The organism is Klebsiella sp. CN_Kp091, assembly GCF_040065095.1.
Taxonomy (GTDB): Bacteria; Pseudomonadota; Gammaproteobacteria; order Enterobacterales; family Enterobacteriaceae; genus Klebsiella; species Klebsiella aerogenes.
In genome coordinates, this window is the sequence record NZ_JBEAIO010000049.1 from 908,204 (window position 1) to 965,874 (window position 57,671).

The window sequence follows — 57,671 nt, forward strand, 5'->3', positions numbered from 1 at the left end:
ATCCAGCCGGGTTCACGGTGCAAATGTAGGGGGAGGAATGCAGAAGAAATGCGGTTACTGCCGTAAAGCAATCGAGGGAAAACCAGTAGTAAGCACCCTGTTATATCTCCAGGGAAACCAGCTCGCACGGAAAGAAAAAGAGTACTGCTCTGAACGCTGCGCCTCTTACGACCAGATGGCGCACGAGAGCTAACGTAAACCCGCCGAAGCGGGCTGTACGTCCGGTGACACCGACCAAAGTTCCACCGGAAATTACCAATAACCAATGACCACCCTGAATGGGCGCTACCAATGGCCCGGGGGATTCTACATCCAAAATAGAGGCTATCACATGGAATATTTTTATCTGATAAAAGCGACTCAAAAATCGGGTAAAGCTGATGCCGTAATCTGGCGCACTAATAAATCAGAAGCTCGCGCCCTACTGCAGCTCGACGTCGATCTGGAAGACGCTGGGATCGAAACAGGCCGCGGCAAAGACTATCAAAAACCAATTCGTACCGATTTCCCGGTATTCAATGACCTGCCGGCGGAAGGTGTTCTCGATTACTCATGGTGCGAACGCTACCAGCTCGGCAACGATGGCCGCACCTGGGCTCTGAAGCCAGGTCAGGCGCCTGCGGATCATCACATCGATGATGCCGGAGTATCTGCTGAGCCCGTTAGTGGCGAGCTGGTTGATGCCAATACTACTGGTGACGCGGCACAAGGTGAGACCGTGGAAACTTTCGGTAGCGATGAATACCAGGGCGATTCGAGCGCGCTATTTAACGTGGCAGAACTCCCCTTTCGCGCTCAGCTGCTGGCGCAGTACATGGCCGAAGAACGTCACGTTTATCATATCAGCATGCCTCACCGGCAGGAGCTGTCAGTTCTTGAAATGGACACTGATAACGCAGCCGTCCAGGATCTGATTCTGGCCGCCGAGAATATCCCTGAAATCAAAAAATACGATATGCCGGCGCTCTGGAAATTCACCAGCGCCAATAAAAAAGTCTTCCCGGAAGGGAAACGGCATGAGCTCGGTAAACGTATCCAGTTTGCAAAACTGTGGTTCGCCACGAACGCGATCGACCGCGGCATTCTCACCAGGGAATGGGCTGCCGGTAACTGCATTTCTTCGGTTATGAAAACTGATGCAGGAACGAATGCTGGCGGCGGTAATAAAACCGATCGCAATCCTGACTACACACATACGCTAGATACGCTTGATGTTGAGATTGCGCTGGCCACAATGCCGATGGATTTCGATATCTACAATTTCCCGGCATCCATTCATCGCCGGGCTAAAGAAATCGTCCAGAAAAAAGAAAGCCCATTCAAAGAATGGTCTGCTGTGCTGCGTAAAACCGCAGGCATCCTGGATTATTCACGCGCTGCCATTTTTGCCCTCATTCGTGACGCCACCAGCGATATTCATCATTTCCCGGTAAGTCTGCAGACCTATATCAATGCGAACCTGACAGAGCATAAGCATGAAACGCCCTCTGCTGAAACGCTTGAGAAAGCAGGGCATGTCTCATCTGCCGCCGTTGTTCTTAACACCGTGAAGAAAGCTATTGATGGCGAGGAAAACAAACCGGAGCTGGAAAACCTCTCAACCGAATATCAGGTTGTTGGCGCTCAACTGGTGGAGGAAGCCCAAAAAGAACGGTCTGCCGTGGATAAGATTCTCGCAGCTGAGCGCGGTGAATATATCGAAGGGGTAAGCGATCCGGATGCACCGAACTGGGTAACGGAAGACCTGACTAAACCCAAACAGCCTGTAGTTTCAAACATGGGCAATGGTGTTTTTTCGATTGATGGTCTGATGGATAGCCAGCCAGCACCAGCTTCAGCACTTTCTATTGTGGACCAGGCGCGCCAGCGCGCTGCAGAAGAAAAATTACATCCAGCTAATTCCGGGGAAACCACTAGCGATGTGCAGATGGAAACGGCTCAGCCAGTCGAAGACGAAAATGATAATGCGGTATCAGCAAGCGAAGGCACTGATGCAACTGCTCCGCAAGCAGATGCCGTGAACATGCGCGACATTCTTGCTGAGCGCTGCCCTGACCTTACCGCGGCAGTATTGAAGGACCAGCAATCAGCAACTGCAGAAGAAGAGCATGAGCCAGAGCCTGAAGCAACAAAATGGCCTGAATTCTTCGAGCCCGGTCGATATGAAAGTGTTCCGAACGAGATTTACCACGCGGCGAACGGCATCAGTTCTACTCAGGTTAAAGATGCCCGTATATCTCTGATGTATTTCGAAAAGCGTCACGTCTCGAAAGTCATTGAAAAAACGCGATCTCCTGTTCTGGATATGGGCAATTTGGTGCATGCGCTGGCGCTGCAGCCTGAACAGCTGGAAAAAGAATTCAGCATCGAGCCGGAAATCCCTGAAGGCGCCTTCACCACGACTGCGACGATCCGCGCGTTTATCGACGAGTACAACGCCGGGCTTCCGTCGCTGTTGAGTGCTGACAACATCAAGGCGTTGCTGGAGGCACACAACGCCACACTGCCTCAACCGGTTCCTTTGGGTGATGACGTTACCCAAACAGGTGAAAACTACATGGCCTTACCCGCTGAATTTCAGCGCGTCGAAGATGGTCAGAAAGTTACCGCGGCCAAAATGAAGGCATGCATCAAAGAATATAACGCCACTCTGCCCGCCCTAGTGAGAACCAGCGGCAGCCGGGATGCCCTGTTAGAACAACTGGCGATTATCAACCCTGACATGGTAGCTCAGGAGGCCCAGAAGGCGCAGCCGCTGAAAGTATCAGGCACTAAAGCGGATCTGATTCAGGCTGTGAAATCGGTTAAACCGGATGCCGTGTTTGCCGACGAACTGCTGGATGCATGGCGCGAAAACCCGGAAGGAAAAATACTGGTTACCCGCCAGCAGATGAGCACTGCGCTGGACATTCAGAAAGCACTTTTGAATCACCCCACCGCCGGCAAGCTGCTCCAGCATCCGAGCCGCGCCGTTGAGGTGAGCTATTTCGGTATTGATGAGGAAACCGGGCTGGAAGTTCGCGTACGCCCTGACCTTGAGATAGACATGAGCGGCCTGCGCATTGGTGCGGACCTGAAGACCATCAGCATGTGGAACATCAAGCAGGAAGGGCTGCGCGCGAAGTTGCACAGGGAAATCATTGAGCGCGATTACCACCTCAGCGCAGCCATGTACTGCGAAACCGCGGCTCTGGATCAGTTCTTCTGGATTTTCGTCAACAAAGACGAGAACTACCACTGGATCGCCATTATCGAGGCATCAGAAGAACTACTGGAACTCGGCATGCTGGAATACCGCAAAGCAATGCGCGCCATCGCGAACGGTTTCGACACTGGCGAATGGCCGGCGCCAATCACTGAAGACTACGCCGAAGAACTTAACGATTTTGATGTGCGCCGTCTCGAAGCGCTGCGCGTACAGGCATAAGGGGAATAACAATGTCCAATTTAGTCGCAACTACTGAAAACCAGACCCAGAAGATCGACAACGTTTCTATTCTGACGAATGGTGAATTGTTCAACCGCCTGCGCACGCTTTCTGAAGTAATGGCCAACAGTGGAAATTTCGTCCCTGAACATTACCGCGGTAAACCAGATGCGTGCATGGCTGTAGTGATGCAAGCAGCGCGTTGGGGTATGGATCCGTTTGCAGTGGCACAGAAAACCTTCATCGTGGGTAACTCAGGTGTGCTTGGCTATGAGGCACAACTGGTGAATGCGGTAATTAACACCATGGCCCCAACCAAAGACCGGATCCATTTTGAATGGTTTGGTGCATGGGAAAATATCGTTGGCCGCTTCATTAAAAAAACCAGCGGCAAAGGTAACGACTACATCGCGCCGGGCTGGGATTTGAAAGATGAAGCTGGCGTGGGCGTCCGCGCCTGGGCAACGCTCAAAGGAGAATCAGAACCTCGTGAGCTTGTGCTGATGCTTTCTCAGGCACAAGTACGCAATTCTACACTGTGGGCGAGCGACCCACGCCAGCAGTTGGCCTATCTTGCCGTTAAACGTTGGGCGAGGCTGTATTGTCCAGATGTAATCCTCGGGGTATATACCGCCGACGAAATTGACGAACGCGAAGAAAAGGTTATCAACCCAGCGCAAACAGAAAAAGTCACGCTGAATGAGATAACAAACTCCGTTGGCGCTTCCACCAGCACGCAAGAGTCTGCATCTAACGTCGACGCAGTTGCCGATGGACTCCGCGACCGAATTGATACAGCTGACTCAGTGGATCAGGCCAAAGCCATTCGCGCAGACATCGAATCACAGAAAGCTCTGCTGGGTACTGCTCTTTATACCGAGCTGAAGAATAAGGCGGTGAAGCGCTACTACCTTGTTGATGCGAAGAACAAGGTTGAGGCTGCCATAAATTCACTTCCTAACCCAGGGGATCCGGAAGCCGAAGCGTTATTCGCGAAGGCAGAAGGCACCCTGACCTCATCGCGCCGCCACCTCGGTGATGAACTGTATGACCAGTTCCGTATCACCCTGGACGACATGAAACCGGAATACCTGGGCTAAGGGAGGCGGGAGGGTTAGCCCTCCCGATAACGATATGAGCAAATCACTTAACGCACGATGCATACGCCGCTGGAAAGTTGAATTCAAAGGGCGCTGCGATTCGAAATATAGCCCCTACTGGCACAAGCGCGATCTCCGCGGTTACATCCGTGAGGCGGCACTGACTACGGCGTATTGCATGGTTGAAAACTTGGCCTACAACAACGCAATGCACGATTTTTTCGCTCATGTGGGTGACAGGAATTGCTGGTCGCCAGAGTTCTCAGCATGGTACGACGGGCGTCGAGAGCATTATCTCAAAGAAGCGCGCGACTACCTGAATGAAGAAGCCACCAACGACGAAATCGACGACGAAATAGAGAACGAACTGGAGGCCTGGAATGACTGAGCGCGGAATGAAATTCTCCAAATTCACTGAGCTGGTAGCCCGCATCTGGTCAAACCCAACTACGCAGCGTCGCGACCCGGAGATCACCATCTTCATACTCTCGCCTGGCAGCATCGGCGCGTCGCCATCCGTTGAAGTAGAGTCAATTCAGGCTGGATTCGACTGGGACGCCGGGCAGGTTCTGATTTACCCTGCGCAACCACTGACCACGCTGACGCCTGAACAGGTAGCGGACATTACCACCAGCGTGAGCAAAGGCCAGTCCTGGCACGCATATGAGGCTTACAAGAAGCACAAGGCCCTGCTGGAAAACGCAGCGCTTGAGCATGCGAAAGTCGCCGGGCAGCGCGACGAGCTTCTGGCGGCGCTGGTTTCCCTAGCTGCTGTCGCTCGCCGCTATCTTCCGGATTATGACGAGCATCCGGAAGTGCAGAAGGCTGATAACACCATCTCCCGCGTCAAAGGCGGTGCAGCATGAGTCTTAAACATCGATTACCTGAGCTGGAAGCCAGCATCGACCCTGCGGCATTGCGCGCGGCCGCCGACGAATATTCGGATCTGCTTCTGACTTTGTGCTTGTGCATGAAGATGGCCGGCCCTACTCGGGAGAACTTGCGCGCCTGCGCCACCGAGCTTAAAAAACGCCTGACAACCTGGCACAGCCAGAAAGAGCTCAATGCAATTCTGTCCAGTTGGGATCCCGTTGGCTATGTTCTCGGCCTCCGTCGGGAGGCGAACGACAACGCGCGCGCAGCTGGCGATCCAGTTGATGTATTTGTGTGAGGTGGATATGCGACTGATAAACCGAAGCAAGCAATCACCGCTGGGCCGCCAGGCTTGTGATGCCGCACTGGCAAAACATGTTGAGCTTTATGGCGCCTACGGGCGACAGAAAACGAAGAGAACTTATACGGTGGTGGTTCAAGGCTCAAAGATCACTGTAGAAGTTGTAAACAGAAAATGCAGTTATGTGGCGACGGCCATGAGCTGCGCCCGTAGGCTGCAGCATCTTCCTGGACAATGTAACTAAGGGGCTTTTATGAATAACGCATCTCATTTCCAAGATGAAATATTGATAACCAGTGACATTCTGTCCAGATACAAAATTTCGCGCAGCACACTGTATTTCTGGAGCACACCATCCCGGATGCCATCGTACTTTTCTCAGCCGTTTCCGAAGCCAAAAATAAATGGCAGTCCTAAAAGATGGCGTTTGTCAGACCTTCTTGCTTGGGAAGACAACATGGGTATCAAACCAGAGGCTGGCCAATCAACTTCTCAAGATGACGTTGCCAAACAGCAAGCCAATGACGCTGATCATCCAAATAATCGTGGAGGTTATACCGCGCCATGACTCCAGACATATGATGCCCTAGTAGTTTTTCCACAACATGTGGTGGCGCACCTAATTCAGAAAGGCGCGTCGCCACTGTTCTTCTCAAATCATGAAGCGACCAAGGTTTCATCCCTGTTTTTGCAATTATCTGCGCAGAGAACAGAGCCACGTTTGGTTGAAGTGGCGGCCTGTCATCTTCTGGCCCCCTGTATCGTGACAACGTCACAACATGTTTTGAAACTGATGTTTCTTTTTCAGCTACCATCATCTGTATTACAGCCTCAGGAAGCGCCCTTCTCACCGACTTCCCAGTTTTATAGTCACTTGCCGGGATAGTCCATGTTTGTTCCTTGAAATCAAACCATTCCCATTTTGCTGTTCTGATCTCTGTACTTCGACAGCCAGTCATAATGAGAAACTTCATTATCAATTGCTGCCTATATTTCATCTCAGGCAGGGCATTCCAAACTGTAATGATTTCATCATCACTTAACCTGCGATCTTTTACAGCTGCTGTGAGCCCTACATCTGATCGTCTAAGGCTTTCAATAGGGTTCACGTTAATTACCCCACGGTTGGAACAGAAACGAAATGTGCGCTGCATCAAACCGAGCATTTGCCCTGTAACCACTCTTCGCCCCATACCGTCAAAAAGATTTAGCCAGTGAGCTTTAGTTGTCTGATCTACAATCATATTTCCGAGCACTGGGGCTATATGATTATTGAAGTCGCGGCGGTTAACTTTGATTTTTACCAGACCTTCAGGGATGCAGTAGTACTTCTCCCAGTAATCGAATGCTTCTTTCACTGTAAGCGCTTCTACTTTTTTCTGTTTCTCGAGTACTACTTGCCGTCTAGGATCAAGCCCTTCCGCTAGCCAAGCCCTGAACTGCTGCCTACGTTCTCGCGCATGAGCTAATGAGGTGGTTGGATAATCACCAATCGTTAGTTGAGCGGCTTTCCCGTTCCATCTGTAGCGGTAAAAGAATGTTATACTGCCGGATGTAGACAACCTGACATTCAGACCATGTGCGTCTGAAATGACCTCGATTTGGTCTCTTTTTTTGCCAAGAGCTTTTCTTAATTTTGTGTCGGTAAGCAATGTGTACACTCCGGAAGAAGATATACACATCAGTGTACACATTATGCGTAAATTGATAACCTTCAAATCTATGAAGAACACACAAAAATAAAGCGTTACATACTGGCAAGGCGTTGATAATAGCGGGATTCTTGAAAAGAAATTAAGCATGACTAACAAACTTAAAACGGATTCATATGCCCTACGATAGCGTCTATCTCGAAAAGCGCCCGCCCGGCGCATTGCGCACCGTATGGCGTAAATTCTACGGCGATACCACCGCGATGATTGGTTTATACGGCTGCGGCGCGCTGGTGCTGTTGTGCGTATTCGGCGGCTGGTTCGCGCCTTATGGCATCGATCAGCAGTTCCTCGGTTACCAGCTACTGCCGCCTTCGTGGTCGCGCTATGGCGAAGTGTCGTTCTTCCTCGGTACCGACGATCTTGGTCGCGATGTGCTAAGTCGTCTGCTCAGCGGCGCGGCGCCGACCGTCGGCGGCGCCTTTGTGGTAACGCTCGGCGCCGCGCTGTTCGGCCTGGTGCTTGGCGTGATTGCCGGTTCCACCCACGGTTTGCGTTCAGCGATAATGAACCACATTCTCGACACCCTGCTGTCGATTCCGTCGCTGCTGCTGGCGATTATCGTCGTCGCTTTTGCCGGGCCGCATCTGAGCCATGCGATGTTTGCCGTCTGGCTGGCGCTGCTGCCGCGCATGGTGCGTTCGGTCTACAGCATGGTGCACGATGAACTGGAAAAAGAGTACGTGATTGCCGCCCGCCTCGACGGCGCTTCCACGCTCAATATTCTCTGGTTTGCGGTTCTGCCTAATATTACCGCAGGACTGGTCACCGAAATTACCCGCGCGCTGTCGATGGCGATCCTCGACATTGCCGCGCTCGGTTTTCTCGACCTCGGCGCTCAGCTACCCTCTCCGGAATGGGGCGCCATGCTCGGCGACGCGCTGGAACTGATTTACGTCGCTCCCTGGACGGTAATGTTGCCGGGGGCGGCCATTATGATAAGCGTACTGCTCATTAATCTGCTGGGCGACGGTATTCGCCGCGCAATTATTGCCGGGGTCCAATAATGCCGTTACTGGATATACGTAATCTCACCATTGAGTTTAAAACCAACGAAGGCTGGGTAAAGGCCGTCGATAGGGTCAGCCTGACGCTGGCTGAAGGTGAAGTCCGTGGTCTGGTGGGGGAATCAGGTTCCGGCAAAAGCTTAATCGCCAAGGCGATTTGCGGCGTCACTAAAGATAACTGGCGGGTCACCGCCGACCGTATGCGTTTTGATGATATCGATCTGCTGCGCCTGTCTAACCGCGAGCGCCGCAAACTGATTGGTCACAACGTATCGATGATCTTCCAGGAGCCGCAATCCTGTCTCGATCCTTCCGAGCGTATTGGGCTGCAGTTGATGCAAAATATCCCCGGCTGGACCTTTAAAGGCCACTGGTGGCAACGCTTTGGCTGGCGCAAGCGCCGCGCCATCGAACTGCTGCACCGGGTGGGGATTAAAGATCACAAAGATATTATGCGCAGCTTCCCCTACGAACTGACCGACGGCGAATGTCAGAAGGTTATGATCGCCATCGCGCTTGCCAACCAGCCGCGCTTGCTGATTGCTGATGAACCCACTAATGCCATGGAACCGACTACTCAGGCGCAGATTATTCGCCTGCTGACCCGGCTCAACCAGAACAACAACACCACTATTTTGCTGATCAGTCACGATATGCAGATGCTCAGCAAATGGGCGGATAAAATTAACGTCATGTATTGCGGGCAGACGGTGGAAACCGCGCCGAGCGAAGAGCTGGTGACCATTCCTCATCACCCCTACACGCAGGCGCTGATTCGCGCGATCCCGGACTTCGGCAGCTCAATGCCGCATAAAAGCAGGCTGAATACCCTGCCCGGCGCCATTCCGCTGTTGGAACAACTGCCGATCGGCTGTCGGCTGGGGCCGCGCTGTCCCTATGCGCAACGCGAGTGTATCGTCACGCCGCGTTTGACCGGCGCGCGTAATCATCTGTACGCCTGTCATTTCCCGCTGAACATGGAGAAAGAGTGAAATGGTCGAAACATTGCTGGAAGTTCGCAATCTGAGTAAGACCTTTCGCTATCGTACCGGCTGGTTCCACCGTCAGACGGTAGAGGCGGTGAAGCCGCTGAGCTTTACCCTACGCGAGCGTCAGACGCTGGCAATTATTGGTGAAAACGGCTCCGGTAAATCAACGCTGGCCAAAATGCTGGCCGGGATGGTTGAGCCAACCACCGGTGAACTGTTGATTGACGACCATCCGCTGGAGTTTGGCGACTACTCATTCCGCAGCCAGCGTATTCGTATGATTTTTCAGGATCCCTCGACCTCGCTTAACCCGCGTCAGCGTATTTCGCAGATCCTCGATTTCCCGCTGCGCCTCAATACCGATCTTGAACCAGAAGCCCGGGAAAAGCAGATTATCGAGACGATGCGCATGGTGGGTCTGCTACCTGACCACGTCAGCTACTATCCGCATATGCTGGCGCCGGGGCAAAAACAACGCCTGGGTCTTGCTCGTGCCTTGATCCTGCGTCCGAAAGTGATTATCTGCGATGAGGCGCTGGCCTCGTTGGATATGTCAATGCGCTCGCAGCTAATCAACCTGATGCTGGAACTACAGGAAAAACAGGGAATATCCTACATCTACGTAACTCAGCATCTGGGGATGATGAAGCACATCAGCGATCAGGTGCTGGTGATGCATGAGGGCGAAGTGGTTGAGCGCGGAAGCACTGCTGATGTACTGGCCTCGCCTCTGCATGATCTGACCAAGCGGCTGATCGCCGGCCATTTTGGCGAAGCGCTGACTGCCGACGCCTGGCGAAAAGATGGCAAATAGCGTTAACTTTCCTTCAGGGGCGGCATAATAGCCGCCCCTGCCCTTTATGACTGCGGGAACACGCTCTGCGCCGGTAATGGTCGGCGGTCAAAGCGGCGCAGCGCAAAATACAACCATCCTGTACCTACCCAGCCGATAATCCATGACACATCATTGCCGGCGAATATCCACGTCAGCGAACCATGGAACAGCGGGTTCTCAATAAACGGCAGTTGAATAAGCACGCCAATGATATAAATGGTAATGGCATACAGATTCCAGAAACCATAGCGCTGATGCGGGTCGCTAAGCGCCGGAATATCGACCGCGCCTTTAGAGATAATGTAGTAATCGGTCAGACTGATGGCGCTCCAGGGAACGAAAAAAGCCAGCAGGAATAACAGGAAATGGGTGAAGTGTTTTAAGAAAGCTGGCTCACTGAGCAGCGCGATAATACACGAAGCCGCGACCATCAGGACGACGAAAGCGACACGGCATTTCTGCGACAATGCCGTCTGGCGACGGAAACCGGAAACAATGGTGGTCAGAGACATAAAACTGCCGTAGGCGTTAAGCGTCGTGAAGGTGATTTTGCCAAAGCAAATAGCAAAGTAGATGACCATCGCCATCACCTGGCTTTTACCCAATCCCACCAGATAACTCACTTCATGACCGGGGAAAGCGCTGCCGGCAATCGCGGCAGTAAATACCCCTAGCGTCATGGATGTCTGGGTTCCTAATACGGTACCGAAAAATACCGAGCAGAACGTTTTCGTTGCCGATACATTGCGTGGCAGGTAGCGCGAATAGTCGGACACATACGGGCAGAACGCGATTTGCCACGACGATGACAGCGACACGGCCAGCAGGAACATCGGCAGGGAGAAATGGTTATTTTGCGCCAGGGCCGTGAGATCCGCCGACATCAGTAGCGTAACGAACATATAAACAAAAGCCAGAATGCCGATAATGCTCGCCAGTTTACCCAGCTTATGAATCACCTTATAACCCAGTACCGCAATAACAATAATAATCGCGCTGAATAGCAGCATGCCGGCAACGTTGCTGATACTTAACAGTTTTGCCATCGCCTGCCCGGCCAGTACGGTACCGCTGGCGGAGAAGCCAACATACATGACGCAGACCAGTACCAGCGGCACTACCGCGCCAAAGACGCCAAACTGGGCGCGGCTGATTATCATCTGCGGCAAACCCAGCCGTGGTCCCTGCAGGGCATGCAGCGACATCACCGCCGCCCCCAACACCTGTCCAAGAAGAAGGCCTATCAGCGACCACACCACGTCGCCGCCCAGCACCACGGCTAAAGCGCCGGTGACAATAGCGGTAATTTGCAGGTTGCCGCCAAACCACAGAGTAAACTGGCTAAACGGATGCCCATGCCTCTCGCGTTCGGGAATGTAATCAATCGACCGCGTTTCCTTTAATCCTGCCTCATTACTTTTTGGTTGCCCGTCTGTAGACGAAAAAGAAGACATAGGTACCTCGCTATTATTATTTCATTGACTCCCCATCTGACCGATCCTGTATATACAAGCATTGACAACTACCCGCACCGCACGCATCCTATTTTTGTGATGAATATGTAAATTCTTTGTATTGCAAAAAGTAACAAAACCATAACAATAACGTTGATTAACGCCTGCGCAGGCAGCGCTTAACGAGGTGTACCGCTCATGATCGTTCCCGTCCAACTATCCACTCTGCCCGTCACCCCCTGGAAAAATGGCGCTGGCGAGACCCGTGAGATAGTCTGTGTACCTTCTCCTGATGCCCCTTTTTTGTGGCGAGCCAGCATTGCCACCCTACAAAATGATGGTCCGTTTTCCTGCTTTCCCGGCGTCGATCGTGTCATTACCCTACTCACCGGGCAGCCGCTGCGTCTGAAAGGCGAAGCTATCGATCACCCTTTAGCGCTGTGGCAGCCCTGGGCTTTTGCCGGCGAGTGGCCGCTGCGTAGCGAAGGGATCCGCGAGCGCGGTCTCGACTTTAATATCATGACCCAGCGCAGTCGCGCCGCCGCCGAGGTTCGGGTCGTGAACGATGTACAAACTCCCGGCGACGAAGGCGTCGCGTGGGTATTGCAGGGTCGCTGGCAACTTGGTGAACAGCAATGTGAAGCGCAATCGGGTATTTTCTGGCATCAGCAAGCGCCGGGCGAACTCGCGCCGCTCACGACAGACGCCCTACTGTTACTCACCACGATCGTGCGCCGTTAACCGCAGAAATATCGGTAACGCGTCGTGATCTCACGGTAAAACGTAGTGATTATCCGGTGATATGCTGGAGTGAGCGCATTTGTCCTTACGCGCTGCATTGCGATAGGCGGCACAAAAAATCGTGACACAAGAGGTCTTCAGTGGGATATAATTCTTGGCTAAATTTGAGTTATTTTGAAATAACAACGTTAACCGTTTGATTGTTAGAGTAAAAATAAGCAATAACGATAAGGATTAAAGCTATGGGTTTTCTTTCCGGTAAGCGCATTCTGATCACTGGCGTGGCCAGTAAACTGTCCATCGCCTACGGTATTGCGCAAGCAATGCACCGTGAAGGGGCTGAACTGGCATTCACCTATCAGAACGAAAAACTGAAAGGCCGCGTAGAAGAGTTTGCTGCTGCGTTGGGTTCTAACATTGTGCTGCCGTGCGACGTGGCTGAAGACGAAAGCATCACCGCGCTGTTCACTGAACTTGAAAAAGTATGGCCGAAATTTGATGGTTTCGTGCACTCTATCGGTTATGCGCCAGCTGACCAGTTAGATGGCGACTATGTTAATGCCGTCACCCGCGAAGGTTTCAAAATCGCCCACGACATCAGCGCCTACAGCTTCGTGGCGATGGCAAAAGCCTGCCGCTCAATGCTGAACCCGGACTCCGCGCTGCTGACCCTTTCCTATCTGGGCGCTGAGCGCGCGATCCCGAACTATAACGTTATGGGTCTGGCAAAAGCGTCTCTGGAAGCCAACGTCCGCTATATGGCGAACGCGATGGGTCCGGAAGGTATTCGTGTTAACGCCATCTCTGCGGGTCCGATCCGCACCCTGGCGGCATCCGGTATCAAAGATTTCCGTAAAATGCTGGCGCACTGCGAAGCGGTCACCCCGATCCGTCGCACCGTCACCATCGAAGACGTCGGCAACAGCGCGGCCTTCCTGTGCTCTAACCTGTCTGCGGGCATCTCCGGTGAAGTCGTTCACGTTGACGGCGGTTTCAGCATCGCTGCGATGAACGAACTGGAACTGAAATAAGTTCCCTATCCTCCTCACCCCGGTGAGGAGGATCTCTCTCCCTTCTCTGCTTACGCTTCTCTTCTGTTATTCCAATCCGCTATTTATTAGTACGTATCAATATTTTCTCCTGCTTCAGGGTTACGCCAGGATAGTTGTGCAAAGAGGTACCGCGAAACGGCGGTTCGCCACCTACCGAACAAGGAACGCCCATGGAGCAACGCCGCGTGTATGGCAAAAACCACTGGTATCACGAGACCCAGTCAACCAATAGCCCGGTCGAGGTTCTTCCTCTGGTCCCGGAGGCCGCTGACGTTGATGACCGTTTTTTGCTCGATCTGCCACTCGCAGCCGATCTTAGCCACCCTCATGAAGGCTGGCTGGCGCCCGCGCGTCAGTTGGCAAAGGTACTTTTCCCGGACAGCGTCACGGTCACCCGATTACAAACCTTTAATGCCTACGACCGTCTCAGCACGGCCCTGACCGTCGCTCAGGTCTACGGCGTACAGCGCTTGTGTAACCACTACGCCGCGCGTCTGGCGCCGTTACCGGGCCCAGACTCTTCACGAGAGAGTAATCACCGGCTGGCGCAGATAACCCAGTACGCCCGTCAGTTAGCCAGTTCCCCTTCTGTTATCAACGAGGTCTCCCGCCGCCAGCTTGATGAGGTAGGACTGACCAGCCGCGATATTGTGTTAATTAACCAAATTATTGGCTTCGTGGGTTTTCAGGCCCGCGCGGTGGCCGCATTTCAGGCCGCGCTCGGCCAGCCGGTACGCTGGCTTCCAGGTATGCCGCAGCAGGATGATGCCCCGGCAGAACGCTTTACTGATGTTACCGGAGAGTGGTCACTGGATATCGATGATGCCGACCTGCGTTACGCCAATGATGACAGGCAAGCCAGGCTCGCCGCATGGCACCGTCATCCCGGCCTGCAGCCTCTCGCCCCCCTTCTGGCAACGGATGAAGGCGCGTTGGCACTGCTGCATCAACTGCTGAATCAACTGGATAACTCTGCGCAGCCCTTAAGCGCAATGGCGGCATTGCTGGCGGCGCGAATCAACGGCAGCGTCAGCTGTTTTAACGCCTGGGCCGCGCGCTGGACAGGTGACAACGGATTGTTGCAGGCATTGCGCGGCGATGAACGAATGATTCAGCACTGGGCGCAAAGCCATTCTTTGGAACACGTTTTCCTGCAGGCGGCGCAGCTATTGACTCGTGCGCCGGACCGTTTTAGCGCCGCGCAGCTAACTCCCCTCACTGAATATGGGCTTTCCCGCGTTGAGGCTATCGATCTGCTGGCGTGGTGCGGCCTGTGCGGCTGGCTGAATCGGCTTAAAGTCGCCCTCGGCGAGGTACGTCAAGCGACGTAAAATGCTGAAACAGCGCTTGCTGAGGCAGGCATATTCGCGTAAAAATGTCAGCCGCTCTTTTAGCCACGAAAAAACCTAATTATGTTTCAGGACAACCCGCTGCTAGCGCAGCTTAAACAGCAATTGCATTCCCAGACCCCGCGCGTTGAAGGGGTCGTTAAAGGTACGGAAAAAGGTTTTGGCTTCCTCGAAGTCGACTCGCAGAAAAGCTACTTCATTCCGCCGCCGCAAATGAAAAAAGTGATGCATGGCGATCGTATTATCGCTGTGGTCCATACGGAAAAAGAACGTGAAAGCGCCGAGCCGGAAGAGCTGGTTGAGCCTTTCCTGACCCGTTTTGTCGGCAAAGTGCAGAAAAAAGACGATCGTCTGTCTATTGTTCCTGATCATCCGCTGCTGAAAGACGCCATCCCTTGCCGCGCCGCGCGTGGCGTAGAACACGATTTCAAACAGGGTGACTGGGCGGTGGCTGAAATGCGTCGCCATCCGCTGAAAGGCGACCGCGGTTTCTATGCCGAATTAACGCAATTCATCACCTTTAGCGACGATCATTTCGTGCCGTGGTGGGTGACGCTGGCGCGTCATAACCTGGAAAAAGAAGCGCCGAATGGCGTTGCCACCGAGATGCTCGATGAAGGACTGGAACGTCGCGATTTGACGGCGCTTGAGTTTGTAACCATCGACAGCGCCAGCACCGAAGATATGGACGACGCGCTGTTTGTAGAGCGCGCCGACGACGGTAAACTTCTGCTGACCGTCGCTATCGCCGATCCGACAGCGTGGATTGCCGAGGGCAGCAAACTGGACAACGCGGCGAAAATTCGCGCCTTCACCAACTATCTGCCGGGCTTTAATATCCCGATGCTGCCGCGCGAACTGTCTGACGATTTGTGCTCGCTGCGCGCCAACGAAGTGCGTCCGGTACTCGCCTGCCGCATGACCCTGGCGGCTGACGGCGCTATTGAAGATAATATCGAATTCTTCGCCGCGACCATCGAATCTAAAGCCAAACTGGCTTATGACGACGTCTCCAACTGGCTGGAAAATATCGGCTCATGGCAGCCTGCTGATGACGCTATCACGCAGCAAATCAAACTGCTGCAGGAAGTCTGCCTGCGCCGCAGCGAATGGCGTCAAACCCACGCCCTGGTGTTCAAAGACCGCCCTGATTATCGCTTCGTGTTGGGTGAGAAAGGTGAAGTGCTGGATATCGTTGCCGAACCGCGCCGCATCGCCAACCGCATTGTTGAAGAGTCAATGATTGCCGCTAATATCTGCGCGGCACGCGTGCTGCGCGATAACCTGGGCTTTGGCGTCTATAACGTGCATACCGGTTTCGACCCAGCTAACACCGAACAACTGGCCGCGCTGCTGAAAACGCACGATGTACACGTCGATCCGCTGGAAGTCCTGACACTGGACGGCTTCTGTAAACTGCGCCGCGAACTGGATGCTCAGCCTTCAGGTTTCCTCGATAGCCGCATCCGTCGCTTCCAGTCGTTCGCGGAGATCAGTACCGAGCCGGGCCCGCACTTCGGCCTTGGCCTGGAAGCTTACGCCACCTGGACTTCGCCAATTCGTAAATACGGCGATATGATCAACCACCGTCTGTTAAAGGCCATCATTAAAGGCGAGACCATTGGTCGCCCGCAGGATGATATCACCGTGCAGATGGCGGAACGTCGTCGTCTGAACCGTATGGCGGAACGTGACGTCGCAGATTGGCTGTATGCTCGCTTCCTCAACGATAAAGCCGGAACCGATACCCGCTACGCGGCAGAAATCATTGATGTCAGCCGCGGCGGCATGCGCGTGCGCCTGGTCGATAACGGCGCTGTCGCCTTTATTCCGGCACCTTTCCTGCACGCGGTGCGCGATGAACTGGTCTGCAGCCAGGAGAACGGAACCGTACAGATTAAAGGTGAAGTGGTTTATAAAGTCACCGATGTTATCGACGTGACTATCGCTGAAGTTCGTATGGAAACCCGCAGCGTCATCGCCCGTCCGGCGGCGTAACGCTTTTATGGCCCCTGCCCAGGGGCCATGCATTTCTCGTTTTGAGTGAATATCGCCAGCTGCGCAAGGATGTGCGTTTTTTTCGCTTCTCTTTTGCAACCGTTTTTTGCATCATTGATTTCATTCATTTTTGTAACCAGGATAATGCTATGTCTGATCTGAATGCCCGCCTGCTCGCCCAACGTATCGATACCGTGCTGGATATTCTGGTTGCCGGAGATTATCACTCGGCGATCCATAATCTGGAGATCCTCAAAGCCGAACTGCAGGCATTGTCTCACGACGAGCCAGAGAAGGATTCAGGGCAATCAAAAGCGCCGTGGGAAATCTGATTGATTCCTGTCCCCCAGCACGCCTTAAAGCCTGCTGGGCGCCGTATAGACCTCTAACTGTGATGTAGCTATGAACGCCCGACAACAAAGTATTTTACAAATGGTCATTGATAAAGGCCGCATGAGCGTTGCCGATCTGGCCAGGATGACCGGTGTCTCCGAAGTCACTATTCGTCAGGATCTGAATTCGCTGGAAAAACAAAGCTACCTGCGCCGTACCCACGGCTTTGCGGTACCACTGGATAGTGAAGACGTCGAAACCCGGATGATGACCAACTTTGCCATTAAGCGTGAACTCGCCGCGCGCGCCGCGTCGCTGGTGGCAGCCGGAGAAACGGTGTTCATCGAAAATGGCAGCTCAAACGCCCTTCTGGCCCGCACGTTGGCGGAACGCGGTGATATCACTATCATCACCGTTAGCAGCTATATCGCACATTTACTCAAGGAAACGCCGGGCGAGGTCATCCTGCTGGGCGGTATTTATCAGAAGCGCAGTGAAAGCATGGTGGGCCCATTAACCCGTCAATGCATCCAGCAGGTGCACTTCAGCAAGGCGTTTATCGGCGTTGACGGCTGGCAGACCGAAACCGGCTTTACCGGCCGCGACATGATGCGCGCCGATGTGGTCAACGCGGTGCTGGAAAAGCAGTGCGAGGCTATCGTACTCAGCGACAGTTCGAAGTTCAGCGTCGTGCATCCTTATCCACTGGGCCCGATTGCCCGTTTCAATCGCGTCATAACCGACAACAACCTGAGCGAAACTATCCGCCGGCAGCTCTCCGGGAGCGGTTTAACGCTCGATATAGTTGACCCCGCCTGATCGCTTCCGCCAGCGCCCGTAGAATGGCGTTGGCAGCCTTTCTGCGTCTGAGAGTATTCTGACCCGCAATTAAGATTTTTTACCTGACGTTAAATTTTAAAATAAGTAGAATTATTATTAGCGATATAACAGGAAGTGACTATCACCTGCGTGATTAGAGCAACACCTGCGCAACTTAAGTTTCATGGAATAACCCTTAAGTCATAGCCAGTTGCTATGCTTAAAGGAAGGTGTATCCATGAATAGATTATTCAGGAGAATAAAATGATGACTTCAATGAGCAAAAAAATGGCTGCGGCCGTACTGGCGGTTACTGTAGTAATGTCCCTGAGCGCTTGTTCCAACTGGTCTAAACGCGACCGTAATACCGCAATCGGCGCAGGCGCTGGCGCACTGGGCGGCGCGGTATTAACCGACGGCAGCACCCTGGGTACCCTGGGCGGCGCAGCGGTTGGCGGCATCATTGGCCACCAGGTTGGTAAATAACCACCCCGCGTATTAAATTAATAATAATTTCGTAGTTACTGACTCACGCATCTACCAATAATTAAGGCCACGGTATTTACCGTGGCCTTGTTGTTTATTTCGTAGAAATTATCTTAGCCACCCGCTAATTTTACTTTCATCCCTTTAGCTTCCAGCAGTGATTTCAGCAAGTCGCGTTTATCACCCTGAATTTCAATCACTCCATCTTTCAGTGAACCGCCGCAGCCGCATTTCTTTTTCAGCTCCGCGGCCAGCTTCGCCAGCGCATCGTCATCGAGATCGATGCCGGTAATCAAGCAGACGCCCTTCCCTTTGCGCCCGCTGGTCTGGCGTTGAATGCGCACGATACCATCGCCTTTCGCACGTTGCGGCGCCGCTTTCGGCTCTTCAATACGCCCGCTATCGGTAGAGTAAACCAGGCGGCTGTTAGAATCGCTCATTACGCCTCCAATTTCAGCGACGCGTTGATAGCCGCAAGCGTTGCAGCCGGATCGGCAGACTGGGTAACCGGCCGGCCGATCACCATGTAATCAACCCCCGCCTGCTGCGCCTGTTCCGGAGTCATAATCCGGCGTTGGTCGCCCGCATCGCTGCCTGTGGGGCGGATCCCTGGGGTAACTAACTTAAATTCTTGTCCTAACTCTTGTTTAAAGCGGACGGCCTCCTGCGCGGAACAGACTACGCCATCGAGACCACAGCGTTTGGTTAGCGCCGCCAGTTTAGCAGCATGATCGGCAGGTGAAAGCGTGATGCCAAGGTCTTGCAAATCGCTGGCTTCCATGCTGGTCAATACGGTGACCGCAATCAGTAGCGGCGCCTCTTTTCCGAACGGTAACAACGCCTCGCGGGCAGCCGTCATCATGCGCGCGCCGCCGGAGGCGTGAACGTTCACCATCCATACGCCAAGCTCCGCGGCTGCGGCGACCGCGCGTGCGGTGGTGTTCGGGATATCGTGGAATTTCAGGTCGAGGAACACTTCAAAGCCGCGCTGATGCAGGTCGCGAACAAATTGCGGCCCCAGCAGCGTGAACATCTCCTTACCTACCTTTAACCGGCAGTCGCGCGGATCGATTCGTTCAACAAAGGCTAACGCCTTGTCACGGTTATCATAATCAAGCGCAACAACGACGGGAGAGGATGTGATAACGCGAGGAGAAGAGCTAGCAGTAGACGTCATGACCGGACCTTAATTGTGGATGAGCGCCGCCAGGGCGCAAAAAAGGTAAACGGGCAGCATTCTACCTGCGAAGTGGGGAAAATGACAGGCTGGTTTTGCCCGTCTACAGACAAAAGCGGGCACGCGGCTGCAGAAATGGATACGCTAAAACCCAGACAAGTATGTTGTAACTAAAGTCAGGTTTTTTTTAGAAGTTACTGGCCATCAAGGCCGCGAATCGGCTTGATAGTCGCCCAAGAACGGCAGGACGGGCAGTGCCAGTACAGGGTGTGAGAAGTAAAACCGCACTTCTGGCAGCGGTAACGCGGTTTGCTCCGCACCTGCTCGCCAACCATATTGCGCAGAACCCCCAGGCTCGCCTTCGCGCGCCCTTCTTCCGCCTCATTAAGATGGTAGTCCATCAGTTTGTGGAACACGCGCATCGTCGGGTGGCGTTCCAACTGGCGAGTCACATAGCTCTGCGCGGCCTCGGCGCCTTCCTGCTGCTCGATAATTTGCGCCAGCATAAGTTCCGCGGTCGCCCCGGTGTTCTCTTCTACACAGCGGCGCAGGAACGCTTCCCACTCCTCATGCTTACCCAACTGCTGATAACAGGTTTGCAGCATTTCCAGGGTTTCACCAACCAGTTCTTTATCCTGGCCAATCACCCGTTCCAGGCTTTCTACCGCTTTCGCGTAGTCGCCTTTTTCCATCCACACGCGCCCCATCATAATCGAGACGCGGGCGCTGTTGCGGTCCGCTGACGCGCCTTTTTTCAGCAGCGTCATTGCTTTATCGAGATCGTTACTGGCCATCTGCTGCAGCGCCAGCTCACACCAGAAGTTGGCGATATCGCTGCGATGCTTTTCTTTGCCCAATTTTACCAGCCGTTCGGCGACTTCAATAGCGGACTGCCAATCGCTGGTTAACTGGTAAATTTGCAGCAGTTGTTGTAGCGCGCCCAGGCGGAAGTCGGTTTCATCTACCAACTGCTTGAACATATCTTCCGCGCGATCGTACAGGCCCGCGGCCATATAATCACGGCCCAACTGCTGGACGGCGAGCAGGCGTTGGTCGTAGGTGAGCGAGGCGCTCTCCATCAGGCTTTGGTGAATGCGGATAGCGCGGTCAACTTCGCCGCGAGAACGAAACAGGTTGCCAAGCGTCAGGTGGGCTTCAACGGTGCCGGTGTCCTCTTTCAACATATCAAGGAACAGATCCACGGCTTTATCCTGCTGGTTGCTCAGCAGGAAGTTGACCCCAGCGACATAATCGCGCGACAGGCGATTAGCATCGTCCTGTTTGGACTGTTGTGCGCTCCTGCGCCCCATATACCATCCATAGGCTGCGGCAACGGGAAGAAGCAGAAACAACAACTCCAGCATAGACGGTTATTCCTTGACCGCAGGGACGCCGGCATCAGCAGGCGCTACGGTCACTGGCGCGATCTGCTGCTCCAGGCGTTTAATTTTACGCTCGGCGCGAGCCAGCGATACTCGTACCCGTAACCAGAACAGGCCGCAAATCAGCCAGCCAATCGCAAACCCGGCAGCAAATAACACCGCCAGCAACGTGGAGATGCGGAATTCACCCTGCGCGAGCAAATAGTTGAACGTGACCAGTTGGTCATTTTGCGCACCCAGCGTCACAGAGATGACGAAGATAGCTAACACCAGTAAGAAAATAAGTAAATATTTCACATGACTTCCCGTTCTGTGGGTTGCGCGAGTAAAACGCGTTCAAGCCCTATAAAGTATCATTTTCACCGCAGTGGTGAAATGGAAAAGCATGACACCCGTCATGATATGCGGCCGGGTGTCGCGAAAATCAACATAAACAGCGTCAGGTTGCGCGTTTTTTGATATCCGTCGCCTCTTCGACAGGCGGGGTTAACGGGCCGCAAAAACGCTGCGTGAGCCAGGTCGCCGCGGTAACCAGCAGCCAGGAAAGGCTGGTCGCCACGATAAGATCCTGCGGCCAGTGCATGCCCAACGCCAGGCGGCTGCCCATGACCGCCGTCGCCCACCCTAACAGCACACCGATAGTCACCCAGCGCCGACGCGGCCACAACAGCCCGACGCCAAGCAGCGCCCAGCTGGCGGCAAACATGGTATGGCCGGACGGAAAGGCAAAACCGGTCTCTTTCTGCCAGTGTTTACGCAAGAACCCCGGTATTGTCTGTTGTTCAGCCAATTGCTCATGCACCAGTTTAGCGCGTTCTTTACGTTTTAACTCATAGAATTGCGCCACCGGAACCTGCTGGGTTCTTTCTAACCAAATCACAAACGGCCGTGGTTCCTGCACCCGTTCTTTGATCCAGGATTTTAGCCCCTGTCCTGCCAGGATAGCAGCGCCGAGAATGAGAAACAGCACCAGCGCTTCGCGCAGACGAAAACGTAAACACCACAAAAACCAGCCAAATAGCGCTACGTGGGTAATGATTCCCCACGGCTGGGTTACCGTTTCAGTCACCCAGTACCACATTTTCAACATGGCCGGGGCTTGACCCGGCTGCCACTGCCAGCCGGAGAGCCAGACCATAACGGGCATAACAAGCAATAGCGCCGCCCCGATGGCGGTCCTTTTGGCAATTAACAGCATCGTATCTCCTTCTCTTTCCTTCTGAATATCATAACGGAAAGTAGATCGTTTGTGCGCTTTCCGCGCAGGCGGTCGTTGGTAATTAGGAGAACGTCGCGGCGTTGTGGCAAAATAGTAGTAAACAGAAAGCACATTCAGGTGCTGTCAGAATCTGGAGAATCACATGCAGCTTAAACGTGTGGCAGAAGCCAAACTGCCAACCCCCTGGGGCGATTTCCTGATGGTGGGCTTTGAAGAACTGGCAACCGGGCAGGATCATGTCGCGCTGGTGTATGGCGATATTTCGGGGCAAGCCCCGGTACTGGCTCGCGTACACTCAGAATGTCTGACGGGCGATGCCCTTTTTAGTCTGCGTTGTGATTGCGGTTTTCAGCTGGAAGCGGCGCTGTCGCACATCGCTGAAGAGGGACGCGGGATCCTGCTATATCATCGTCAGGAAGGCCGAAATATCGGTTTACTGAATAAAATTCGCGCCTACGCGCTACAGGATCAAGGCTACGATACCGTCGAAGCCAACCACCAGCTTGGTTTTGCCGCCGATGAGCGCGACTTTACGCTGTGCGCCGACATGTTCAAGCTGCTCGGCGTCGAGCAGGTTCGCCTGTTGACTAACAACCCGAAGAAAGTCGAAATTCTGACCGAGGCGGGGATCAATATCGTCGAACGCGTGCCGCTCATCGTCGGGCGTAACCCGAAAAACGAACACTATCTCGATACCAAGGCTGCCAAGATGGGGCATCTGCTGAATAAATAATTCAGTTCCAGAATGAATCAGGGCCAGCATTCGCTGGCCCTTTCTTTTACAGCATATTACGAATCACATAATGCAGAATGCCGTCGTTCTGATAGTAAGTCAGCTCAGTCGCGGTATCGATACGACAGCGACACTGAATGACCTCCTGCTGTCCATCGGCGCGGGTAATCGTGACTGGAACCTGTGCCGCGGGATGCAGCGCCTGCAGGTTGCTGATATCAATCCGCTCTTCGCCGGTCAACTGTAGCGTTTTACGCGTCACGCCTTGTGGAAACTCCAGCGGTAATATCCCCATGCCGATAAGGTTGGAGCGGTGAATACGTTCGAAGGACTCGGCAATGACCACCCGCACGCCCAACAGACGCGGCCCTTTTGCCGCCCAGTCGCGGCTGGAGCCTGAGCCATATTCTTTACCGGCGATTACCGCCAGAGGGGTACCTTCGGCTTTGTACAGCATAGCCGCATCGTAGATGGCGATAGGCTGCGTGTCCGGCAAATGACGCGTCATCCCCCCTTCTACACCCGGCACCATTTCGTTACGGATACGAATATTAGCAAAGGTGCCGCGCATCATGACTTCATGGTTACCGCGTCGCGAACCATAAGAGTTGAAATCGCCGCGCGCCACGCCGTGCTCCTGCAAGTAGCGTCCTGCCGGGCTGTCAGCCTTGATACTTCCTGCCGGGGAAATATGGTCGGTGGTGACGGAATCACCAAGCATCGCCAGGATCCGAGCGCCATGAATATCTTCCACCGGTTTCGGCTCAACCCCCATCTCATCAAAGAATGGCGACAGGCGAATATAGGTAGAGTCATCCTGCCAGCGATAGGTATCGGAACGCTCAACCTGAATCGCTTTCCACTCCTCGGTACCTTCAAAGACTTCGGCATACTCTTTACGGAACATCTCGGTAGAAACCTGCTGCACAGCGCGAGCAATCTCCTCGCCGCTCGGCCAGATATCTTTCAGGAACACCGGCTTACCGTCTTTACCAACCCCAAGCGGTTCGCGGGTCAGATCGATGTTCATATTGCCGGCCAGCGCATAGGCTACGACCAGCGGAGGCGACGCCAGCCAGTTGGTTTTCACCAGCGGATGGATACGACCTTCGAAGTTGCGGTTGCCGGAGAGTACAGCCCCCACGGTCAGGTCTCCTTTTTTGATTGCCTCTTCGATAGGTTCCGGCAGCGGCCCGGAGTTACCGATACAGGTTGTACAACCGTAGCCGACGAGGTTAAAGCCCAACTCATCAAGATAAGGCGTCAACCCCGCATGCGCCAGATAATCGGAAACCACTTTCGAACCCGGCGCCAGCGAGGCTTTCACCCACGGCTGCGGTTTCAGGCCGCGCTCAACCGCGTTCTTCGCCAGCAGGCCGGCGGCCATCAACACGCTTGGGTTGGAGGTGTTGGTGCAGGAGGTGATTGCCGCAATCGCCACCGCGCCTTCCGGCAGCGAATAGCGTTGCCCATCAAGAGTGTAATCAACCGGTTGACGCGATTGTTGCGTTTGATTCACTTCCAGTTCGTTGCTGGCGGCAAACGCTTTCGGCACATCGCCCAACGCGACGCGGTCCTGCGGCCGTTTCGGCCCGGCGAGGCTGGCCTCAACCGTCCCCATATCCAGCGCCAGGGTGCTGGTAAAGACCGGTTCATCGCCCGTCTGGCGCCACATGCCCTGCGCTTTGGCATACGCTTCAACCAACGCCACCTGCTCTTCGCTGCGTCCGCTGAGGCGCATATAGCTGAGAGTCACTGCATCGATCGGGAAGAATCCGCAGGTCGCGCCATATTCCGGCGACATATTCGCAATGGTCGCCCGGTCGGCCAGCGGTAACGAGTCAAGGCCGTCGCCGTAGAATTCTACGAACTTGCCAACCACCCCATGTTTGCGCAGCATCTGGGTCACTGTCAGCACCAGATCGGTCGCGGTGATCCCTTCACGTAGTTTCCCGGTCAGTTTGAAACCAACGACATCCGGAATGAGCATGGATACCGGCTGACCAAGCATCGCGGCTTCCGCTTCAATCCCGCCGACGCCCCACCCTAATACGCCGAGACCGTTGATCATGGTGGTGTGCGAATCGGTACCCACCAGCGTATCCGGGTAAGCCACCCATTCGCCATTCTGCAGTTCGCTCCAGACGGCACGGCCAAGATATTCAAGGTTTACCTGGTGGCAGATCCCGGTTCCCGGCGGCACGACGCTAAAGCGGCTGAAGGCCTGCTGCCCCCAGCGCAGGAATGCATAACGCTCGTGGTTCCGTTCCATTTCAAGACGCACGTTGTCTTCAAAAGCGTTTTCATTACCAAAACGGTCTACCGTCACCGAGTGGTCGATGACCAGGTCAACCGGAGAGAGCGGGTTCACCTTCGCGGTATCGCCGCCCAGGCGTTTTACCGCTTCGCGCATAGCGGCTAAATCCACCACCGCCGGTACCCCGGTGAAATCCTGCATCAGCACGCGTGCCGGTCGGTAGGCAATTTCGCGGTCGGCGTGCGCTGTCGCCAGCCAACCGGCCAGCGCCTGAATGTCTTGTTCCGTCACCGAGTCGCCGTCCTGCCAGCGCAGGAGGTTTTCAAGCAGAACTTTGAGAGATTTGGGCAGTCGGGTGAGATCGCCCAGGTGTTTAGCGGCCAGAACCAGGCTGTAGTAATGGTAGGTTTTGTCTTTGACCTGTAGCGTATCCTTACTGGCTGCTCGTAGTGTTGACGACATAGCTCCTCCTTTATCACAGGGATACATGCCCTGAACTCCTCAGGGTCTTTATTAAAGATAACACAAACCTGGCATAACACTTTGATAACAACTCAAATTGCTAAAATTGACAAAACCGTACAGTTCAGAAATTTTGACGAGAATAGTATTACAGCACGGATATATTTGATGAGGGTGAGTAAGTTCCGAACCTGTTCACTAAGCGGGAATAGAAAAAGAGCTAATCACCGATATGCAATGATTAGCTCAGGATGGATTAACATTTAAAGCTGATAAGTCGGAAAATAATTTCTTCCACCGTGTTCCACAATTCCGGGTGCTAATTTTACCAACCTCCTTTTGTCACAAAAGTGAAATATAACCTTCTCTGATAAACTGCTTTAGCTAATAATCCAGATGAATAATGCAACGATGCACCAGAAAGCGCTAAGCCCCATCAGTAGCGAGCCCCAAACCTGACTGCGCAGCGTTGGATCGATTTCCGCTTTATGACGTTCGTACGACATCGCGAGCTTTGCATAATCGATATTGTTTATCATTTCATCACCACCAATTGCTAAAATCATCAGGTACAGATAAATCTTAATAAGATATATAAAATAGATCCAGCTAATTCAGGAATAGCTAAAAGGCTTTTAACCGTTATTTTGATCGCAGCGGGTATATTGGAGAAATAACGAAGTGAAAATCCGTAGAAATGTGATTACAACGAGGTTTATAAGTTCTGATAAGGTCCATAATAGAAAATGGCACTCCCCAGAGGAAATGCCATTTATCGATACGATTATTTTTCCGGCAGTTTAATATCTTTGAACATCGCCTCTATATCCTCATTCGAACGTAGCGCCACGGCCGTATCTACCACATCCCGCGTCAGATGCGGCGCAAAACGCTGAATAAAATCATACATATAACTTCTGAGGAAAGTGCTTCGGCGGAAGCCTATCTTGGTGGTGCTATGGCTGAAAATACCATTGGCATCAAGTTTTACCAGGTCCGGATCGGACACCGGATCGACCGCCATGCTGGCAATGACCCCAACGCCAAGCCCTAAACGCACATAGGTTTTGATAACATCGGCATCAGTCGCCGTGAAGACGATACGCGGAGTGAGCCCGGCGCGATTAAACGCGGTATCCAGCTCGGAACGCCCGGTGAAGCCGAAGGTATAAGTCACCAGCGGGTACTGCGCGAGCTCTTCAATGGTCACCGAACCTTTAGAAGCGAGCGGGTGATCCGGGGTCACCACAATGGAACGGTTCCAGTGGTAGCACGGCAGCATCACCAAATCGTCGTACAGATGCAGCGCTTCGGTAGCAATCGCAAAGTCAGCATTGCCCTTAGAAACCGCTTCTGCAATCTGCGTCGGCGATCCCTGATGCATATGCAAAGAAACCCGAGGATAACGCTCAATAAAGCCCTTAATCACCCCAGGCAGCGCATAACGCGCCTGCGTGTGGGTGGTGGCAACGTACAATGAGCCTTTATCCGGCCAAGTGTGCTCCCCTGCCACGGATTTAATAGCCTCAACTTTGGACAGCACTTCGCGCGCGATGCGAATAATTTCCTGCCCGGCTGGAGTGACCTGAGTTAAATGCTTACCGCTGCGGGCAAATATCTGAATTCCCAACTCATCTTCCAGCATGCGCACCTGCTTGCTGATGCCAGGCTGCGAAGTATACAAGCCTTCGGCGGTAGAGGAGACATTCAGGTTATGGTTAACAACCTCAACGATGTAGCGGAGTTGCTGTAGTTTCATGGCTGATATCCGTAAACGCGTCAAATGAATCCGCTTAATACCCATTACGTTCAGACTGCTGTCTGCCGGCGGCAAAACGCCAGACATTCCCTGCGGCGCGCCGAACCAGCGCCACAATGCGTCCTGAAAACGATGATGTATAAGACGATTTGATAATAAAAAAGTGATTCGCTATAACCACTATATCATTTATATCTACAGTGTATAGATGCTAACAAAAAATAATAAGTCGGTTATAACGTGGGAGCCACGAGGCGGTAATACGAGGAAAACAGGAGAGAAAATGGGCCGCATTGCGGCCCATTCAGAAGGTTACTTTTTCGCTTCAGTCCATTTACCGTCGATAAAGAAGGCGGACCAGCCGGTCGCTTTACCCTCTTTCTCGGAGGAGACGTACTGTTGCTTGGTCTTACGACTAAAGCGTACCAGCGTTTTATTGCCTTCCGGATCCTGCTGCGGCGCATCGGCCAGATAGCGCAGCTTTTCAGGCAGACGATCGCGGAAGCGGTACAACTCTTCCACTAATGGCGCACGCGTCTCACGTGATTTCGGGAAGGTGTTTGCCGCCAGGAAAACGCCCGCCGCACCATCGCGCAGGACGAAGTAAGCGTCGGACTTCTCGCATGGCAGTTCCGGTAAAGGCACCGGATCTTCCTTCGGTGGAGCCACTTCGCCATTACGCAGGATCTTACGCGTATTTTTACATTCGTCGTTGGTGCAAGCCATGTACTTACCAAAACGCCCCATTTTCAGGTGCATTTCAGAGCCGCATTTCTCACACTCCACGATAGGGCCGTCATAACCTTTGATACGGAACTCGCCCTCTTCAATCTCGTAGCCATCGCAGGTCGGGTTGTTGCCGCAGACATGCAGTTTACGCTTCGGATCGATAAGGTAGCTGTCCATCGCGGTGCCGCATTTCTGACAGCGACGTTTAGCGCGCAGCGCGTTGGTTTCGGCATCATCGCCTTCCAGCACGTTGAGAACTTCGTTTTCCGGTACCAGGTTGATAGTGGTTTTGCAACGTTCTTTCGGCGACAGCGCGTAGCCAGAGCAACCGAGGAATACCCCGGTGCTGGCAGTACGAATGCCCATTTTACGCCCGCAGGTCGGACAGTCGATGCTGGTCAGCACCATTGGGTTCGGCTGCATGCCGCCCTCTTCAGGATCCTTCTCAGCCGTTTGTAGCTGGGAGGTGAAATCGCCGAAGAAGTTATCCAGTACCTGTTTCCACTCGGCCTGATGATTAGCCACCTGATCGAGGCGGTCTTCCATCTGTGCGGTAAAATCGTAGTTCATCAGATCGCGGAAGTTCTCTTCCAGACGATCGGTGACGATTTCGCCCATCTTTTCAGCGTAAAAGCGACGGTTCTCGGCGCGTACATAGCCGCGGTCCTGGATGGTCGAAATGATCGACGCATAAGTGGACGGACGACCGATGCCGCGTTTTTCCAGCTCTTTCACCAGCGAGGCTTCGCTGAAACGCGCAGGCGGTTTGGTGAAGTGCTGCGCTGGGGTCAGTTCCACCAGGCTCAGGCTGTCGCCCTGATTGACCACCGGTAACGTACGGTCTTCATCGCCTTTACGCAGCGCTGGCATCACTTTCGTCCAGCCGTCAAAGCGCAACGTACGACCGCGGGCTTTCAGTTTGAACTCTCCAGCCTGTACCGTCAGGGTGGTTGAGTCGTATTTTGCCGGCGTCATCTGACAGGCGACGAACTGACGCCAAATCAGTTGGTATAATTTCTGCGCATCGGCTTCCATGTCTTTCAGCGATTCCGCCATCACGTTCACGTCAGAAGGACGTATCGCTTCGTGCGCTTCCTGTGAATTTTCTTTGCTGGCGTACTGATTAGCGCTTTCAGGCAGATATTTTTTGCCAAAGTTGTCGCCGATATAGCCGCGAACCATGTTCAGCGCATCCTGACTCAGGTTGGTAGAGTCGGTACGCATGTAGGTAATATGGCCGGCTTCATACAAACGCTGGGCCATCATCATGGTTTTCTTCACGCCGAAGCCAAGACGGGTACTGGCGGCCTGCTGCAGCGTGGAGGTGATAAATGGCGCGCCCGGCTTGCTGCTGGTCGGCTTATCTTCGCGCTCCAGCACGCTATATCGCGCTTTTTCCAGCAGCGCGACGGCAGCCATGGTTTCGTCGCGGTTAACCGGACGGAACGGCTTGTCATTCTTGTGAGTTACCTGCAGCGGTAATGCATCGCCGCCCGGCGTGGTAGTACTGGCGTCGATCTCCCAGAACTCTTCCGGAACGAAGGCTTTAATTTCGCGTTCGCGCTCAACGACCAGACGGACTGCGACAGACTGCACGCGGCCAGCGGACAGACCGCGGGCAATTTTTTTCCACAGCAGTGGAGAAACCATATACCCCACCACGCGGTCCATAAAGCGGCGCGCCTGCTGGGCATTAACACGATCGATATTCAGCTCGCCCGGCTTCTCAAAGGCCTGACGAATCGCGTTTTTGGTGATTTCGTTGAACACCACGCGGCTGTACCGTTGCTCATCACCACCGATAACTTCCCGCAGGTGCCAGGCAATGGCTTCCCCTTCGCGGTCAAGGTCGGTTGCGAGATAGATGTGGTCGGCTTTTTCCGCCAACTGTTTGAGTTCTGAAACTACCTTTTCTTTACCCGGAAGTACTTCATAATGCGCATTCCAGTCGTGCCATGGGTCTACACCCATGCGGTTGACCAGAGCGCCACGTTCATCCTTTTTAGGCTTTTTAGCCCCTTTGGTGGAGGTAGAGTCGGCGCTCTTTTTGGAAGCTGAGCCACTGGTCGGCAAATCGCGGATATGACCGACGCTGGATTTCACCACGTAGTCATTACCCAGATACTTATTGATCGTTTTGGCTTTTGCCGGGGACTCAACGATAACGAGAGCTTTACCCATATTCACCTTTACCTAATTTAATTCATCCAGGAATACATCGCACATTGATTCACCATCCACTAGCGACGTGCCTGATATGTTGCGGCCACGTCGATGGATATCAACCCTCTGCACGCCCAGTTTCACATCCATAAAACCAGATAGCTGAGTTTGCTGGCTTTTGCGAGCCAGGTTGCATAGCACGAAGAATTTTTGGCCGAATGTCAAGCAAATCTGTTGCCAGATCGCTGAAAGCGTCACACTGTACCTGATAAAATTCGTTACGCAACTTTATTAGCATGCAAAAGCCAACTCCGCCAGTAAAGTGATGTTTCTTAGCCGGTTACAATTACCCCCTGCACAATCAATGGAAAATTTGCCCGTTGCCCTCTCGCGGCGTAGACTACCCGCGAAGAACTACAGGAGTCAGTTATGCAAGGTACAACCCAACCCATCGAACGCCAGGCGTTACTTGAAATTGCCAACCAACTCATTCGCGATCATGAAGATACGTTAGCCGGAATTGAAGCCACCAACGTCGTTCAGCGTAACGGGGTTTTGGTGTTCAGCGGCGAGTTTTATCTTGATGAACAAGGTTTACCGACGGCGAAGAGCACTGCCGTATTCAACATGTTCAAGTATCTCGCTCATGAGTTGTCAGATAAGTATCACCTGGTCGATTAATCGCCAGTCATTGATGGACCGGCTCTCGGCTTAAGCCAGCCAGAAACAGCAACGCGAGGTATCAGCCTCGCGTTGTCTTCATTACATTAACGGTTTTTGTCCACGCTGCCACCAGCGCAACAAGAGACGGTCAGCGCTTTCCGCCGCGCTCCCGGTAACGCGATCGAGCAATTTCTTACGCTGCTGGTAACGCACGCTAATCACATCGTGGTTATCCATCATGCTCAACAGGAGTTCATCGCTGGTTTGTACCGCATCCGCCAGCCCTTTTTCCAGCGCCTGCACGCCGTACCAGTGCTCGCCGGTCGCCACCTTTTCGATATCCAGCGACGGGCGCATCTGATGCACGAAATCTTTAAAAAGCTGATGGGTTTCATTGAGATCTTCGCGGAATTTCTGCCGACCTTCCTCGGTATTTTCGCCCAACATGGTTAACGTGCGTTTATATTGCCCGGCGGTATGGAGTTCAATATCGATATCTTTGTTTTTCAGGAAGCGATTGATGTTGGGGATCTGCGCCACTACGCCAATCGAGCCAAGAATAGCAAACGGCGCACAGACGATTTTGTTCGCCACACAGGCCATCATATAGCCGCCGCTGGCAGCGACCTTATCGACCGCAACCGTCAGCGGGATCTGTTTATCACGTAAGCGCTGCAGCTGCGAAGCTGCCAGACCATAACCGTGAACCACGCCGCCGGGGCTTTCCAGACGCACCACCACCTGGTCACGCGCCTTCGCCGAAGCCAGCACCGCCGTGATTTCTTCGCGCAGACCGCTTACCTCGTGGGCATCCATGCTGCCTTTAAAATCCAGCACCCAGATACGCGCCTTGCCGCTGGGTTCCGCGGTGCCCAATTTTGCCCGCGCTTTGGCCTCTTTGGCTTCCTGCTTATGTTTTTTCTTCTGCGCTTTATGCCAGAGTTTTTGCTGCGGGCCATCCAGCAGCGCCACCGCCAGCTCTTCTTTCATCTCCTTATATTGCTCGCTAAGATTCGTTACCCGCAGCTCGCCGCGCTGCTTCTTACGCTGAGTCAGATTAACGATTATGGCGGCGATAACCGCAATGGCGACGACGATAGTCGCAGCCTTGGCTAAAAATAAGCCGTATTGAGCAAGTAATTCCACGTTTTCACCTTGTGTAAAGCACTGACGTTGACGCACAGTGTACATCAGCCTTTATCATCAAGTCTCTGCGCTTTCCGTGCGCTGCGAGGCGCATTCCCGTTTTTTTTGTCGCAATGAAATCGTTGCAAGATATTAATTCTGCGAAGACTTTCCCTTTGACTGATTGCAATCATCAATCGTTTAAGGCATAAAGCGCAAAAGTAAGATACCGAATAAGATGTGGCCGTACGCAGGCCAGCAGAGGAGTCGCCGTGCATTATCAACCGCAATATCACCTACTTAAAGACCGTATCATTCTGGTCACCGGCGCCAGCGACGGCATCGGCCGCGAAGCCGCCCTCACCTATGCGCGCTACAGCGCAAGCGTAGTACTGGTCGGCCGTAATGAAGAAAAGCTGCGCGCCGTCGCGCAAGAAATTGAACAGGCCGGCGGCATTGCCGCGCGCTGGTTCACTCTCGACCTGTTGACATGCACGCCGCAGGAGTGCCAGCAGCTGGCGCAGAAAATCGCCATTCACTACCCGCGCCTTGACGGCGTACTGCATAACGCGGGCCTGCTCGGCGACGTATGTCCGATGGATCAGCAGGATCCTGAGGTATGGCAGCAGGTGATGCAGGTAAACGTTAACGGCACGTTTATGCTCACCCAGGCGCTTCTTCCTTTATTACTCAAGTCCGATTCCGGCTCACTGGTGTTTACCTCTTCCAGCGTTGGTCGCCAGGGCCGCGCCAACTGGGGCGCCTACGCGGCCTCTAAATTCGCCACCGAAGGGATGATGCAGGTTCTGGCCGAAGAGTACCAAAGCCGTCATCTGCGGGTAAATTGTATCAATCCTGGCGGGACTCGCACCAAAATGCGCGCCAGCGCCTTCCCGACCGAAGATCCGCAAAAACTGAAAACCCCCGCCGATATCATGCCGGTCTATTTATGGTTGATGGGCGACGATAGCCGGCGTAAAACCGGTATGACCTTTGATGCCCAGCCGGGGCGTAAACCAGGGATCTCCCAATGAGCGATCAACGCTACCGCGAGCGCCAGCAGCGGGTAAAAGACAAAGTCGATGCGCGGGTCGCCGCCGCCCAGCAAGAACGCGGGCTAATCATGGTCTTTACCGGTAACGGCAAAGGCAAAACGACTGCCGCCTTCGGTACCGTCACCCGCGCGGTTGGACACGGCAAAAAAGCCGGCGTGGTGCAGTTTATCAAAGGTACCTGGCCTAACGGCGAGCGCAATTTGCTGGAGCCGCACGGCGTGGAGTTTCAGGTCATGGCCACCGGCTTTACCTGGGATACGCAAAATCGCGACAGCGATACCGCCGCCTGCCTCGATGTCTGGCAGCACGGGCGCCGAATGCTGGCCGACGACAGCCTGGATCTGGTGCTGCTGGATGAACTTACCTACATGGTGGCCTATGATTATCTGCCGCTGGAAGAGGTGCTGACGGCGCTGCGCAACCGTCCAGCGCATCAAACGGTGATGATTACCGGTCGCGGCTGCCACCGCGAGATCATCGAGATAGCCGACACCGTCAGCGAGTTACGCCCGGTAAAACACGCCTTTGACGCCGGGGTTAAAGCGCAGATGGGGATTGATTACTAAGCGCCAGTCGGGCCAGGAGCTGGCTATTGAGCGGCAGACACAAACAGTCCTCGCCGAGCGCCAGTTGCTGGTCGAGGACGTTTTGCCGCGAAACAAAGCGTTTGCGGTATTCGGTCGGCGTCAGTCCGCAGTATTTGTTAAAGGCGGCTATCAGGTATTTGTGCTCCTGAAAACCGCAGCTATGGCTGATTTCGGTGATCGGCGTGCGCGTATCGCGTAGTAGATTACGAGCCTTATTCAGCCGTACCAGGGTCAGATACTCTTTAAAGTTGTAACGACTCACCCGCTTAAACAGCCGGGAAAACCACGAATAGCTCATCCCGCTGTGCTCGGCCACTTCGCTTAACGTCAGTGGCCGGTCGTAATGCAGATTAATATAATCGATGCCTTTTTTAATCATCGACTCTTCGCGTAGCGAACTCTCCTCCCGCTCCTGCGGCTCGCCTGCCGTCACCAATGCATCAAGCAGCAAATATATCGCTGCGATACGCTGGAATGGCGTACGGTTATCGACAAGCTGTTGCAGCAGCGCCGTGAGCCGCTGGCGCACCTGCCAATCCGCATTCTGCGCAACACGCCCGGCGGTGCACCATTCCAGCCGCGGAGAGGGATGCATTTCATCAAACAGACCCGGCGAAAACTGTACGGTAACCAGCTGGCTACCAGCCATCTCCGCGCTGAGTGAATGCACTTCCTCCGCGTTGATATACAACATATCGCCCTCGCGTAGTAGCCACTCCCGCTGGCCGACGGCCAGCGTAAAACCGCCATGAAGGACGGTGATAAGCTCCGGCGCCGGGTGCCAGTGAGGTTCGCAGTAGCGCACCTCAGCGGCAAAAACGTTGAGTTTCTCAGCGTCGAAGGCGATCAGCTCATAACCGCTACCGGTCGCCGGCTGCCCGCTTTGCGTTACCTGACGAGGATGCGTCACTGAAAACGGGAACACGGGTTACCTCCTGAACTTTTGTTATTGATGATCCGCCAGCACGGCATTGAGTTCATCGCGGTCGATATCCAGCGCCAGGAATTCAGTCAATGCAATGAGCAAACCACAGAACAGATCCGGCGCCAGGCGGATAAGCTTTTCACGTACCTGGTCTGGCGCTACGCCGCTTTTCGCCGAAATCAGCGCCACCACGCGGGCAAAGGCTTCCGGCTGTTGAATAAGCTGTTGGAGAGAATTGTCGTCGCGCAGCGGTACATAGCGCGCAGGGCAATCAATCTCAACGCTTGCCGTTAATGGAAGATCGCGTGACGAGGCGCCCACGTAGATTTGCCACTGCCCAGGGGTCACCAGCCAATCCGCCAGCCCCGGATGATAGCAAGCTAAATCAGCGACGGGCAGCGCGAGCGCGACACGACGCGTTTCTCCCGCCAGCAAAGACACTTTGCTAAAGGCTTTCAGCGCGCGAACCTCGCGGATCAGTTCTCCCTCCGGGGCCGCAACGTACAGTTGTACAATCTCCTTGCCCTCACAGTCGCCGATATTCGTTAAATCAAACGCTACATGCAGGGTTTCGCCTTCGGCAAGCCGCGAGGCGGAGAGCGAAAGATTGGCATAGCGGAATTGGGTATAGCTCAGGCCAAAGCCAAACGGGAAACGCGGCGAAAGACGGCGTTTATCGTAATAGCGATAGCCGACAAATAATCCCTCGCCATAATGATGGCGCAGGTTTTCCCCCGGATACTGTAGCCAGGCGGGCGTCTCTTCGAGCGTATTTGGCACCGTTACGGTCAGCTTACCGCAGGGGTTACATTTACCGAACAGAATTTCAGCCACGGCTCGCCCCATCCCCTGTCCAGCGAAGAAGGTTTCCAGCAGCGCCCGGCATTCGCCAAGCCATGGCATCACCACCGCGTCGCTGTTGGCCAGCACCACCACCACGTTTGGCTGTACCGCAGCGACCTCGCGGATCAGCCGTTCATGCGCGGGCAGAATATTCAGATCCTGGCGATCGCCATTCTCGCCATCCTCACCGACCGCCGTGCTGACAAAAACCACTGCTACATCGGCGGCACCGGCGACATCGCGCACCTGCGCCAGAGCCTGCTCATCGCTTTGATTGTCGTCTGGCGCGCCCGGCGCCCACGAGACCTTAAAGTCATCCCCGGCAAGATCGAAAATTTCATCCAGCGGACGGTCAAGTAAATAGGGAACCGTGGTGGCGCAACCTGAGCCCTGTATCACCGGCTCCTGAGCGGGCTTACCGATCACCGCGATGCGCGGCGTTTTGTGTGGCTTCAGCGGCAGCAGGTTGTGTTCATTTTTCAGCAATACGATGGATTCTGCCGCTAAACGCTGCGATAACGCATGGTGTGCGGCAAAGTCAGCGCGCGTCTGCGGCCGGCGATGTCGTTGCACTTTATCGACCAGTTCAAGCATCCGCAAACAAGCCCGGTCTACCACCGGCATTGGAACCTCGCCGCAAGAGATTGCCGCCAGTAGGGTTTGTTTGTCCCGCCTGGTTTCCGGCATCGCCAGGTCATTGCCGGCAAGCAGCGATGCCGGACGGTCTTTAATACCGTACCAGTCGGACATCACCAGACCGTCATACCCCCATTCATCACGCAATACCTGGGTCAGTAAGAACGGATCCTGCGATGTTTGAACGCCATTAAGACGGTTATAAGAAGACATCACCGTCCAGGGCCGGGATTTGGCAATCGCTCGTTGAAAACCGGCGAGATAGATTTCGCGCAGCGCCCGCTCCTCAATAATCGAATCCATTTCGGTTCGCCGATACTCGGAGTTATTGGCGGCAAAATGTTTAAGACTGGCGCCGACGCCTTCGGCCTGTAAGCCGTTAATCAGCGCCGCGGCGATATCCCCGCTGACGACCGGGTCCTCTGAATAGTATTCATAGCCGCGTCCAGCCAGCGGGGTGCGCCGAATGTTAATTCCCGGCCCCAATAAAATACCCACTCCCATCTGCTGACACTCGCGTCCCAGCGCTGCGCCCATTTCCTGCACCAGTTCAACATCCCAGCTACAGGCCAGACTGGAGCCATTCGGAAAACAGGTGGCCGGCAGCGAGGCGCTGAACAACGCTTCGCTGCCGCCCTTCGCTACAGGCTCGTCGGCGCTGGCCTGGTCGGCGGTTTGAGTTATCACCGAGATAAAGTCATCCATGCTCCACTTTTCATTGCCATCTATTTGCGCACTGCTATAGCGCACGCCGTAGGTACCATCGGTCATCACGATATCGGGGATACCATGCTGCGGCAACGATGCCGTACGCCACAGGCCACTGCCGGTCAGCAGCGCCACTTTTTCCTCTACCGACATGGCGGCAATAAGGGTACTAAAATCATTATTCATCTCTCTGACTCCTTGAGGTTAAAGCGCGTTTTGCTTACGCAGGCTGATTTTTTGCACGATATCGCGATAGGTATTTTCATCCAACGAGTAGCAGGCTACGAAGATGGCGCTGATAGCGAACATCGCGCCGGGGAAGAGCGTCATCAGAATATTGATGCCATTAATCGCATCGCTGGTCACATTACCCGCATCATAGTGATAGAGATCCAGCATCCAGCCCGCGCAACCGCCGCCAATAGCCATCGCAATTTTGGTGATAAAGTTAAAGAAACCGTAGATTGCGCCTTCAGAGCGTACGCCGTGATGCCATTCAGCATATTCGACAGTGTCGGCAATCATCGACCACATGGCGACAAAGCCCATACCTAATGTGATGCTGTAAAGACATACACCGCTCATTATCAGCCACAGGTTATTACCAGCGATGAAATATTGCATCAGCACCCCCAGCACGCCAATTAACAACGCCAGAAGCGCCATTTTCTTTTTTCCTATCAGCGCAATCACTTTCTCGGAAATGATGGTTCCAACGATATAAGCACCTGATTGAATCATGAAGAAAGTTGCGGTAAACCCTTCGCTGCCGATAATGTATTTAATAAAGTAAATGGCGATCGCCATCCAGACGGTATAGGCGATATAGAAAAATACGGTAAATAATGACAGATGAATCAGTGGAGCATTGCCTAATACCGCACGGAACATTTCACGAAGCGTCGGCGCATTCATTTCATCCTCTTCGCCAACTCGTTCTTTGGTCATGGCAAAACAGGCAAGAAACATAAAAGTCGCTAACAGCGCAAAGCAGGAAACGGCAAAGACATAGCCCATCTGTTTGTCGTTAAAGGGCGAAATCAGCCAGTCGGCGGTTGTGGAAACAATCAGATACCCGACAATCGCCAACACAAAGCGGTACACGGACAGCGACGAGCGCGAGGCTTCATGCTGCGTCAGGCGGTTGGTCAATGCTGAATAAGGCGTGTTAACCGCCGTATATGCCAGGCAATAAATGGTATAGGAAGCCAGCGCGAAATAAAATTTAGCTTCCCCGCCAAATGGCACAAAACACAACACGGTTAAAAAACCTAACGGTATCGCACCATATAATAGCCAGGGACGCAGCTTGCCATATTTACTCTGCGTCTTATCAATTGCAAAACCAATCAAAATATTAAATATTGCATCAATCACCCGGGCGATCACAAAGATCAGGCTCGCCTGTACCGCGCTGATGCCATAAATATTTGTATAAAAAAACAGTAAGAATAACGAGACAAAACCGAACGATAAATTAGAGGCGAAATCACCTAAGCCATAGCCTATCTTTTCTTTTACGCCGATGACCACATAGCTTGCCGATAACTTTGTTGTTGTACTCATTGCGGGCTACCTGTTTTTGTAATCAGTGCCGACAGTATATGGCGACGCTAATAACATCACTTTGCGTTATTTGTCTGCGTAATTCCTGTTTCTTGTCTTTATGCAAAAGTGTGAAAAATGTCACAAGCGAAGGGAAAAAGAGGAGCGTTCCGGCGCGAACCGCCGGAACGTACAGCATTAGCCGTTGGTCTTGTTGCGAGTGCTGGAACGGCGGTTGCCGTTATTACCCTGGCGAGGATTGCCGCTGGTCTGGCTATGACGCTTGACGGCACGGCGAATCTGATTCGCTTTCATGCGACGGCGATCTTTCTCCACCGCCACTTTGCTTTCGGTTTCCGCCGGCAGCTCCACCAGTTCACGCAGATAGTTGGTTTGCGCCAGATCCAGTTCCGTCCAGCCGCCGCGCGGCAGGCCTTTCGGCAGCAGAATATCGCCGTAGCGTACGCGAATAAGACGGCTGACCTGAACGCCGACGGCTTCCCACAGGCGACGCACTTCGCGGTTGCGCCCTTCGGTCAAGGTGACGTTATACCATTGGTTGATCCCTTCACCGCCGGTGAACTTAATCGTTTTAAACGCTGCAGGGCCATCTTCTAACTGTACGCCACGCGCCAGTTGGCGCAGCTTGTCTTCATCAACCTGGCCGAAAACGCGAACGGCGTATTCACGCTCGACTTCGCGGCTCGGGTGCATCAAACGGTTCGCCAGTTCACCATCGGTGGTAAACAGCAGCAGGCCGCAGGTGTTCACATCAAGGCGACCCACCGCAATCCAGCGCGCGCCGCGCAGTTTCGGCAGACGGTCAAATACCGTCGGGCGCCCTTCCGGATCGTTACGGGTACAGAGTTCGCCTTCTGGCTTGTAATAGGCCAATACGCGGCAAATCTGCTCGGCAGATTCTTTTACCGAAATAAGATGGCCGTCGATACGAATTTTCAAACCAGGCACGATTTCTACGCGATCGCCGAGGGTTGCGACCTTACCATCCACGCTGACGCGGCCAGCTTCGATGATAGTTTCAATTTCACGGCGGGAGCCATGGCCAGCACGAGCCAGCACTTTCTGTAATTTCTCGCTCATAGAGCTTCCTTTAGGTGTCGCCTTCCCAGGCGTCTGATATGCTTTGGCGACAACAGGCCATTAAAACCACCAACCTGTTGTTATATAAATACTTTACACATTTTAAGGCGCCGTTCGTCAGCACTGTTAAACAGCGCGCGCGCCTGCGTGGGCGAACATACTACACTAACTTCAAAATGAATGCTTCACTGCGATACATTTCTCTGTCTATGGATTATCGCTCGCCGTCAATGAACTTGCCTTGAGGGGAAAGTGGGCAAATGGCGCCGGATGACTAAACAGGTATCCTTGCGCTTTCTGGCAACCGAGGTCGCGTAACTGGTCTTTTATCTCCTCATCTTCAATACCCTCAGCAACGACGGGCACCTTAAAACCCTGTGCCAGCACAATCAGCGATGCAATCACCGATTCCGCTTTGTCATCATCGGCGAATTGACAGATCAAACGGCGATCAATTTTGATGCTATCAAATGGCAGCGTATGTAAATAAGAGAGGCTGGATAAATTGACGCCAAAATCATCCAGCGCGACGGCAATACCATGGCGACGTAAATAAGCAATCATTCTGCTCATTCGGGTAGCATCGTTCATCAATAGCCGTTCGGTTATCTCAAGACAAATATTGCCCGTGACCAGCCCATTACGATAGATAACATCCATTAAATGCCAGGCAAAATCCTGTTGCAGGAGTTGAATCGCCGATACGTTGATATGCAGAATAAAGTTCGCCGGCGCCCCGCGGAGAATCATAGCGGACAGTTCCCGACAGGCCTCTTCAATAACCCAGCGCCCCAGCGGGATTATCAGCCCACTCTCTTCCGCCAGTGGGATGAAACGCTCGGGAGGAATTTCGCCTACCGTTTCGGAGCGCCAGCGAAGCAAACATTCTCCTTCCTGAAAAGCGCTTTGATCCTGCAAATCCACAATTGGCTGTAGCATCAGATGAAATTCATGTTGCTGGATCGCATCATGAAGATGCTCATGGAGTTGGATATTATAAAGCTCAGCCTCATGCATCTCGCCGCTGAAAAACGTCGCGACGCCGTTTCCCTGTTTCTGCGCATGGCGTAATGCAATCCATGCCTCACGCAACGTTTGTTCAATATTCTCTGCGTGGATCTCAGTCGTCACCAGGCCAATATTGCCGGTATAAACGTATTTGCTTGCCGTAGGAGACGCTTCATTATTGACGTCGATAAATAGTGAGGAGAGCAGTTCTCTGTAGCGCTGATGCTCTTTTGGCTGAGTTTGTCCTGGAAAAACCACGATAAGCTTATCTACTGTATCGCGGGCGATCAGCGTATTCGTCGGCAGTAAATTACGCAGGCGAAGAATATAATCGCTAATGAATTTTTCACCATACTCCGTACTTAAGGAATTGATAATAGCGTTCATATTACTGATATGCAGCAGCGCGAGCAGGTTTCTACCTTGATATAGCGATGTCTGACGCAGTAACCCCGTCCGCGAGAATAATCCGGTGGTTCTATCCTCTTCTATTTCGCGCCGTTGGGCGTCGAAACTTTCCGCCAGCTTATGCGATAGCGCCATAAATGTGGTTTCCAGAGAGGCTATTTCCGGGAAATGACGCTTATTATCTGGCGGCGTCCAGCGGTGCGTCGCAAGCTGATCCGCTTTACGGACAATATCCCGCAGCGGTTTTACCACCTTCGCCAGGCCACAGAAAACCACCAGCAGACCAAGTGTAAAAATGACAAACAGCATGCTCATGGTGATAGCTATATATTTAACGATGGTACGGGTAATCATTCTCGCTGGGCTAATCACAATCCCCGTCCAGTGCAGTATGTCATCACGGTCGGTGATTGGGAAAGCATCAACATAATATTCTTCTTTGCCGGAGCTAAAAAACTGCAATCCCGTGCGTTTATGCGTTTTTAAGGTGTGACTGGCTGCCACAACAACCGGTAAATGAGTGTTTTCAAGCGTTTGTAGATTCAACCGTGAGTGTTTTCCCCCAGCCAGCATATTTCGCGTCAATGATGGCACTGATGAAGAAATGAGCTCATTTTTTTCATTAACAATCAGCAGAATACTTTCCGGATGGGGTTTAAATTTTTCCAGGCTTTTATTTAGTTCGTTGAGGTGCAACTCGCTGGCGACGACGCCAACAAACTGTCCCTGGCGATTGAATGCCGGCGAGCTGAACGCAACGCCAATTTCATTTTCATATTCATAATCGCGAAAGGGTTTTGTCCAGTGCGAGCTCTGGTCTTTGGCAACCGCCGCATACCATTCGCGTTGCGTTGTTTGATAATCCGCTAGCACCGATTTTACCAATGAGTTCACCGTCAGGTGGCTATACGCCGTCAGATGGTGACCTGTTTGCGCATCTTTTACCGCAAGATAATCATTCGACTCGGCCTGGCCGCGCGCCACTTGAATAAAATCGCCATTTACTGCGCCAAATCCGACCAGATTGAGATAATGTTTGTTGCTGAAGACGTTATTGGTGGTATTGACCATTTCGCCGATCAGGCTGCGAACCGGGATCGCAGTACTGGATTGACGTCCGATCGCATGAACCAGTATCGCGTTCGATTGCGCGGGAACATCAATATAATCGTGGATGACTTCCTCGATATTGACTCTTTTCGCTCGCAGAATATCCTCACTCACCTCATCAAAAAAAGCATAACCTTCGTAGTAGAGAAAAGCATATGTCGTCAGCAGCACGACGAGAATTGTCGTGGCTAAGGTAAATATGATGGCCTGAGTTAGGGTGAACGGGTAACTGTTGACCGAAAGCTGTTTTTTTAATATTTGCATCGTTATTATCGCCGCTCGTCTTTGTCATCATTCCGGTTCAACAACGAAAAACCCATTGGCGACGTCAAAACTATCAAACGTTTTCGGCCGGGAATAATGATATCCCTGGGCCAAATCACAGCCCATCTCCTGCAGTTTTTCCGCCATTTCGCGCGTTTCAACGCCTTCGGCCACCAGCGGCACGGAAAAACTTCGCGCCAGCATTAACACCGAGGCAATAACCGCTTCGCTTTTTTTATCGTCTAGCACATTGCTAACAAACCCGCGGTCAATCTTCAGACAGTCAAACGGCAGTGAATGCAGATACGAGAGGCTGGAATAACCGGAACCAAAATCGTCAATCGCGACGCAAACGCCGAGGCGGCGTAAATAAGCCAGTATTTCGACAATCCGCCACGTGTCATGTAGCAAAACGCTTTCGGTGATTTCGAGACAAATATTGCGGTTCATCAAATCATTAGCGTGAATTGACTCCAGCAAATGCTGAGCAAAATCAGGTTGCTGAAGCTGAATTGCCGAGATATTGACGTGCAGTTTAAAATCACGCGGCGCGCCGCGCGTGATAAACGCGGCAAGTTCACGACAGGCGGTTTCAATTATCCATTTCCCTAACGGCACAATCATGCCGGTGTGCTCGGCAAGGGCGATAAATTTGTCGGGCGGCACGAAACCCGACACATTTGATTGCCAGCGGATCAGGCATTCACCTTCTTTACAAGGCCGCTGCGATTCAAATGAAACGATCGGCTGCAAAACGAGATGGAAACCTTCGGAATGGAGATCGTCGCATAACGCCTGATGCAGACGCAGATTATTCACTTCCTCTTCACGCATGGCGGCCGTGAAAAGTTTACTCGTACCGCTACGCTGCATCTGGGCATGCTGTAAAGCCAGACTAACATTCATCAGACATTCGCCGATGTTCTCTGGGGTTAATGATTCAATCAACATGCCAATATGGCCAGTAAATATATGCGATTCGCCTGACATATCAGAAGCAGACATACGAAAAACAGAAGCAAGTAGCGCGCTGTACCAGTCGACATCCTTTTCGGCATACGTGCCATCAAAAGCGATAATGAACAAGTCTTCTCGATCACGACAACATAGTGCCCCTTCAGGCAATATTTTGCGAATGCGTAAAGTAAACTGGTGAATAAACTGTCGGGCCTGAGTCGTACCGAGCACATTCTTAACCGAGTTGTAGTTGTTAACGTATACCATCGCCAGCATATTGCGATGACGGTACAGCGACTCACAATGCAGTAAACCGCTACGGGTTAAAAAACCGGTTTCGCTATCTTCTTCCAGTTTCCGGCGTTTAGATTCGAAAGTGTCTGGAATAATTGCATATAGGTTGCTCAATGCTGCATCCAACGAGGCTATTTCCGGAAATACTCGTTTAGTTGGTTTCTTCCACGGCATTAACCCCAGATGCACTTTATCTGTAACGTCTTTTAAGGCGCCGGTGAAATGAGAAATAATCATCAACAGAATCAACATCAGAATAAAAATAAACAGTGTCGTGGCGAAGGTCACAAGTAGACGCTGTTTATTCATTTCCGCCATTTCCGCATGCTGTGGTGCGATAAGTACCGCCTTCCAGTTCAGCAGATGTTGGCGGTCCTGCACGCTAAAGGCGGTCGCCAACAAAGACTCGTCCTCAGTACGCAAGGAAAATGACGTCGGCGACGGCTGCGCCGAGGTAAGCTTTGCTATCAGTTGGCGATCCTGCTGCCATTTATGTTGGTTGCCGGAACGCGCGACAATGCGATTGTTGTCATCGATAAGTAGAAGAGCATAGCTTTTATCCGGCAGGAGACTCTGTAAATAAGCGGTCATATCCGCAGGTGTGGCGCCGCTGGCGATCGCCCCGACGAAGCGGCCTTGTTTATCGTACACTGGCTGGTTCCAGCTCATGATCAAACTGCCGGTAAAGAGAGAACGTTGCCAGAACCCGTGCGTTTGCTGGCGAGCGCGGCGAAACTGCGGTAAATCAGCAACATTAAACGCGTTATTGACGTTGACAATATTGGTCTGCGGGCTTAACCCGCTGTATTTAACCAGGGAGTGATGATTATCGCGCTGGGTTCGCTGTAAATAAATTTGATTACTATGATTATCGCGAATAACAGCAATACTGGAGCCATTTTCCGCAAACCACGACAGGCTCTGGAAGGCGGGCATGGTTTTAAACGCGCTCGCCGTCAAATACACCATTTCAGGAACTAAAGTATCCTTATCGATGTTGTTACTTTCGCCCTGAATATATTGTAAAAATAGATTCGTTATTTGTCGTGGGCGATCGACAGCATCCTCAAGTTTAAGCTGAATAGACGTATACTGAGAACCAATGATTTTTTTATCAATGGCACTACTGACCTGACGCGACTGATAGTTAAACAGGCTGGTCAGGCTGACAACAATCAGCATTAACGCCAGCAGCGAAACAACCAGTACGCTTTTTACCAGGGTGATGGGATAGGTATTTGAGGTCAGCTTTGGCATATATTAACGGTATTTAATCACTATTATAAGATTATTATCACTGAATACCACCAGGGCTTAATGTATGACTTTACCCGCCAGATATAAGGTAACGGCAACACTGGAAAACATAAAAAAAATCAACAGTACTTTCTTCCTCTTAAACACGTCGGAGGGTTAAATAGTCAGCTTATACATAATGTTGAATTTCTTTCTGGAAGCAATATCAGTGAGTGATATCGTAAGCGGACTAATAATATAAAGAAGAAAGGAGCGACTCAATGCGGAAAGAATTTTAAAATAAATTTAAGCCGCGGGCGACGCATGAAACGCCGCCCGCGAGAAACATCACAGGAAGGGTTTAATATCACCAACGCCTTCACGCAGCACCACCGGCGCGTCTTCGGTCAGGTCGATAACCGTCGTCGGCTGCTGGCCGAGATAACCGCCGTGAATAATCAGATCGACCACCTTTTCAAGACGGTCTTTAATCTCTTCCGGGTCGGACTCCGTGAATTCATTACCCGGCAGCATCAAGGATGTCGAGAGCATCGGCTCGCCAAGCGTTTCCAGCAGCATCTGGGCGATAGGATTTGCCGGCACGCGCATACCAATGGTTTTACGCTTTTCTTGCAACAGGCGGCGCGGCACCTCTTTCGTTCCTTTAAGAATAAACGTGTAGTTGCCCGGGGTATTGTTTTTGATCAGACGAAACGCCACGTTATCGACAAACGCATAGGTCGACAACTCGGAGAGATCGCGGCACATCAGGGTGAAATTGTGGCCATCCGGCAACTGACGAATACGGCAGATCCGCTCCATCGCCCCTTTATCTTCAATTTTGCACCCCAGAGCATAACCAGAGTCCGTTGGATAAACGATAACCCCGCCCTTACGTACGATTTCCACCGCCTGATTAATCAACCGCGCCTGCGGGTTATCGGGGTGGATATAGAAAAACTGGCTCATACTTCCCTCTCAATTTGTTCAGCGGCCACTTCCCAACTGCGCCAGATCCCTTCTACGCCAGCGGGTAGCCAAAGTTTGCGCCCCAGTTCGATCCACGGACAGGGCTGGTGGAAATCCGAACCCTGCGACGCCATCAAACCAAACTGTTTCGCGTAGCCCGCCAGCTGCGCGCGCTCATGCGGCGCCTGCTGACATTGGGCGACCTCCATCGCGTCGCCGCCCTGCTCGCTAAAATGGGCCAACAGCCGTTTCAACCATTTGGCGGAAAGATCGTAACGCCCCGGATGGGCGATCACCGCTTTGCCACCAGAATGATGAATGACATCAATCGCTTGTTTTATTGTACACCACTGCGGCGGAACGTATCCGGTTTTCCCGCGGGCGAGATATTTTTTGAATACATCGGCAATATTGCTCGCAAAGCCGGCTTCAACTAAAAAGCGGGCAAAATGGCCGCGGGTAACCGCGCCGCCATCGGCGAGCTTTAACGCCCCTTCCCAGGCGCCGGGGATACGCGCTTTCTCCAACCGTTCGGCAATCATCTGCCCGCGCTGGTTGCGCCGCGCTTTCTGTTCGCAGAGCAGTTGCGTTATCGCCGGATGGTTGATATCAATATTCAGTCCGACGATATGAATTTCGTGATTTTCCCACAGGGTGGAAATTTCTACCCCGGTGATAAGCGTGAGCGGCAGTTCAGCCCGCGCAATTTCGGCACGCGCTGCCGGAATGGCCGCCACGCTATCGTGATCGGTGATTGCCAGCGTCCCCACCCGCATCTCATGCGCGCGATGTACCAGCTCTTCTGGAGTCAATCGCCCATCGGAGGCGACGGTATGGCTGTGCAGGTCATAAATGACCGCGTAATTAGTGTCGCTCAAAATGGCTCCTGGTGGACCTGAACTGAAATAAGCGCATTATGATAACGACTGAGAAAGAAAATCTGCAAACAAGGGTTGACTTTATTTTCATGGACTAGTTAACTAGTACGCAAGTTCACACAACGGGTATCTCTGATGAAAACGCAAATTATTACTCTTCATAGCTGGTGGCGTCGTTCCTGGAATTGGGCGGCGTGATCGCGTTTTGCACTCAGCAAACAGATACCGGGCCCGCCACTGAGCGGGCTTTTTTTTGAACAAAATAATGAACAGAACAGGCGAGAATGATAATGCAAACATCAAAACCAGCGCTCGAGCTTCTCACCAGCGACGCAATCTATCGCGAAAACCCGACGGCGTTATTCCATCAATTATGCGGCGCGCGCCCGGCAACCTTGCTGCTGGAATCGGCCGACATCGATAGTAAAGACGATTTAAAAAGCCTGCTGCTGGTGGATAGCGCCCTGCGTATTACCGCACTTGGCAATACCGTCACTGTCCAGGCGCTGTCAGCGAACGGCGCCGCGCTGCTTGAACTACTGGATAACGCATTGCCGTCCGGCATTGAGAATCTGCGCCAGCCGAACAGCCGGGTACTCACCTTCCCACCGGTTAGCGCCCTGCTGGATGAAGACGCTCGCCTGTGTTCGTTATCGGTGTTCGATGCGTTTCGTCTGTTACAGGATTTGGTCAGCGTCCCGCAGGCCGAGCGCGAAGCGATGTTCTTCGGCGGCCTGTTCGCTTACGACCTGGTGGCCGGTTTTGAAGATTTACCACCGCTTAACGCCGATACCGCCTGCCCGGATTACTGTTTCTACCTGGCGGAGACGCTGCTGGTCATCGACCATCAGACCAAAAACACCCGCATTCAGGCGAGCCTGTTCACGCCGCTGGAGAATGAGAAACAGCGTCTTCTGCAACGTATCGCCCAGCTACGCCAGCAGTTAAATGAGCCGCCCGCGCCGCTGCCGGTGACGACGGTTGCCGAAATGCGCTGCGACGTCGATCAGAGCGATGAAGAGTACGGCGCCGTGGTGCGCAAAATGCAGCGCGCCATTCGCGCGGGCGAAATTTTCCAGGTTGTGCCGTCGCGCCGCTTCTCCCTCCCTTGCCCGTCGCCGCTGGCCTCGTACGATGTGCTGAAAAAGAGCAATCCCAGCCCGTATATGTTCTTTATGCAGGATAACGATTTCACGCTGTTCGGCGCCTCGCCGGAAAGCTCGCTCAAATACGACGCCGTCAGCCGCCAGATTGAGATCTACCCCATTGCCGGCACCCGTCCGCGCGGCCGCCGCGCCGACGGTTCGCTGGATCGCGACCTCGATAGCCGTATTGAACTGGAGATGCGTACCGACCACAAAGAGCTCTCTGAACATCTGATGCTGGTCGACCTGGCCCGTAACGATCTCGCCCGCATCTGTACCCCGGGTAGCCGCTACGTGGCGGATTTGACCAAAGTCGATCGCTATTCCTTTGTGATGCACCTGGTTTCCCGCGTAGTTGGCGAACTGCGCCGCGACCTCGACGTCCTGCACGCCTATCGCGCCTGCATGAATATGGGCACCCTTAGCGGCGCGCCGAAAGTTCGCGCCATGCAGCTAATCGCCGCCGCGGAAGGCAAGCGTCGTGGTAGCTACGGCGGCGCGGTCGGCTACTTTACCGCCCACGGCGACCTCGATACCTGCATCGTGATCCGCTCAGCCTACGTAGAGGACGGCATTGCCACCGTGCAGGCGGGCGCCGGTATCGTGCTCGATTCCGTTCCGCAATCCGAGGCGGATGAAACCCGTAATAAAGCTCGCGCCGTGCTGCGCGCCATTGCTCAGGCCCATCACGCGAAGGAGACTTTCTAATGGCCGACATCCTGCTGCTCGATAATATCGACTCCTTTACCTATAACCTCGCCGACCAGCTGCGGGCTAACGGCCACAACGTGGTCATTTATCGTAATACCGTTCCGGCGCAATCGCTGATTGAACGTATCGGCACTATGGATAATCCGGTGCTGATGCTCTCTCCGGGGCCGGGTACCCCAAGCGAAGCCGGTTGCATGCCGGAGCTGCTGACCCGCCTGCGCGGCAAGTTACCGATTATCGGTATCTGCCTCGGCCACCAGGCCATCGTGGAAGCCTACGGCGGCTATGTCGGCCAGGCGGGCGAAATCCTTCACGGCAAAGCCTCCAGCATTGAGCATGACGGCCAGGCGATGTTCGCCGGTCTTGCCAACCCGCTGCCGGTGGCCCGCTACCATTCACTGGTCGGCAGCAATATTCCGGCCGGGCTCACCATTAACGCCAATTTCAACGGTATGGTGATGGCGGTTCGCCATGACGCCGATCGCGTCTGCGGCTTCCAGTTCCATCCGGAGTCGATTCTGACTACTCAAGGGGCGCTGCTGCTGGAGCAAACGCTGGCATGGGCGCTGCAGAAACTGGAACAGACCAATGTCGTACAACCGATTCTGGAAAAATTGTACCAGGCAGAGACGCTGAGCCAGCAGGAGAGCCACGTGCTGTTTTCCGCCGTCGTGCGCGGCGAAGTGAAGCCGGAACAACTGGCCGCCGCGCTGGTAAGCATGAAAGTGCGCGGCGAGCAACCGCAGGAAATTGCCGGCGCCGCTACCGCGTTGCTGGAAAACGCCGCGCCGTTCCCGCGGCCGGATTATCAGTTTGCCGATATTGTCGGCACCGGCGGCGATGGCAGCAACAGCATTAATATTTCAACCGCCAGCGCCTTTGTCGCCGCCGCCTGCGGTTTAAAGGTGGCGAAACACGGCAACCGCAGCGTCTCCAGTAAATCGGGCTCGTCCGACCTGCTGGCCGCGTTTGGCATCAACCTGGATATGAATGCCGATAAATCGCGCGCCGCGCTGGATGAACTGGGCGTCTGCTTCCTGTTCGCGCCGAAGTACCACACCGGTTTCCGCCATGCGATGCCGGTCCGCCAACAGTTGAAAACGCGCACCCTGTTTAACGTATTGGGGCCGCTTATCAACCCTGCGCACCCGCCGCTGGCGTTGATTGGCGTCTATAGCCCGGAACTGGTGTTGCCGATTGCCGAAACCTTACGGGTACTCGGCTATCAACGCGCCGCCGTGGTACACAGCGGCGGCATGGACGAAGTCTCGTTGCATGCGCCGACCGTCGTCGCCGAACTCAATAACGGCGAAATCCAGAGCTATCAGCTGACCGCCGCCGACTTCGGTCTGACGCCTTATCATCAGGATCAACTGGCTGGCGGCACGCCGGAAGAAAACCGTGACATTCTCACGCGCTTGCTACAAGGTAAAGGTGAAGCCGCTCACGAAGCCGCCGTCGCCGCCAACGTCGCCATGTTGATGCGTTTACACGGGCATGAAGACCTGAAAGCCAACGCCCGGCAGGTACTGGATGTGCTGCACAGCGGAGCGGCCTATGACAGAGTGACCGCATTAGCGGCAAGAGGGTAAATAATGCAGACCGTTTTAGCAAAAATCGTTGCCGACAAAGCGATTTGGGTAGAAGCCCGCAAACAACAACAACCGTTAGCCAGTTTTCAGAATGACATCGTGCCGTCCGAACGCCATTTTTACGATGCGCTGGCCGGCGCCCGCACCGCCTTTATTCTTGAATGCAAAAAGGCGTCGCCGTCGAAGGGACTGATTCGTGAAGATTTCGACCCGGCGACCATCGCCGGGGTTTATAAGCACTACGCCTCGGCAATTTCGGTACTGTGCGATGAGAAATATTTTCAGGGCAGCTTTGATTTTCTGCCGATTGTCAGCAAAGTCGCGCCGCAGCCGATACTGTGTAAAGACTTCACCATCGATCCTTACCAGATTTACCTCGCGCGTTACTATCAGGCTGATGCCTGCCTGCTGATGCTCTCGGTGCTCGATGACGATCAATATCGCCAGCTCGCCGCCGTCGCCCACAGCCTCAATATGGGCGTTCTGACAGAAGTCAGCAACGAAGAGGAGCTGGAGCGCGCGATTGCGCTGAAGGCCAAAGTCGTCGGCATTAACAACCGCGATCTGCGCGATATGTCGATTGATCTGAACCGCACGCGTCAACTGGCGCCGCGTCTCGGCCCGGATGTCACCGTGATAAGCGAATCCGGAATCCATACCTACGGCGAAGTCCGCGAACTGAGCCACTTTGCCAACGGCTTCCTGATTGGCTCGGCGCTAATGGAGCAACCGGACCTCAGCGCTGCGGTGAAGCGCGTGCTGTTAGGTGAGAACAAGGTTTGCGGCCTGACTCGTCCGCAGGATGCGCAAGTCGCCTGGGAGGCGGGCGCTATCTATGGCGGCCTGATTTTCGTCGCCAGTTCGCCGCGCGCCGTTGACGACCAGCAGGCACAGGCGGTAATGGCCGCCGCGCCGCTCAGCTACGTTGGCGTATTCCGCGATGCAGCCATTGAAGAGGTCGTCACCCGTGCGACCAAATTGAAACTCGCCGCGGTCCAGCTTCATGGGAGCGAAGATCAGGCCTGGATTGATGCCCTGCGCGCGGCGCTGCCGGAGCAGATCCAAATCTGGAAGGCGCTGAGCGTCGGCGAAACGCTGCCGCCGCGTAACCTCAATCATGTGGACAGATATGTCTTTGACAACGGTCAGGGCGGTAGCGGTCAACGCTTCGACTGGTCGCTGCTGCAGGGCCAGGACCTGCGTAACGTGATGCTGGCAGGCGGCCTCAGCGCCGATAACTGCGTAGAAGCCGCGAAAAGCGGCTGTGCCGGACTCGATTTCAACTCAGGCGTAGAGTCGCAGCCGGGAATCAAAGAGGCAAGCCTGGTGGCTGCCGTTTTCCAGACGCTGCGCGCATATTAAGGAGCAATGCAATAATGAGCACTTTACTGAACCCGTATTTCGGCGAATTCGGCGGTATGTACGTTCCGCAGATCCTAATGCCCGCCCTGCGCCAGCTGGAAGAAGCTTTCGTCAGCGCGCAAAAAGATCCTGAGTTTCAGGCTGAATTCACCGACCTGCTGAAAAACTACGCGGGCCGCCCGACGGCGCTGACCAAATGCCGCAATCTGACCGAAGGCACCCGCACCACGCTGTACCTCAAGCGTGAAGATCTGCTCCACGGCGGCGCGCACAAAACCAACCAGGTGCTGGGCCAAGCGCTACTGGCCAAACGTATGGGCAAAACGGAAATTATCGCCGAAACCGGCGCCGGCCAACACGGCGTCGCCTCGGCGCTGGCCAGCGCCCTGCTCGGTCTGAAATGCCGCATCTATATGGGCGCCAAAGACGTCGAGCGTCAGTCGCCGAACGTCTTCCGCATGCGCCTGATGGGTGCGGAGGTCATTCCAGTGCACAGCGGTTCCGCCACCCTGAAAGATGCCTGTAACGAAGCGCTGCGCGACTGGTCAGGCAGCTACGAGAAGGCGCACTACATGCTCGGCACCGCCGCTGGCCCGCACCCATTCCCGACTATCGTGCGTGAATTCCAGCGCATGATCGGCGAAGAAACTAAAGCGCAGATCCTCGAGAAAGAAGGACGCCTGCCGGACGCGGTGATCGCCTGCGTTGGCGGTGGTTCTAACGCCATCGGCATGTTCGCTGATTTCATTGATGAATCCCGCGTTGGCCTGATTGGCGTCGAGCCTGCCGGCCACGGTATCGAAACCGGCGAGCACGGCGCGCCGCTGAAGCACGGTCGCGTCGGCATTTACTTCGGCATGAAGTCGCCGATGATGCAAACCTCCGATGGCCAGATCGAAGAATCTTATTCTATCTCCGCCGGGCTGGATTTCCCGTCAGTGGGTCCGCAGCATGCGTTCCTTAACAGCACCGGGCGCGCCGAGTATGTGTCAATTACCGACAACGAAGCGCTGGATGCCTTTAAAGCGCTCTCCCGCCATGAAGGCATTATCCCGGCGCTGGAATCGTCCCACGCTCTGGCGCACGCGCTGAAGATGATGCGCGAGAACCCGGATAAAGAGCAGCTGCTGGTGGTTAACCTGTCCGGCCGCGGCGATAAAGACATCTTCACCGTACACGACATTTTGAAAGCGCGAGGGGAAATCTGATGGAACGTTACGAGACGCTATTTGCACAGTTAAAAAACCGCCAGGAAGGCGCCTTTGTTCCCTTCGTCACCCTTGGCGATCCGGGGCCGGAGCAGTCGCTAAAAATCATCGATGCGCTGATTGAAGCCGGCGCCGATGCGCTGGAATTGGGGATCCCCTTCTCCGACCCGCTGGCCGACGGCCCGACGATTCAGGGCGCGACATTACGCGCTTTTGCCGCCGGCGTCACCCCGGCGCAGTGCTTCGAGATGCTGGCGGCGATCCGCCACAAGCATCCGACCATTCCAATCGGCCTTTTGATGTACGCGAACCTGGTGTTCAGCCCGGGGATTGATGAGTTCTACGCCGAATGCGCGCGTGTTGGCGTGGATTCCGTGCTGGTCGCCGACGTGCCGGTCGAAGAGTCCGCCCCGTTCCGTCAGGCAGCGCTGCGCCATAACATTGCGCCGATTTTCATCTGCCCGCCAAATGCCGATGACGATTTACTGCGCCAGATTGCCTCCTATGGCCGCGGCTATACCTACCTGCTATCACGCGCTGGCGTGACAGGCGCGGAAAACCGCGCCGCGCTGCCGCTGCATCATCTGATTGAAAAACTAGCGGAATATAACGCCGCGCCGCCTCTGCAGGGCTTTGGTATCTCGGCGCCGGAGCAGGTTTCCGCCGCCATTGACGCCGGCGCCGCCGGGGCAATATCCGGCTCGGCCATCGTCAAGATTATCGAGCGCAACCTCGAGCAGCCGCAAAAAATGCTCGAAGAGCTAAAAACCTTCGTGCACGGTCTGAAAGCGGCGACCAAAACCATCTGACCCTTCGTCGCCCGGCCTCACGCCGGGCGGCTATTTCTGCTGCAGGCTGTTGGCGTATTTTCGCGTTAGGCGAAACAGCGCCGACACCTCGTCTTCTGACCATCCAGCCAGCACCTGATTCATTAACCGCCGCCGCGCAACGGCAATAGCGTCGATCATCCGCTGCCCCTTTTCGCTCAGCGTCACTTCGCTAATCCGCCGGTCTTTGGCATTGGCCTGCTTGCAGGCAAGTCCCTGAACCTCCAGCTTTTTCACCTGCCGACTGACGGTGGTGTAATCGCGGCCTAAATGATCCGCCAGCTCAACAACCCCCACCGGGCCATAACGTCCTACCGCCACCAGTAGCGGAAACAGCATCTGTTCAAGCTGCACCCCTGCCGCCTGTAATATCTGCTCATCGCGCAGAGGTTGATTCATCACGCTGATGATATCCAGCAGCGCGCCGTGAAAGTCGGTGATGTCGTAATTATTATGTGCATCTTGCATATATTAGTTAACCGCGTATAGTGCTCCTGAACGATATGTGCATTTTACACATAATTATCTTCAGGAGATAATGTTATGAAAGCAGCCGTGGTATTTGATCTTAACGAAGGCCCGGTATGGGCCGATTTTAGCGAACCGCAGCCTGCAGTCGGACAGTTATTGATTGACGTTCGCGCCGCCGCCATTAGCCACGTGGTTAAGGGCCGGGCATCGGGACATCATTATAGTTTTGACGGTACTCTGCCGTTTGTCGTCGGGATCGATGGCGTCGGTATGACCCCTGACGGCCAGCGCGTCTATTTTGCTTTCCCCAGCGCGCCGTTCGGCAGTATGGCGCAACGCGCGCCGGTCGCGCTGCAGAATTGCCTGGCGCTGCCGGATGAGCTTGACGACATCAGCGCCGCGGCAATGGCCAATCCGGGCATGTCTGCCTGGGCTGCGCTTGTTAAGCGGGCGCAGTTTCAGGCCGGCGAAACGGTACTGATTAACGGCGCCACCGGCAGCGCCGGACAGCTGGCGGTGCAAATTGCCCGCTACCTCGGTGCGAAAAAAATCATTGCTACAGGGCGCAATACGCAGACGCTGACCGCCCTCGCAGCCGATGAGTGTATTGATTTAACCGCCGATGAGCATACGCTTAGCGCACAATTCGCCGCCGCCAGCGCCGGGCAAGTTGATGTGATCGTGGATTATTTGTGGGGCCGCAGCGCAGAGTTGCTGCTGCCTGCGTTGGCGAAATACGCCCCCGGCGATAAGCCGGTACGCTATGTGCAGGTAGGTTCCCTTGCCGGGGCGGATATCGCGTTAAACGGCGCGGTTCTGCGCGCCGCGCCGCTACAGCTCATGGGTAGCGGCATCGGCAGCCTGACCATGTCGCAACTGCTGGCGGCAACCGGGGAGATGCTGCAGGCTGCAGTGCCCGGTCATTTTACCATCGCCACCACGCCGCTGCCGCTCCGCGATGTCGCTGCGGCCTGGCCGCGTGATAACAGCCAGAAACGTACGGTTTTCACTCTTAATTAAAAAAATGTGCCTCCGCACAAACTCTGGGGTTGATATCTTAAATGAGAAATATTATCTTTCTCATTACCGAATAGTTGAGTGAACAACTCAGGTATTCGGTACGACATTGCTCACATTGCTTCCAGTATTTTTGCCCGCGTTTATCGCGGGCTTTTTTTTGGGTCAACTTCGGCATTTAATGGTCGAGATACAGATAATGCAGCCAGCTGGTCATCCGTAACAGCACCTTACGCATCACCGACACGTGGGCAAAATGGTCGGTATACACCGCCGCCTGGGCACTGACCCCATCCGGTAAATGGGCAAGATCGCGGCTCGCCGCCAGGTCAATCATTACATACACCCCTTCCCGACCGGGCGTGGCGCTTAAACCCTGTAATGCGCCGCTGGCCTGGTAGCTGCCATCGGGAATGGTTGGCAATACCTTTGTGACCTTGCCGGCATACACCTGCCCCGGTAGACCATTGAACACCACCTCTGCCTCGTCGCCCTGCTCCAGGCGCAGGATAGCGTTCTGGCGAAATACCGCCACCACCTGCCGTTTCTGCTGCGGAATAAAAATCATCACCGGTTTGAACGGCAGACGAACTGCCGTGGTTCCCGGTCGCGCCAGCACCTGGGTGACATAACCATCGCTGGGCGCGCGGAAAACCGTCTGTTCAAGGTCATAACGCGCTTCGGCAATCTGCGATTTCAGGCTGGCGATTTGCGCATCCTCGCCATTGAAACGCGCAGAAAGTCTTTCTAACTCCTGTTGATACTGGGCTTTAGCCGCCCGCAGGGCCGCGGATTGCGCCTGATATTGCTGCTCGGCGTGATTCACATCCTGCTCGGAAAAAGGATTTACCGGCATCGCCGCGCCTTTCGCATAGCGCTGATAATCCTGCCGGGCACGTTCATATTCCGCCGTCATCCGTTGAACGTTAGCGGCGGATTCACTTAATGCCGCTTTCCGGGTTCTGATATCCGCTTCGGCGGCACTGAGATCCGCCTCCAGTTTATTCAGCCGCGCGCGATAACGGCTATCATCAAGGCGAAACAGCACCTCGCCTTTGCGTAATAACACATTCGTTTTATCGGTAACTTCTACGATGGCCCCCGACACCTGCGGCACAATCGGGATCGACAGAGCTATTTTTTGCGCCCGGTCGGTGTACGGGTGATTATAATTCATAGTCAGAATTAGCGCGCCGACAATAAACACGCCGCCAAGGACCGCGGTTGGCACCGTCCATTTATTTACCGGGATACGAAAAATTTTAAATACGCCATAGGCCAACGCCACATAGCTAAGAATAATGAGTAAATCCATACACTGGCCTCAGCGGTTATTTGACGAGTTTGTCGTTACAGTTATCTGTTGCTCCTGCAGACGCTTTAGCTCGCTTTCGAGTTGCCTGATTCGCTGATGCATTTCGGCGTTATCTTCGACTTTATGCGCCATTCCCCACCCGCGCTCGGGGCGATACAGCGTGGCCCAGATCCACAACAGCGGCCAAATCGCATGCAGGGTGAACAGGCTCACCCAGCCGGCAACATGTATCGCATCCTGATGCGGATGCTGACGTTTTTTGGCCAATAAATAGGGAATATCATGAATAATAATAATGCCGTAAAATAAAATCAAAAACACGGCTATTAATACGCCTAAGGCAAAGTAATTAAGAAACATAATGGTTCCTGACAATAAAAACGGTAAAACAGTGCCGACTACGCTGTTTTATAATTAGCAACACCACTCGATTTAATATTGGGGCTTAGTCGAGAATGATAGTTTGCCGACTGATAGACCAAATATTGATAACGGTAAAAATCAGTACTTTTATCTTTCCGATATAAAATCTCTTCTCCCGAGACCGATAGCCCTTTGATAATATCGTCATATTCAATCTTTTTTTCTTCTTCGGTTACGCTGGTAGCGCACGCCGCCAGCAGCAACATCGCAGATAACGCAGCCATTCTTGTTATTTTCATCGATTATTTCTCTGTATTTTCGGCTGTAACAAATAATCTTCGCAAATAATACCCAGCGACTGACCAGAAGTCATATGACAATGACAGCAAAGATATATATCATTTTTGATATAGCAAACCGAAAGAAGCCATCTCATGAAAGAAAAAGACCTGCGTATTGACGAACTCCGTATCGTCCGCATGATTGCCGAAACGGCAGGCGTTAGCAAAGCCGCCCAGCTACTGGACATGCCGCAGTCGAACGTGTCGCGGGCGCTGAACGCGCTGGAACGGCGCCTGGGGCTGGAAATCTTTATCCGCCACCCTCGAGCGTTAATTCTGAGCGAGTTTGGCGAGCAGTTCCTGCGCCGGGCGGACATCCTGCTGGATAAGCATAATGACCTGCTTGATATGTCCGGTACCTGGAAACGCAGCCTTAACGGCATGGTGACGCTCGGCGCGCCAATCGGCATTCAGGCTTTCCTTGCCCGATACCTTTTGCCGCCGGTGCTGCGCTCGGCGCCGGAATTAACCGTCAATCTTCTCACCCGCAATCCCGACGAGCGCGAACAGAAACACGGGACGCTTTTCGATAGCGATTGCGATCTGCTGATTAGTTTTTTCCAACCGCAGGATGAAAGCCTGATCGCAAGGCCTCTCACCCGCTTTCGCATGGGGCTGTTTGCCTGCGCGGATTATATTGCGCAGTCGCC

General features: G+C 53.7%; 53 protein-coding genes and 1 other annotated feature (2 of these 54 running past the window's edge). Of the genes, 29 read left to right on the forward strand and 24 right to left on the reverse strand.

Translation table 11 applies throughout. The annotated features are described in order from the left end of the window. From ABLV17_RS24950 to ABLV17_RS24985, 8 genes are all read left to right on the forward strand, one after another. Positions 1-29 carry the 3' end of a YebW family protein gene (locus tag ABLV17_RS24950; protein ID WP_004179600.1) on the forward strand. Its footprint begins 163 nt before the window's first position, so only the last 29 of its 192 coding nucleotides appear in the window; the start codon falls outside the window, past its left edge; the stop codon is at positions 27-29. A gap of 8 nt (positions 30-37) precedes the next feature. After that, the gene (locus ABLV17_RS24955) at positions 38-193 is read left to right on the forward strand and encodes a YdaE family protein (RefSeq protein ID WP_012967861.1); all 156 of its coding nucleotides are present in this window, start codon (positions 38-40) and stop codon (positions 191-193) included. Positions 194-331: 138 nt separating this feature from the next. After that, a complete protein-coding gene (locus ABLV17_RS24960) occupies positions 332-3,427 on the forward strand; it encodes a RecE family exodeoxyribonuclease (RefSeq protein ID WP_348854750.1) in 3,096 nt (1,031 codons plus the stop codon). Between the two features lie 11 nt (positions 3,428-3,438). Then, on the forward strand, positions 3,439-4,527 hold the full coding sequence (locus ABLV17_RS24965; RefSeq protein ID WP_224108402.1) for a RecT family recombinase: 1,089 nt from the start codon (positions 3,439-3,441) through the stop codon (positions 4,525-4,527). A 34-nt stretch (positions 4,528-4,561) separates the two neighbouring features. After that, entirely contained in the window at positions 4,562-4,915 is a 354-nt protein-coding gene (locus ABLV17_RS24970; RefSeq protein ID WP_047053500.1) for a hypothetical protein, read from the forward strand. Positions 4,916-4,922: 7 nt separating this feature from the next. Then, positions 4,923-5,393 carry a hypothetical protein gene (locus ABLV17_RS24975; RefSeq protein ID WP_080956931.1) on the forward strand — a complete coding sequence of 157 codons (471 nt, stop codon included), beginning with the start codon at positions 4,923-4,925 and terminating at the stop codon, positions 5,391-5,393. After that, positions 5,390-5,698, forward strand: coding sequence for a hypothetical protein (locus tag ABLV17_RS24980; RefSeq protein WP_047053502.1), 309 nt, complete (start codon positions 5,390-5,392; stop codon positions 5,696-5,698). Before ABLV17_RS24975 ends, ABLV17_RS24980 begins: the two co-directional genes overlap by 4 nt. Before the next feature lie 7 nt (positions 5,699-5,705). Further along, positions 5,706-5,945, forward strand: a complete 240-nt coding sequence (locus tag ABLV17_RS24985) for a DUF4060 family protein (protein WP_072056188.1) — start codon at positions 5,706-5,708, stop codon at positions 5,943-5,945. 220 nt (positions 5,946-6,165) lie between these two features. Here ABLV17_RS24985 and ABLV17_RS24990 read toward each other — a convergent pair whose 3' ends face one another. Beyond that, positions 6,166-7,383, reverse strand: coding sequence for a site-specific integrase (locus ABLV17_RS24990; RefSeq protein ID WP_047053504.1), 1,218 nt, complete (start codon positions 7,381-7,383; stop codon positions 6,166-6,168). A gap of 146 nt (positions 7,384-7,529) precedes the next feature. Between ABLV17_RS24990 and sapC the strand changes: the two genes are divergently transcribed. Genes sapC through sapF form a run of 3 tightly spaced genes read left to right on the forward strand, consistent with a single transcriptional unit; the run spans position 7,530 to position 10,223 of the window. After that, positions 7,530-8,420 carry a putrescine export ABC transporter permease SapC gene (sapC, locus tag ABLV17_RS24995; RefSeq protein WP_020078584.1) on the forward strand — a complete coding sequence of 297 codons (891 nt, stop codon included), beginning with the start codon at positions 7,530-7,532 and terminating at the stop codon, positions 8,418-8,420. Next, on the forward strand, positions 8,420-9,412 hold the full coding sequence (gene sapD, locus ABLV17_RS25000; RefSeq protein ID WP_015366243.1) for a putrescine export ABC transporter ATP-binding protein SapD: 993 nt from the start codon (positions 8,420-8,422) through the stop codon (positions 9,410-9,412). Before sapC ends, sapD begins: the two co-directional genes overlap by 1 nt. A gap of 1 nt (position 9,413) precedes the next feature. Next, on the forward strand, positions 9,414-10,223 hold the full coding sequence (gene sapF, locus ABLV17_RS25005) for a peptide ABC transporter ATP-binding protein SapF (RefSeq protein ID WP_047044986.1): 810 nt from the start codon (positions 9,414-9,416) through the stop codon (positions 10,221-10,223). Between the two features lie 44 nt (positions 10,224-10,267). Here the strand turns inward: sapF and ABLV17_RS25010 are convergent, their stop codons facing one another. Then, positions 10,268-11,698, reverse strand: coding sequence for a cytosine permease (locus ABLV17_RS25010; protein ID WP_113373661.1), 1,431 nt, complete (start codon positions 11,696-11,698; stop codon positions 10,268-10,270). A 198-nt stretch (positions 11,699-11,896) separates the two neighbouring features. Between ABLV17_RS25010 and ABLV17_RS25015 the strand changes: the two genes are divergently transcribed. From ABLV17_RS25015 to osmB, 7 genes are all read left to right on the forward strand, one after another. Continuing rightward, positions 11,897-12,439, forward strand: coding sequence for a HutD family protein (locus tag ABLV17_RS25015; protein ID WP_271032388.1), 543 nt, complete (start codon positions 11,897-11,899; stop codon positions 12,437-12,439). Positions 12,440-12,681: 242 nt separating this feature from the next. Continuing rightward, a complete protein-coding gene (fabI, locus tag ABLV17_RS25020; protein ID WP_061154898.1) occupies positions 12,682-13,470 on the forward strand; it encodes an enoyl-ACP reductase FabI in 789 nt (262 codons plus the stop codon). A gap of 191 nt (positions 13,471-13,661) precedes the next feature. Then, positions 13,662-14,822 (forward strand): CMD domain-containing protein, encoded by a 1,161-nt coding sequence (locus tag ABLV17_RS25025; protein WP_213794813.1) that lies wholly within the window; start codon positions 13,662-13,664, stop codon positions 14,820-14,822. A gap of 81 nt (positions 14,823-14,903) precedes the next feature. Then, the gene (locus ABLV17_RS25030) at positions 14,904-16,838 is read left to right on the forward strand and encodes an exoribonuclease II (RefSeq protein WP_348854751.1); all 1,935 of its coding nucleotides are present in this window, start codon (positions 14,904-14,906) and stop codon (positions 16,836-16,838) included. A 149-nt stretch (positions 16,839-16,987) separates the two neighbouring features. Continuing rightward, positions 16,988-17,170 (forward strand): hypothetical protein, encoded by a 183-nt coding sequence (locus ABLV17_RS25035; RefSeq protein WP_015366235.1) that lies wholly within the window; start codon positions 16,988-16,990, stop codon positions 17,168-17,170. Positions 17,171-17,240: 70 nt separating this feature from the next. Then, positions 17,241-17,990 (forward strand): DNA-binding transcriptional regulator YciT, encoded by a 750-nt coding sequence (locus ABLV17_RS25040; RefSeq protein WP_087859379.1) that lies wholly within the window; start codon positions 17,241-17,243, stop codon positions 17,988-17,990. A 267-nt stretch (positions 17,991-18,257) separates the two neighbouring features. Beyond that, positions 18,258-18,476 carry an osmotically-inducible lipoprotein OsmB gene (gene osmB / locus ABLV17_RS25045; RefSeq protein WP_032688354.1) on the forward strand — a complete coding sequence of 73 codons (219 nt, stop codon included), beginning with the start codon at positions 18,258-18,260 and terminating at the stop codon, positions 18,474-18,476. Positions 18,477-18,589: 113 nt separating this feature from the next. Here the strand turns inward: osmB and yciH are convergent, their stop codons facing one another. The 5 genes from yciH to pgpB all read right to left on the reverse strand — a co-directional run bounded on the left by yciH (position 18,590) and on the right by pgpB (position 22,233). Continuing rightward, positions 18,590-18,916: a stress response translation initiation inhibitor YciH gene (gene yciH / locus ABLV17_RS25050; protein ID WP_015705734.1), complete on the reverse strand. Its 327-nt coding sequence runs from the start codon at positions 18,914-18,916 to the stop codon at positions 18,590-18,592. Continuing rightward, entirely contained in the window at positions 18,916-19,653 is a 738-nt protein-coding gene (gene pyrF / locus ABLV17_RS25055; protein WP_271032386.1) for an orotidine-5'-phosphate decarboxylase, read from the reverse strand. Before pyrF ends, yciH begins: the two co-directional genes overlap by 1 nt. A 194-nt stretch (positions 19,654-19,847) precedes the next feature. Continuing rightward, positions 19,848-21,017, reverse strand: coding sequence for a lipopolysaccharide assembly protein LapB (gene lapB, locus ABLV17_RS25060; RefSeq protein WP_087859378.1), 1,170 nt, complete (start codon positions 21,015-21,017; stop codon positions 19,848-19,850). Positions 21,018-21,023: 6 nt separating this feature from the next. Further along, positions 21,024-21,332: a LapA family protein gene (locus tag ABLV17_RS25065; RefSeq protein WP_045374686.1), complete on the reverse strand. Its 309-nt coding sequence runs from the start codon at positions 21,330-21,332 to the stop codon at positions 21,024-21,026. Positions 21,333-21,474: 142 nt separating this feature from the next. Continuing rightward, on the reverse strand, positions 21,475-22,233 hold the full coding sequence (pgpB, locus tag ABLV17_RS25070) for a phosphatidylglycerophosphatase B (protein WP_087859376.1): 759 nt from the start codon (positions 22,231-22,233) through the stop codon (positions 21,475-21,477). A gap of 163 nt (positions 22,234-22,396) precedes the next feature. On the opposite strand from pgpB, the gene ribA reads away from it, so the two are divergent. Further along, positions 22,397-22,987, forward strand: coding sequence for a GTP cyclohydrolase II (ribA, locus tag ABLV17_RS25075; RefSeq protein ID WP_015366227.1), 591 nt, complete (start codon positions 22,397-22,399; stop codon positions 22,985-22,987). 46 nt (positions 22,988-23,033) lie between these two features. On the opposite strand, the gene acnA is transcribed toward ribA, so the two are convergent. The 4 genes from acnA to topA all read right to left on the reverse strand — a co-directional run bounded on the left by acnA (position 23,034) and on the right by topA (position 30,375). After that, on the reverse strand, positions 23,034-25,706 hold the full coding sequence (acnA, locus tag ABLV17_RS25080; RefSeq protein WP_348854754.1) for an aconitate hydratase AcnA: 2,673 nt from the start codon (positions 25,704-25,706) through the stop codon (positions 23,034-23,036). 380 nt (positions 25,707-26,086) lie between these two features. After that, on the reverse strand, positions 26,087-26,245 hold the full coding sequence (locus ABLV17_RS25085; protein ID WP_072056445.1) for a YmiA family putative membrane protein: 159 nt from the start codon (positions 26,243-26,245) through the stop codon (positions 26,087-26,089). 245 nt (positions 26,246-26,490) lie between these two features. Further along, positions 26,491-27,465, reverse strand: coding sequence for an HTH-type transcriptional regulator CysB (gene cysB / locus ABLV17_RS25090; protein WP_015705738.1), 975 nt, complete (start codon positions 27,463-27,465; stop codon positions 26,491-26,493). Positions 27,466-27,777: 312 nt separating this feature from the next. Further along, positions 27,778-30,375 carry a type I DNA topoisomerase gene (gene topA, locus ABLV17_RS25095; RefSeq protein WP_045393156.1) on the reverse strand — a complete coding sequence of 866 codons (2,598 nt, stop codon included), beginning with the start codon at positions 30,373-30,375 and terminating at the stop codon, positions 27,778-27,780. Between the two features lie 411 nt (positions 30,376-30,786). On the opposite strand from topA, the gene ABLV17_RS25100 reads away from it, so the two are divergent. Next, a complete protein-coding gene (locus ABLV17_RS25100) occupies positions 30,787-31,038 on the forward strand; it encodes a YciN family protein (protein ID WP_015366222.1) in 252 nt (83 codons plus the stop codon). A gap of 81 nt (positions 31,039-31,119) precedes the next feature. Here ABLV17_RS25100 and sohB read toward each other — a convergent pair whose 3' ends face one another. Beyond that, positions 31,120-32,166, reverse strand: coding sequence for a protease SohB (gene sohB, locus ABLV17_RS25105; protein WP_348854755.1), 1,047 nt, complete (start codon positions 32,164-32,166; stop codon positions 31,120-31,122). A gap of 251 nt (positions 32,167-32,417) precedes the next feature. Between sohB and ABLV17_RS25110 the strand changes: the two genes are divergently transcribed. Further along, positions 32,418-33,179: a YciK family oxidoreductase gene (locus ABLV17_RS25110; RefSeq protein ID WP_087859373.1), complete on the forward strand. Its 762-nt coding sequence runs from the start codon at positions 32,418-32,420 to the stop codon at positions 33,177-33,179. Further along, the gene (gene cobO, locus ABLV17_RS25115) at positions 33,176-33,766 is read left to right on the forward strand and encodes a cob(I)yrinic acid a,c-diamide adenosyltransferase (protein ID WP_015366219.1); all 591 of its coding nucleotides are present in this window, start codon (positions 33,176-33,178) and stop codon (positions 33,764-33,766) included. Before ABLV17_RS25110 ends, cobO begins: the two co-directional genes overlap by 4 nt. Here the strand turns inward: cobO and ABLV17_RS25120 are convergent. The 8 genes from ABLV17_RS25120 to rnm all read right to left on the reverse strand — a co-directional run bounded on the left by ABLV17_RS25120 (position 33,738) and on the right by rnm (position 46,669). Further along, positions 33,738-34,712 (reverse strand): AraC family transcriptional regulator, encoded by a 975-nt coding sequence (locus ABLV17_RS25120; protein ID WP_271032385.1) that lies wholly within the window; start codon positions 34,710-34,712, stop codon positions 33,738-33,740. The two genes, cobO and ABLV17_RS25120, sit on opposite strands and share 29 nt — an antisense overlap. Positions 34,713-34,733: 21 nt before the next feature. Next, a complete protein-coding gene (locus ABLV17_RS25125) occupies positions 34,734-37,085 on the reverse strand; it encodes a glycoside hydrolase family 3 C-terminal domain-containing protein (protein ID WP_348854757.1) in 2,352 nt (783 codons plus the stop codon). Between the two features lie 18 nt (positions 37,086-37,103). Further along, positions 37,104-38,465 carry an MFS transporter gene (locus ABLV17_RS25130; protein WP_213316300.1) on the reverse strand — a complete coding sequence of 454 codons (1,362 nt, stop codon included), beginning with the start codon at positions 38,463-38,465 and terminating at the stop codon, positions 37,104-37,106. A 177-nt stretch (positions 38,466-38,642) separates the two neighbouring features. Beyond that, on the reverse strand, positions 38,643-39,545 hold the full coding sequence (rluB, locus tag ABLV17_RS25135; RefSeq protein WP_045393170.1) for a 23S rRNA pseudouridine(2605) synthase RluB: 903 nt from the start codon (positions 39,543-39,545) through the stop codon (positions 38,643-38,645). A 207-nt stretch (positions 39,546-39,752) separates the two neighbouring features. Further along, positions 39,753-42,335 carry an EAL domain-containing protein gene (locus tag ABLV17_RS25140; protein ID WP_348854759.1) on the reverse strand — a complete coding sequence of 861 codons (2,583 nt, stop codon included), beginning with the start codon at positions 42,333-42,335 and terminating at the stop codon, positions 39,753-39,755. Between the two features lie 27 nt (positions 42,336-42,362). Continuing rightward, positions 42,363-44,843: an EAL domain-containing protein gene (locus tag ABLV17_RS25145; RefSeq protein ID WP_348854760.1), complete on the reverse strand. Its 2,481-nt coding sequence runs from the start codon at positions 44,841-44,843 to the stop codon at positions 42,363-42,365. 327 nt (positions 44,844-45,170) lie between these two features. Next, the gene (locus ABLV17_RS25150; RefSeq protein WP_020078571.1) at positions 45,171-45,791 is read right to left on the reverse strand and encodes an L-threonylcarbamoyladenylate synthase; all 621 of its coding nucleotides are present in this window, start codon (positions 45,789-45,791) and stop codon (positions 45,171-45,173) included. Further along, a complete protein-coding gene (gene rnm / locus ABLV17_RS25155; RefSeq protein ID WP_213316325.1) occupies positions 45,788-46,669 on the reverse strand; it encodes an RNase AM in 882 nt (293 codons plus the stop codon). Before rnm ends, ABLV17_RS25150 begins: the two co-directional genes overlap by 4 nt. 159 nt (positions 46,670-46,828) lie before the next feature. After that, positions 46,829-46,924, forward strand: a sequence feature (Trp leader region). Positions 46,925-46,959: 35 nt separating this feature from the next. On the opposite strand from rnm, the gene ABLV17_RS25160 reads away from it, so the two are divergent. Genes ABLV17_RS25160 through trpA form a run of 5 tightly spaced genes read left to right on the forward strand, consistent with a single transcriptional unit; the run spans position 46,960 to position 53,496 of the window. Next, a complete protein-coding gene (locus tag ABLV17_RS25160; RefSeq protein ID WP_087859366.1) occupies positions 46,960-48,522 on the forward strand; it encodes an anthranilate synthase component 1 in 1,563 nt (520 codons plus the stop codon). Beyond that, complete coding sequence (gene trpD / locus ABLV17_RS25165) at positions 48,522-50,117, forward strand: bifunctional anthranilate synthase glutamate amidotransferase component TrpG/anthranilate phosphoribosyltransferase TrpD (protein ID WP_015366209.1); 1,596 nt, start codon at positions 48,522-48,524, stop codon at positions 50,115-50,117. The genes ABLV17_RS25160 and trpD overlap by 1 nt, the downstream gene beginning before the upstream one ends. A 3-nt stretch (positions 50,118-50,120) precedes the next feature. Then, positions 50,121-51,479: a bifunctional indole-3-glycerol-phosphate synthase TrpC/phosphoribosylanthranilate isomerase TrpF gene (gene trpCF, locus ABLV17_RS25170; RefSeq protein WP_213794820.1), complete on the forward strand. Its 1,359-nt coding sequence runs from the start codon at positions 50,121-50,123 to the stop codon at positions 51,477-51,479. A gap of 14 nt (positions 51,480-51,493) precedes the next feature. Then, positions 51,494-52,687 (forward strand): tryptophan synthase subunit beta, encoded by a 1,194-nt coding sequence (trpB, locus tag ABLV17_RS25175; protein ID WP_015366207.1) that lies wholly within the window; start codon positions 51,494-51,496, stop codon positions 52,685-52,687. After that, positions 52,687-53,496 carry a tryptophan synthase subunit alpha gene (trpA, locus tag ABLV17_RS25180; RefSeq protein ID WP_113373650.1) on the forward strand — a complete coding sequence of 270 codons (810 nt, stop codon included), beginning with the start codon at positions 52,687-52,689 and terminating at the stop codon, positions 53,494-53,496. The genes trpB and trpA overlap by 1 nt, the downstream gene beginning before the upstream one ends. A 30-nt stretch (positions 53,497-53,526) precedes the next feature. On the opposite strand, the gene ABLV17_RS25185 is transcribed toward trpA, so the two are convergent. After that, positions 53,527-53,982: a MarR family winged helix-turn-helix transcriptional regulator gene (locus ABLV17_RS25185; RefSeq protein ID WP_113373649.1), complete on the reverse strand. Its 456-nt coding sequence runs from the start codon at positions 53,980-53,982 to the stop codon at positions 53,527-53,529. Positions 53,983-54,057: 75 nt separating this feature from the next. On the opposite strand from ABLV17_RS25185, the gene ABLV17_RS25190 reads away from it, so the two are divergent. Further along, complete coding sequence (locus tag ABLV17_RS25190) at positions 54,058-55,005, forward strand: zinc-binding alcohol dehydrogenase family protein (RefSeq protein WP_348854762.1); 948 nt, start codon at positions 54,058-54,060, stop codon at positions 55,003-55,005. A gap of 175 nt (positions 55,006-55,180) precedes the next feature. Here ABLV17_RS25190 and ABLV17_RS25195 read toward each other — a convergent pair whose 3' ends face one another. From ABLV17_RS25195 to ABLV17_RS25205, 3 genes are read right to left on the reverse strand one after another with little or no spacing between them, the layout of a single operon-like run. Continuing rightward, positions 55,181-56,317, reverse strand: coding sequence for an HlyD family secretion protein (locus ABLV17_RS25195; protein WP_200111386.1), 1,137 nt, complete (start codon positions 56,315-56,317; stop codon positions 55,181-55,183). Positions 56,318-56,326: 9 nt separating this feature from the next. After that, complete coding sequence (locus tag ABLV17_RS25200) at positions 56,327-56,677, reverse strand: DUF3302 domain-containing protein (protein ID WP_063414215.1); 351 nt, start codon at positions 56,675-56,677, stop codon at positions 56,327-56,329. A gap of 38 nt (positions 56,678-56,715) precedes the next feature. Beyond that, positions 56,716-56,979, reverse strand: coding sequence for a hypothetical protein (locus tag ABLV17_RS25205; RefSeq protein WP_348854763.1), 264 nt, complete (start codon positions 56,977-56,979; stop codon positions 56,716-56,718). Between the two features lie 135 nt (positions 56,980-57,114). Here ABLV17_RS25205 and ABLV17_RS25210 point away from each other — a divergent pair, with 135 nt between their 5' ends. Beyond that, positions 57,115-57,671, forward strand: the 5' portion of a protein-coding gene (locus ABLV17_RS25210; RefSeq protein WP_348854764.1) for a LysR family transcriptional regulator. The gene runs 379 nt beyond the window's last position; 557 of the gene's 936 nt are visible here — the first part of the coding sequence; the start codon lies at positions 57,115-57,117; the stop codon falls past the right edge of the window.

What these genes read in the sequence shown, in the direction of transcription:
- ABLV17_RS24955 (WP_012967861.1), top strand. Translation starts at nt 38, where the DNA reads ATGCAGAAGAAATGCGGTTACTGCCGTAAAGCAATCGAGGGAAAACCA.
- ABLV17_RS24960 (WP_348854750.1), top strand. Translation starts at nt 332, where the DNA reads ATGGAATATTTTTATCTGATAAAAGCGACTCAAAAATCGGGTAAAGCT.
- ABLV17_RS24965 (WP_224108402.1), top strand. Translation starts at nt 3,439, where the DNA reads ATGTCCAATTTAGTCGCAACTACTGAAAACCAGACCCAGAAGATCGAC.
- ABLV17_RS24970 (WP_047053500.1), top strand. Translation starts at nt 4,562, where the DNA reads ATGAGCAAATCACTTAACGCACGATGCATACGCCGCTGGAAAGTTGAA.
- ABLV17_RS24975 (WP_080956931.1), top strand. Translation starts at nt 4,923, where the DNA reads ATGAAATTCTCCAAATTCACTGAGCTGGTAGCCCGCATCTGGTCAAAC.
- ABLV17_RS24980 (WP_047053502.1), top strand. Translation starts at nt 5,390, where the DNA reads ATGAGTCTTAAACATCGATTACCTGAGCTGGAAGCCAGCATCGACCCT.
- ABLV17_RS24985 (WP_072056188.1), top strand. Translation starts at nt 5,706, where the DNA reads ATGCGACTGATAAACCGAAGCAAGCAATCACCGCTGGGCCGCCAGGCT.
- ABLV17_RS24990 (WP_047053504.1), bottom strand. Translation starts at nt 7,383, where the DNA reads ATGTGTATATCTTCTTCCGGAGTGTACACATTGCTTACCGACACAAAA.
- sapC (WP_020078584.1), top strand. Translation starts at nt 7,530, where the DNA reads ATGCCCTACGATAGCGTCTATCTCGAAAAGCGCCCGCCCGGCGCATTG.
- sapD (WP_015366243.1), top strand. Translation starts at nt 8,420, where the DNA reads ATGCCGTTACTGGATATACGTAATCTCACCATTGAGTTTAAAACCAAC.
- sapF (WP_047044986.1), top strand. Translation starts at nt 9,414, where the DNA reads ATGGTCGAAACATTGCTGGAAGTTCGCAATCTGAGTAAGACCTTTCGC.
- ABLV17_RS25010 (WP_113373661.1), bottom strand. Translation starts at nt 11,698, where the DNA reads ATGTCTTCTTTTTCGTCTACAGACGGGCAACCAAAAAGTAATGAGGCA.
- ABLV17_RS25015 (WP_271032388.1), top strand. Translation starts at nt 11,897, where the DNA reads ATGATCGTTCCCGTCCAACTATCCACTCTGCCCGTCACCCCCTGGAAA.
- fabI (WP_061154898.1), top strand. Translation starts at nt 12,682, where the DNA reads ATGGGTTTTCTTTCCGGTAAGCGCATTCTGATCACTGGCGTGGCCAGT.
- ABLV17_RS25025 (WP_213794813.1), top strand. Translation starts at nt 13,662, where the DNA reads ATGGAGCAACGCCGCGTGTATGGCAAAAACCACTGGTATCACGAGACC.
- ABLV17_RS25030 (WP_348854751.1), top strand. Translation starts at nt 14,904, where the DNA reads ATGTTTCAGGACAACCCGCTGCTAGCGCAGCTTAAACAGCAATTGCAT.
- ABLV17_RS25035 (WP_015366235.1), top strand. Translation starts at nt 16,988, where the DNA reads ATGTCTGATCTGAATGCCCGCCTGCTCGCCCAACGTATCGATACCGTG.
- ABLV17_RS25040 (WP_087859379.1), top strand. Translation starts at nt 17,241, where the DNA reads ATGAACGCCCGACAACAAAGTATTTTACAAATGGTCATTGATAAAGGC.
- osmB (WP_032688354.1), top strand. Translation starts at nt 18,258, where the DNA reads ATGACTTCAATGAGCAAAAAAATGGCTGCGGCCGTACTGGCGGTTACT.
- yciH (WP_015705734.1), bottom strand. Translation starts at nt 18,916, where the DNA reads ATGAGCGATTCTAACAGCCGCCTGGTTTACTCTACCGATAGCGGGCGT.
- pyrF (WP_271032386.1), bottom strand. Translation starts at nt 19,653, where the DNA reads ATGACGTCTACTGCTAGCTCTTCTCCTCGCGTTATCACATCCTCTCCC.
- lapB (WP_087859378.1), bottom strand. Translation starts at nt 21,017, where the DNA reads ATGCTGGAGTTGTTGTTTCTGCTTCTTCCCGTTGCCGCAGCCTATGGA.
- pgpB (WP_087859376.1), bottom strand. Translation starts at nt 22,233, where the DNA reads ATGCTGTTAATTGCCAAAAGGACCGCCATCGGGGCGGCGCTATTGCTT.
- ribA (WP_015366227.1), top strand. Translation starts at nt 22,397, where the DNA reads ATGCAGCTTAAACGTGTGGCAGAAGCCAAACTGCCAACCCCCTGGGGC.
- acnA (WP_348854754.1), bottom strand. Translation starts at nt 25,706, where the DNA reads ATGTCGTCAACACTACGAGCAGCCAGTAAGGATACGCTACAGGTCAAA.
- ABLV17_RS25085 (WP_072056445.1), bottom strand. Translation starts at nt 26,245, where the DNA reads ATGATAAACAATATCGATTATGCAAAGCTCGCGATGTCGTACGAACGT.
- cysB (WP_015705738.1), bottom strand. Translation starts at nt 27,465, where the DNA reads ATGAAACTACAGCAACTCCGCTACATCGTTGAGGTTGTTAACCATAAC.
- topA (WP_045393156.1), bottom strand. Translation starts at nt 30,375, where the DNA reads ATGGGTAAAGCTCTCGTTATCGTTGAGTCCCCGGCAAAAGCCAAAACG.
- ABLV17_RS25100 (WP_015366222.1), top strand. Translation starts at nt 30,787, where the DNA reads ATGCAAGGTACAACCCAACCCATCGAACGCCAGGCGTTACTTGAAATT.
- cobO (WP_015366219.1), top strand. Translation starts at nt 33,176, where the DNA reads ATGAGCGATCAACGCTACCGCGAGCGCCAGCAGCGGGTAAAAGACAAA.
- ABLV17_RS25125 (WP_348854757.1), bottom strand. Translation starts at nt 37,085, where the DNA reads ATGAATAATGATTTTAGTACCCTTATTGCCGCCATGTCGGTAGAGGAA.
- ABLV17_RS25130 (WP_213316300.1), bottom strand. Translation starts at nt 38,465, where the DNA reads ATGAGTACAACAACAAAGTTATCGGCAAGCTATGTGGTCATCGGCGTA.
- rluB (WP_045393170.1), bottom strand. Translation starts at nt 39,545, where the DNA reads ATGAGCGAGAAATTACAGAAAGTGCTGGCTCGTGCTGGCCATGGCTCC.
- ABLV17_RS25140 (WP_348854759.1), bottom strand. Translation starts at nt 42,335, where the DNA reads ATGCAAATATTAAAAAAACAGCTTTCGGTCAACAGTTACCCGTTCACC.
- ABLV17_RS25145 (WP_348854760.1), bottom strand. Translation starts at nt 44,843, where the DNA reads ATGCCAAAGCTGACCTCAAATACCTATCCCATCACCCTGGTAAAAAGC.
- ABLV17_RS25150 (WP_020078571.1), bottom strand. Translation starts at nt 45,791, where the DNA reads ATGAGCCAGTTTTTCTATATCCACCCCGATAACCCGCAGGCGCGGTTG.
- ABLV17_RS25160 (WP_087859366.1), top strand. Translation starts at nt 46,960, where the DNA reads ATGCAAACATCAAAACCAGCGCTCGAGCTTCTCACCAGCGACGCAATC.
- trpD (WP_015366209.1), top strand. Translation starts at nt 48,522, where the DNA reads ATGGCCGACATCCTGCTGCTCGATAATATCGACTCCTTTACCTATAAC.
- trpCF (WP_213794820.1), top strand. Translation starts at nt 50,121, where the DNA reads ATGCAGACCGTTTTAGCAAAAATCGTTGCCGACAAAGCGATTTGGGTA.
- trpB (WP_015366207.1), top strand. Translation starts at nt 51,494, where the DNA reads ATGAGCACTTTACTGAACCCGTATTTCGGCGAATTCGGCGGTATGTAC.
- trpA (WP_113373650.1), top strand. Translation starts at nt 52,687, where the DNA reads ATGGAACGTTACGAGACGCTATTTGCACAGTTAAAAAACCGCCAGGAA.
- ABLV17_RS25185 (WP_113373649.1), bottom strand. Translation starts at nt 53,982, where the DNA reads ATGCAAGATGCACATAATAATTACGACATCACCGACTTTCACGGCGCG.
- ABLV17_RS25190 (WP_348854762.1), top strand. Translation starts at nt 54,058, where the DNA reads ATGAAAGCAGCCGTGGTATTTGATCTTAACGAAGGCCCGGTATGGGCC.
- ABLV17_RS25195 (WP_200111386.1), bottom strand. Translation starts at nt 56,317, where the DNA reads ATGGATTTACTCATTATTCTTAGCTATGTGGCGTTGGCCTATGGCGTA.
- ABLV17_RS25200 (WP_063414215.1), bottom strand. Translation starts at nt 56,677, where the DNA reads ATGTTTCTTAATTACTTTGCCTTAGGCGTATTAATAGCCGTGTTTTTG.
- ABLV17_RS25205 (WP_348854763.1), bottom strand. Translation starts at nt 56,979, where the DNA reads ATGAAAATAACAAGAATGGCTGCGTTATCTGCGATGTTGCTGCTGGCG.